Origin of the sequence: Gallibacterium trehalosifermentans (assembly GCF_042433055.1) — a bacterium.
GTDB classification, from domain to species: Bacteria; Pseudomonadota; Gammaproteobacteria; order Enterobacterales; family Pasteurellaceae; genus Gallibacterium; species Gallibacterium trehalosifermentans.
The window spans coordinates 1-57,671 of sequence record NZ_JBHLWB010000010.1 but is presented as its reverse complement, the minus strand read 5'-3'; the positions used below and the strand labels follow the sequence as shown (position 1 = coordinate 57,671).

At 37.5% G+C, this 57,671-nt stretch carries 42 protein-coding genes, 2 tRNA genes, 2 rRNA genes and 1 pseudogene (1 of these 47 running past the window's edge); 25 read left to right on the top strand and 22 right to left on the bottom strand.

Features of this window, described 5'->3' with window-relative positions:
• The 11 genes from rhlB to ACFFHK_RS09310 all read left to right on the top strand — a co-directional run.
• On the top strand, positions 1-1,144 hold the 3' portion of the coding sequence (gene rhlB / locus ACFFHK_RS09360) for an ATP-dependent RNA helicase RhlB (RefSeq protein ID WP_382371790.1). The gene continues 77 nt to the left of window position 1, outside the view; the window shows 1,144 of its 1,221 coding nt (coding positions 78-1,221); the start codon falls outside the window, past its left edge; its stop codon occupies positions 1,142-1,144.
• Positions 1,145-1,319: 175 nt separating this feature from the next.
• Positions 1,320-1,682, top strand: a complete 363-nt coding sequence (rsfS, locus tag ACFFHK_RS09355) for a ribosome silencing factor (RefSeq protein WP_382371788.1) — start codon at positions 1,320-1,322, stop codon at positions 1,680-1,682.
• Between the two features lie 4 nt (positions 1,683-1,686).
• Entirely contained in the window at positions 1,687-2,157 is a 471-nt protein-coding gene (gene rlmH / locus ACFFHK_RS09350) for a 23S rRNA (pseudouridine(1915)-N(3))-methyltransferase RlmH (RefSeq protein WP_382371786.1), read from the top strand.
• Positions 2,158-2,162: 5 nt separating this feature from the next.
• Complete coding sequence (gene mrdA / locus ACFFHK_RS09345) at positions 2,163-4,073, top strand: penicillin-binding protein 2 (protein WP_382371784.1); 1,911 nt, start codon at positions 2,163-2,165, stop codon at positions 4,071-4,073.
• Positions 4,070-5,182: a rod shape-determining protein RodA gene (rodA, locus tag ACFFHK_RS09340; RefSeq protein ID WP_382371782.1), complete on the top strand. Its 1,113-nt coding sequence runs from the start codon at positions 4,070-4,072 to the stop codon at positions 5,180-5,182. Before mrdA ends, rodA begins: the two co-directional genes overlap by 4 nt.
• 41 nt (positions 5,183-5,223) lie before the next feature.
• On the top strand, positions 5,224-6,054 hold the full coding sequence (locus tag ACFFHK_RS09335) for a septal ring lytic transglycosylase RlpA family protein (protein ID WP_382371780.1): 831 nt from the start codon (positions 5,224-5,226) through the stop codon (positions 6,052-6,054).
• Positions 6,055-6,163: 109 nt separating this feature from the next.
• On the top strand, positions 6,164-7,348 hold the full coding sequence (locus ACFFHK_RS09330; RefSeq protein WP_382371778.1) for a serine hydrolase: 1,185 nt from the start codon (positions 6,164-6,166) through the stop codon (positions 7,346-7,348).
• A 133-nt stretch (positions 7,349-7,481) separates the two neighbouring features.
• Positions 7,482-7,754 (top strand): DUF493 family protein YbeD, encoded by a 273-nt coding sequence (gene ybeD / locus ACFFHK_RS09325; RefSeq protein WP_382371776.1) that lies wholly within the window; start codon positions 7,482-7,484, stop codon positions 7,752-7,754.
• 14 nt (positions 7,755-7,768) lie between these two features.
• Positions 7,769-8,479, top strand: a complete 711-nt coding sequence (gene lipB / locus ACFFHK_RS09320; RefSeq protein ID WP_382371774.1) for a lipoyl(octanoyl) transferase LipB — start codon at positions 7,769-7,771, stop codon at positions 8,477-8,479.
• A gap of 11 nt (positions 8,480-8,490) precedes the next feature.
• Positions 8,491-9,453, top strand: coding sequence for a lipoyl synthase (lipA, locus tag ACFFHK_RS09315; RefSeq protein WP_382371772.1), 963 nt, complete (start codon positions 8,491-8,493; stop codon positions 9,451-9,453).
• 154 nt (positions 9,454-9,607) lie between these two features.
• A complete protein-coding gene (locus ACFFHK_RS09310; protein WP_382371770.1) occupies positions 9,608-11,137 on the top strand; it encodes a YifB family Mg chelatase-like AAA ATPase in 1,530 nt (509 codons plus the stop codon).
• Between the two features lie 76 nt (positions 11,138-11,213).
• Here ACFFHK_RS09310 and dcuC read toward each other — a convergent pair whose 3' ends face one another.
• The 3 genes from dcuC to ACFFHK_RS09295 form a co-directional block, all read right to left on the bottom strand.
• The gene (gene dcuC / locus ACFFHK_RS09305) at positions 11,214-12,572 is read right to left on the bottom strand and encodes an anaerobic C4-dicarboxylate transporter DcuC (protein WP_382371768.1); all 1,359 of its coding nucleotides are present in this window, start codon (positions 12,570-12,572) and stop codon (positions 11,214-11,216) included.
• Positions 12,573-12,854: 282 nt separating this feature from the next.
• Entirely contained in the window at positions 12,855-18,344 is a 5,490-nt protein-coding gene (locus tag ACFFHK_RS09300) for an Ig-like domain-containing protein (protein ID WP_382371766.1), read from the bottom strand.
• Positions 18,345-18,748: 404 nt separating this feature from the next.
• Complete coding sequence (locus tag ACFFHK_RS09295) at positions 18,749-19,480, bottom strand: tRNA1(Val) (adenine(37)-N6)-methyltransferase (protein WP_382371764.1); 732 nt, start codon at positions 19,478-19,480, stop codon at positions 18,749-18,751.
• A 93-nt stretch (positions 19,481-19,573) separates the two neighbouring features.
• Here ACFFHK_RS09295 and srmB point away from each other — a divergent pair, with 93 nt between their 5' ends.
• The 7 genes from srmB (at position 19,574) to trpS (ending at position 26,518) form a co-directional block, all read left to right on the top strand.
• Positions 19,574-20,914 (top strand): ATP-dependent RNA helicase SrmB, encoded by a 1,341-nt coding sequence (srmB, locus tag ACFFHK_RS09290; protein WP_382371762.1) that lies wholly within the window; start codon positions 19,574-19,576, stop codon positions 20,912-20,914.
• Positions 20,915-20,917: 3 nt separating this feature from the next.
• Complete coding sequence (locus ACFFHK_RS09285) at positions 20,918-21,250, top strand: DMT family transporter (RefSeq protein ID WP_382371760.1); 333 nt, start codon at positions 20,918-20,920, stop codon at positions 21,248-21,250.
• 16 nt (positions 21,251-21,266) lie between these two features.
• Entirely contained in the window at positions 21,267-22,652 is a 1,386-nt protein-coding gene (gene glmU, locus ACFFHK_RS09280) for a bifunctional UDP-N-acetylglucosamine diphosphorylase/glucosamine-1-phosphate N-acetyltransferase GlmU (protein WP_382371759.1), read from the top strand.
• A 186-nt stretch (positions 22,653-22,838) separates the two neighbouring features.
• Positions 22,839-23,981, top strand: a complete 1,143-nt coding sequence (locus ACFFHK_RS09275) for an N-acetylneuraminate epimerase (protein ID WP_382371757.1) — start codon at positions 22,839-22,841, stop codon at positions 23,979-23,981.
• Positions 23,982-24,140: 159 nt separating this feature from the next.
• Positions 24,141-24,815 (top strand): ribulose-phosphate 3-epimerase, encoded by a 675-nt coding sequence (gene rpe / locus ACFFHK_RS09270; RefSeq protein ID WP_382371755.1) that lies wholly within the window; start codon positions 24,141-24,143, stop codon positions 24,813-24,815.
• A gap of 17 nt (positions 24,816-24,832) precedes the next feature.
• Complete coding sequence (locus tag ACFFHK_RS09265; RefSeq protein ID WP_382371753.1) at positions 24,833-25,492, top strand: phosphoglycolate phosphatase; 660 nt, start codon at positions 24,833-24,835, stop codon at positions 25,490-25,492.
• 18 nt (positions 25,493-25,510) lie between these two features.
• The gene (gene trpS / locus ACFFHK_RS09260) at positions 25,511-26,518 is read left to right on the top strand and encodes a tryptophan--tRNA ligase (RefSeq protein WP_382371751.1); all 1,008 of its coding nucleotides are present in this window, start codon (positions 25,511-25,513) and stop codon (positions 26,516-26,518) included.
• A 34-nt stretch (positions 26,519-26,552) separates the two neighbouring features.
• On the opposite strand, the gene ilvA is transcribed toward trpS, so the two are convergent.
• The 5 genes and pseudogenes from ilvA to ilvG all read right to left on the bottom strand — a co-directional run bounded on the left by ilvA (position 26,553) and on the right by ilvG (position 32,847).
• Positions 26,553-28,103, bottom strand: a complete 1,551-nt coding sequence (ilvA, locus tag ACFFHK_RS09255) for a threonine ammonia-lyase, biosynthetic (RefSeq protein WP_382371750.1) — start codon at positions 28,101-28,103, stop codon at positions 26,553-26,555.
• 12 nt (positions 28,104-28,115) lie between these two features.
• Complete coding sequence (ilvD, locus tag ACFFHK_RS09250) at positions 28,116-29,951, bottom strand: dihydroxy-acid dehydratase (RefSeq protein ID WP_382371748.1); 1,836 nt, start codon at positions 29,949-29,951, stop codon at positions 28,116-28,118.
• A 21-nt stretch (positions 29,952-29,972) separates the two neighbouring features.
• A pseudogene (locus tag ACFFHK_RS09245) lies at positions 29,973-30,952 on the bottom strand (virulence RhuM family protein/type II toxin-antitoxin system death-on-curing family toxin).
• A 10-nt stretch (positions 30,953-30,962) separates the two neighbouring features.
• Positions 30,963-31,190, bottom strand: a complete 228-nt coding sequence (gene ilvM, locus ACFFHK_RS09240) for an acetolactate synthase 2 small subunit (protein WP_382371746.1) — start codon at positions 31,188-31,190, stop codon at positions 30,963-30,965.
• A 1-nt stretch (position 31,191) separates the two neighbouring features.
• Positions 31,192-32,847, bottom strand: coding sequence for an acetolactate synthase 2 catalytic subunit (gene ilvG / locus ACFFHK_RS09235; RefSeq protein ID WP_382371744.1), 1,656 nt, complete (start codon positions 32,845-32,847; stop codon positions 31,192-31,194).
• A 368-nt stretch (positions 32,848-33,215) separates the two neighbouring features.
• Between ilvG and ACFFHK_RS09230 the strand changes: the two genes are divergently transcribed.
• On the top strand, positions 33,216-34,037 hold the full coding sequence (locus tag ACFFHK_RS09230) for a Cof-type HAD-IIB family hydrolase (RefSeq protein ID WP_382371743.1): 822 nt from the start codon (positions 33,216-33,218) through the stop codon (positions 34,035-34,037).
• Positions 34,038-34,039: 2 nt separating this feature from the next.
• Entirely contained in the window at positions 34,040-34,423 is a 384-nt protein-coding gene (locus ACFFHK_RS09225; protein ID WP_382371742.1) for a fluoride efflux transporter FluC, read from the top strand.
• On the opposite strand, the gene folA is transcribed toward ACFFHK_RS09225, so the two are convergent.
• The 7 genes from folA to hutX form a co-directional block, all read right to left on the bottom strand.
• A complete protein-coding gene (gene folA / locus ACFFHK_RS09220) occupies positions 34,403-34,891 on the bottom strand; it encodes a type 3 dihydrofolate reductase (RefSeq protein ID WP_382371741.1) in 489 nt (162 codons plus the stop codon). The genes ACFFHK_RS09225 and folA overlap by 21 nt on opposite strands.
• A 7-nt stretch (positions 34,892-34,898) precedes the next feature.
• Positions 34,899-36,053 carry a prephenate dehydratase gene (pheA, locus tag ACFFHK_RS09215; RefSeq protein WP_382371740.1) on the bottom strand — a complete coding sequence of 385 codons (1,155 nt, stop codon included), beginning with the start codon at positions 36,051-36,053 and terminating at the stop codon, positions 34,899-34,901.
• A 171-nt stretch (positions 36,054-36,224) separates the two neighbouring features.
• Positions 36,225-37,490 carry an anaerobic glycerol-3-phosphate dehydrogenase subunit GlpC gene (gene glpC / locus ACFFHK_RS09210; RefSeq protein ID WP_382371739.1) on the bottom strand — a complete coding sequence of 422 codons (1,266 nt, stop codon included), beginning with the start codon at positions 37,488-37,490 and terminating at the stop codon, positions 36,225-36,227.
• Positions 37,487-38,764, bottom strand: a complete 1,278-nt coding sequence (gene glpB, locus ACFFHK_RS09205; RefSeq protein WP_382371738.1) for a glycerol-3-phosphate dehydrogenase subunit GlpB — start codon at positions 38,762-38,764, stop codon at positions 37,487-37,489. Before glpB ends, glpC begins: the two co-directional genes overlap by 4 nt.
• On the bottom strand, positions 38,754-40,427 hold the full coding sequence (gene glpA / locus ACFFHK_RS09200) for an anaerobic glycerol-3-phosphate dehydrogenase subunit A (RefSeq protein ID WP_382371737.1): 1,674 nt from the start codon (positions 40,425-40,427) through the stop codon (positions 38,754-38,756). Before glpA ends, glpB begins: the two co-directional genes overlap by 11 nt.
• Before the next feature lie 256 nt (positions 40,428-40,683).
• Positions 40,684-41,202, bottom strand: a complete 519-nt coding sequence (gene hutZ / locus ACFFHK_RS09195; RefSeq protein WP_382371736.1) for a heme utilization protein HutZ — start codon at positions 41,200-41,202, stop codon at positions 40,684-40,686.
• Positions 41,203-41,216: 14 nt separating this feature from the next.
• On the bottom strand, positions 41,217-41,732 hold the full coding sequence (gene hutX, locus ACFFHK_RS09190) for a heme utilization cystosolic carrier protein HutX (RefSeq protein ID WP_382371735.1): 516 nt from the start codon (positions 41,730-41,732) through the stop codon (positions 41,217-41,219).
• Positions 41,733-41,916: 184 nt separating this feature from the next.
• On the opposite strand from hutX, the gene ACFFHK_RS09185 reads away from it, so the two are divergent.
• The gene (locus ACFFHK_RS09185) at positions 41,917-44,037 is read left to right on the top strand and encodes a TonB-dependent hemoglobin/transferrin/lactoferrin family receptor (protein ID WP_382371734.1); all 2,121 of its coding nucleotides are present in this window, start codon (positions 41,917-41,919) and stop codon (positions 44,035-44,037) included.
• 126 nt (positions 44,038-44,163) lie between these two features.
• Here ACFFHK_RS09185 and ACFFHK_RS09180 read toward each other — a convergent pair whose 3' ends face one another.
• The 3 genes from ACFFHK_RS09180 to ACFFHK_RS09170 form a co-directional block, all read right to left on the bottom strand.
• Positions 44,164-45,603 (bottom strand): surface lipoprotein assembly modifier, encoded by a 1,440-nt coding sequence (locus tag ACFFHK_RS09180; protein ID WP_382371732.1) that lies wholly within the window; start codon positions 45,601-45,603, stop codon positions 44,164-44,166.
• Between the two features lie 85 nt (positions 45,604-45,688).
• The gene (locus ACFFHK_RS09175) at positions 45,689-48,247 is read right to left on the bottom strand and encodes a TonB-dependent hemoglobin/transferrin/lactoferrin family receptor (protein WP_382371730.1); all 2,559 of its coding nucleotides are present in this window, start codon (positions 48,245-48,247) and stop codon (positions 45,689-45,691) included.
• Positions 48,248-48,260: 13 nt separating this feature from the next.
• Complete coding sequence (locus ACFFHK_RS09170; RefSeq protein ID WP_382371728.1) at positions 48,261-49,943, bottom strand: transferrin-binding protein-like solute binding protein; 1,683 nt, start codon at positions 49,941-49,943, stop codon at positions 48,261-48,263.
• Between the two features lie 508 nt (positions 49,944-50,451).
• Here ACFFHK_RS09170 and pnp point away from each other — a divergent pair.
• The 4 genes from pnp to ygfZ all read left to right on the top strand — a co-directional run bounded on the left by pnp (position 50,452) and on the right by ygfZ (position 56,381).
• Positions 50,452-52,605, top strand: coding sequence for a polyribonucleotide nucleotidyltransferase (gene pnp / locus ACFFHK_RS09165; RefSeq protein ID WP_382371727.1), 2,154 nt, complete (start codon positions 50,452-50,454; stop codon positions 52,603-52,605).
• A gap of 82 nt (positions 52,606-52,687) precedes the next feature.
• A complete protein-coding gene (gene nlpI, locus ACFFHK_RS09160) occupies positions 52,688-53,602 on the top strand; it encodes a lipoprotein NlpI (RefSeq protein ID WP_382371726.1) in 915 nt (304 codons plus the stop codon).
• 50 nt (positions 53,603-53,652) lie between these two features.
• The gene (locus ACFFHK_RS09155) at positions 53,653-55,434 is read left to right on the top strand and encodes a DEAD/DEAH box helicase (RefSeq protein ID WP_382371725.1); all 1,782 of its coding nucleotides are present in this window, start codon (positions 53,653-53,655) and stop codon (positions 55,432-55,434) included.
• 53 nt (positions 55,435-55,487) lie between these two features.
• Positions 55,488-56,381: a CAF17-like 4Fe-4S cluster assembly/insertion protein YgfZ gene (ygfZ, locus tag ACFFHK_RS09150; protein WP_382371723.1), complete on the top strand. Its 894-nt coding sequence runs from the start codon at positions 55,488-55,490 to the stop codon at positions 56,379-56,381.
• Between the two features lie 839 nt (positions 56,382-57,220).
• Here the strand turns inward: ygfZ and ACFFHK_RS09145 are convergent.
• The 4 genes from ACFFHK_RS09145 to rrf (ACFFHK_RS09130) all read right to left on the bottom strand — a co-directional run.
• Positions 57,221-57,296: transfer RNA gene (locus tag ACFFHK_RS09145), tRNA-Trp, on the bottom strand.
• Between the two features lie 15 nt (positions 57,297-57,311).
• A tRNA-Asp gene (locus ACFFHK_RS09140) sits at positions 57,312-57,388 on the bottom strand.
• A 12-nt stretch (positions 57,389-57,400) separates the two neighbouring features.
• Positions 57,401-57,516: ribosomal RNA gene (rrf, locus tag ACFFHK_RS09135) — 5S ribosomal RNA — on the bottom strand.
• Positions 57,517-57,566: 50 nt separating this feature from the next.
• Positions 57,567-57,671 (bottom strand): 5S ribosomal RNA (rrf, locus tag ACFFHK_RS09130); the annotation flags it as partial.

The window sequence follows — 57,671 nt, the reverse complement described above, 5'->3', positions numbered from 1 at the left end:
AATGGGGTTAACCTATTGCACACCTATTCAAGCTCTATCATTACCTTATTCTTTACAGGGTCAAGACATCGCAGGGCAAGCACAAACAGGAACGGGGAAAACGGTTGCATTTCTGACCGCACTCTTCCAACACTTATTACAATCGCCTACCGCTAAACAGCAGTTATCCGCAATAATCCTTGCACCAACCCGAGAATTGGCTGTACAAATTCATCATGATGCACAGATTTTTGCGAAACATACAGGTCTCACACTCGGTTTAGCTTATGGTGGTGATGGTTATGAACAGCAATTACAGACCTTGCAACAGGGAGTAAATATTCTCATTGGTACGACTGGACGAGTTATTGATTATGTCAAACAGCGTATCATTTCATTAAATCAGATCGAGTGCGTTGTATTAGATGAGGCTGATAGAATGTTTGATCTCGGTTTTATCCGAGATATTCGCTATCTATTACGCCATTGTCCACCGCCAACCGAACGGCTCACTATGCTTTTCTCCGCCACTCTATCATTTAAAGTAAGAGAGTTAGCCTTTGAAGATATGAATGATCCACATTATGTTGAAATTGAATCCACTTATAAAACTGCCGATAGTGTCAAAGAAGAACTTTTCTATCCCTCTAACCAAGATAAAATGAAATTGTTATTGACACTCATTGAAGAAGAATGGCCCGAGCGTTGTATTATTTTTGCTAATACTAAACATCAGTGTGAAAAAATTTGGCAATATTTAGTTGCAGATGGACATCGTGCTGGTCTACTTACAGGTGATGTTCTACAAAAGAAACGCTTCAAATTGTTAGAGCAGTTTACGCAAGGGCAGTTAGATATTTTAGTCGCAACAGACGTCGCCGCACGTGGTTTGCATATTCCGCAAGTTACACATGTATTCAATTATGATCTCCCTGATGATTATGAGGATTATGTGCATCGAATTGGACGTACTGGGCGCGCGGGAGAAACTGGGGTATCCATTAGTTTTGCCTGTGAAGATTATGCAATCAATTTGCCTGCGATTGAGCAATATATTGGACACCAAATTCCTGTGAGCCACTATGATTCTGAGGCTTTATTAGCCTTACCGAAAATAAAAAGAAGTGGTAAACGTTACTATTCAAACACTCGCAATAAAGCATAATGTCAGTTTACTAATCATTCCATATGAATTAGCTTTTATTAGATTATTATTAACATTTTGATTTAGGTTTCGCCCTAAAGGGCAACCTATCTCTCCATTATATTTGCACTAATACATCACCTTACTAATTTTGTCCTCATACAATCTTGTTCTAATTTCCCTCAAAACAGATATCATGATACAATTCGCGCCTTATTTTAGATGTATCATTTTTAAACAGAAAAGGGCTCTAAGCGTGTTAGAAACAATTATCGATGAACTAGATAATTTAAAAGCAAAAGATATTTTAGTTCTTGATGTAAAAGGGAAATCCCCCATCACTGACCATTTAATTATTTGTACTGGTAACTCAACTCGCCATGTGGCGTCTTTAGGCGAAAACCTGATGACCGCTTGCAAGCAAAAACAGATTGATAACTTTGGGGCAGAGGGTTTCAACACGAGTGATTGGATTGTTGTTGATTTCGGACAAGTGATGGTACATATCATGCAAGAAGAAGCGCGTAGCTTATACCAATTAGAAAAGTTATGGGCATAAGTCAATGAAATTACAGCTAATTGCCGTTGGAACTAAAATGCCAGCTTGGGTTACTACTGGTTTTGAAGAGTATCAACGCCGTTTTCCAAAAGATTTACCACTAGAATTAATTGAAATTCCTGCTGGTAAGCGTGGTAAAAATGCAGACATTAAACGCATTCTTGAAAAAGAGGGCGAATTAATGTTAGCTGCTTGCGGGAAAAATAGTCTAATTGTTACGTTAGATATTCCTGGAAAACCTTGGACTACGCCACAATTAGCACAACAACTCGAAAGCTGGAAACAAGATGGACGTGATGTCAGTTTATTAATTGGCGGTCCAGAAGGCTTATCACCAGAGTGTAAACAAGCCGCTGAACGCAGTTGGTCTTTATCATCATTAACCTTACCTCACCCCTTAGTACGCATTGTGGTAGCAGAAAGCCTTTATCGTGCTTGGAGTTTAACCACTAATCACCCTTATCATCGTGAGTAATTCAGATGAAACTGATGAAATTTTTGCAAGAAAAAGAAACTATTCGGGATAATCAAGCAGAAAGTAATCTGTTTGCTCGCCGTGCATTAATTTCATTCATTGGTGTACTAATATTAACTGGAATATTACTCACTAACTTATATAACTTACAAATTGTCAATTATGAAATGTACCAAACTCGTTCCAATGGCAACCGAATTAAATTATTACCCATTGCTCCAACGAGAGGCATTATCTACGATCGCAACAATAAAATCCTAGCAGAAAACCTTACTTTTTTTGGCTTATACATTGTGCCTGAAAAAGTAGATAATTTAGAACAAACGTTTAATCAATTAAAACAAATTGTTAGCTTAACAGATGAAGATATCGAAGCTTTTAAGAAAGAACGGCGTCGTTCACAACGTTATACGCCAATTTTATTAAAGGCTGATTTAAATGAAGAACAAATTGCGCGTTTTTCAGTGAATCAATATGCGTTTCCCAGTATTGAAATCAAACCTTACTTTAAACGGCATTACCTTTATGGTGAACCATTAACTCATATTCTCGGTTATGTCGCGCGTATCAATGATCGTGATGTAGAACGCCTCAAACAAGAAGATAAAGAAGCCAATTATTCTGGTACTCATAATATTGGCAAATTAGGTATTGAACGTTATTACGAGGACGTTTTGCATGGGCAAGTTGGTTTTGAAGAAGTTGAGGTTAATAGCCAAGGAAAAGTTATCCGAAAATTACGTGAACAACCTGCTATTGCTGGTAAAAATGTTCGTTTAACTTTAGATGTTGATTTACAACGTTATATTTTTAACTTACTGGGTGATCAAAAAGCGGCTGTTGTTGTGATGAATCCTCAAGATAGTAGTATTCTTGCTATGGTTTCTACGCCAAGTTATGACAATAATTTATTTGTTGATGGCATTTCATACAACGACTACCAACGTTTATTAAATGATGCTAACCGACCATTATATAGTCGAGCCTTACAAGGCGCCTATCCTCCAGCATCAACAGTTAAGCCATTTATTGCTGTTTCGGCTTTAACTGATAATATTATTACTTCAAATACCACATTTTATGATCCTGGCTATTTTGCTATTCCTAATACGACAAAACGCTTCCGAGACTGGTTAAAAACAGGGCATGGTTCTACAAATGTTATCAAAGGTATTACTGAATCATCAGATACCTTTTTCTATAATGTAGCTTACTTAATGGGTATTGATCGTTTATCCAGCTGGATGCAGAAATTTGGTTTTGGGCAACCTACTGGTATAGATATCTTAGAAGAAACCAACGGCGTGATGCCTACTCGTGAATGGAAACAAAAACGCTATAAAAAACCTTGGTTCCAAGGTGATACCATTCCCGTTGGAATCGGACAAGGCTATTGGACAGCTACACCACTACAATTAGCTAAAGCACTTGCCATCTTAATCAATAATGGGAAAGTCAACACGCCTCATTTAATGAAAGAAATTATCGGTAATCAAAGTGAACCTTATGAAGATAAGCATCTCTATCCGAATATTACTGAGCCGAATGATATTGATTGGAGTATTGCCAAACAAGGAATGTATGGTGTCATAAATAGTGCAAATGGCACAGCGAGAAAAGCTTTCATTGGTACACCTTATAAAGTCGCTGGAAAATCAGGGACAGCACAAGTATTTAGCTTAAAAGAAAATGAAACCTATAACTCAAAGAACCTCTCTAAACATTTACATGACCACGCTTGGTTTATTGCTTATGCTCCTTTTGAAAACCCGAACGTAATTGTAACTATTATTATGGAGAATGCTGGCGGAGGCTCAGGAAATGCCGCTCCGATTGTCCGACAAATATTAGATTATTACTTCGTTCATAAACAAAAATATAATCAATTAAATCCTCGCGGAGTATCAGCAGAATGAAGAAAAAGCACACAATAATTTCTCTTTGGCAGAAATTGCATATTGATTTAAAACTGCTTCTTGGTTTAATTATTATTGTTATCTATGGCCTAATCGTATTATATAGCGCATCAGGTGGTAGTGAAAAAATGTTTAATAATCGCTTAATACAAGTTTCTATGGGCTTTGTTGTGATGTTCATTTTTGCACAATTACCACCACGTTTTTATCAAAAAGTAGCACCTTACTTATATATTGTTGGTATTATCTTACTGATCTTAGTAGATTTAATTGGGACAACAAGTAAAGGCGCACAACGTTGGTTAGATTTAGGTGTTTTTCGCTTCCAACCATCTGAGTTAATTAAGCTTTCTGTGCCATTAATGGTGGCTACATTTTTAGGAAAACGCCAATTACCACCAAGTTTACTTAATACCGTAATTGCTTTGATATTAATTATTGCCCCGACTTTATTGGTTGCTATTCAGCCTGATTTAGGTACCTCCATTCTTGTTGCAGCATCAGGAATCTTTGTTGTTTTTCTTGCTGGAATGAGTTGGAAATTCATTACCACAGCAATAATTGGTGTTGTTGGTTTTATCCCAATTTTATGGTTTTATTTAATGCATGATTACCAAAAAACACGGGTATTAACATTGCTTGATCCAGAAAAGGATCCTTTAGGGGCAGGTTATCATATCATTCAATCTAAAATTGCTATTGGTTCTGGTGGCGTATTTGGTAAAGGTTGGATGATGGGAACACAATCACAATTAGAATTTTTACCTGAGCCTCATACTGATTTTATTTTTGCAGTACTTAGCGAAGAGTATGGACTCATTGGGATTATCATTTTATTAACCATTTATTTATTTATTATTGGACGAGGATTAATTATTGGTGCAAAAGCACAAGACGCTTTTGGTCGTATTTTAACTGGTGCTTTAACATTGATATTTTTCGTTTACGTCTTTGTCAATATTGGTATGGTGAGCGGTATATTACCTGTTGTTGGTGTTCCATTACCACTTGTCAGTTATGGTGGAACATCATTTGTAACATTAATGGCCAGTTTTGGGGTAATAATGTCAATACATACTCATCGACGAATGCTTTCTCAAGGAAAGTAATTTCCATTTGAGCAAATAAAAAATAAAGGAATATATTTAATATGAAACTAAAGAAATATTTTACTGTATTAGCTACACTTTTTTTCCTATTGCAAACAACTGGAGTATTAGCTAAGACAAACAGCAAAAATGAAACTAAAAAAGTGTATGGTATTGCAGGACCAAAGTTACAGTTCCACCCGAAAAAAACAACCAGTAGAGTTTATACTGTAAAAGGGGTTCGTTATCGCACTATTACTTCAAAAGAAGCTAAAAATTATGCCAAACAAGGTACAGCAACATTCTATCATTCTAAATTTATCGGGCAAAAAACATCTAGTGGAGAAATTTATAATGAAAAGCTTTTTACTGCGGCACATAAAACTCTCCCTCTAAACAGTTATGTATTAGTTACTAACTTACGTAATCACAAAAAAGTTGTTGTAAGAATTAATGATAGAGGACCATTCCACTCTAATCGAATTATCGATCTCTCTAAAGCAGCCGCAAAAGAGTTGGGAATGCTAACTCATGGAAAGGTAAATGTAAAATTAGATATGGTTATTATTGATCATCAAGGTAATCTCTCTGGAGAGGGTGGTAAAGCCTTAATTGCTGCTCGCCAAAAAATCGAAAATAATACTACACTATCTTCTGAAGCAACAACTAGCCAATACCAATTAAAAGCAAGCAACATAGAAAGCCGAGAAAAAGCAGAAAAATTTATTTCTGCCTTAGACATGGCTGATGTCAAAACAGAAATTATCCAAAATGGTGATAAATTTAATATCCACTTTGGTCCTCTATTTGATATAGCCAAAGTTAATCGCATTAAACTAGTCTTTTCTCGTTTAAATTCAGATAATAGTCAACTTTATACTTATCGCTATTAGTATTTAACTCAATTTAAAAGCTTAAAACCTTTTTCTTATCGCGATATACTTATAAATATAAAAAAACAAACTATGTACAATTTTATATACTATTTTTAAGGAAGAAAAAATGTCATTATATTCTAAAAAACTGAAAAAGCTTGTATTAGCAGGTTTATTCAGTTTTTCTAGCATTTCTCTCGCTTATACTGAAAGTCCTTATAATGTCATTCCGCCACAAGTGAATGCACAAACTTATATTTTAATGGACTATAACACAGGTACAGTATTAGCCGCCGTTAACCCAGATCAAAGACACTACCCTGCATCATTAACTAAAATGATGACCAGTTACGTGATTGGGCAAGCTTTAAAAGAAGGAAGAATCCATAACACGGATATAGTAACGATTGATGAAGAGGCTTGGGGAAAAAATTTTCCTGGCTCATCAAAAATGTTCTTAAATGTTAATCAACAGGTTTCTGTCGCAGATCTAAACCGAGGAATTATTATTGCTTCTGGTAATGATGCTTGTGTTGCAATGGCAAAATATCTTGCTGGTTCACAAGCAAACTTTATCAATATGATGAACCAATATGTTGATCAATTTGGCTTAAAAAATACGTATTTCGCTACCGTACACGGTTTAGATCATGAAAATCAATACTCAACTGCTCGTGATATGGCGATTATTGGAGCGAGACTGATTCATGATTTACCTGAAGAGTACCATATCTATTCAGAAAAAGAGTTTACTTTTAATAATATCAAACAACCGAATCGCAATGGTTTACTATGGGATAAGAACCTTAATGTAGATGGTTTAAAAACAGGTCATACAAATGAAGCTGGTTACAACTTAGTTGCTTCTGCTGTTGATAATAATATGCGCCTAATTTCAGTGGTAATGGGTGTTAGCTCATTCAAAGGGCGTGAAGTTGAAAGCAAAAAATTACTCCAATGGGGGTTTGCAAACTTTGAAAATGTCAAACCATTAGCAGCAAATCAAGTCGTTTCTGAACAACCAATCTATTATGGTAAAGAAAACAAGGTAAAATTAGGTACGCTCTCCGATGTTTACTTAGTAATCCCTAAAGGTAAGAGTCAATCCGTTAAAGCTCGTTATCAACTTAACCAAAAATTCTTAGAAGCGCCATTGAAAAAAGGACAAGTTGTTGGCTCTATCGTGTATCAACTTGACGGTAAAGATATCCAAACAGCAAATCTTCAAGTAATGGATACTGTTGAAGAAGCTGGTTTCGTTGGCAAAATTTGGGACTGGATTGTACTTACAGTAAAAAGTATTTTTAGCTAATACATTACTCAGTAACCTAATAACTATCCTTAAAAATTAACTAACCCACCTAATATGAGGTGGGTTAAATTCCATTCACAATTTTATTTTTGGATATATATAGCATAAACCATTAATTTAAAAGAGAAAAATTATGCAACAAGAACAACCGAAATTAAAAGACTTACTTAAATTTCCATGCGACTTTCCATACAAAGTCGTTGGTTTGGCACACCCAGAATTAACCGATCGTGTTCTAGCTGTTGTACAACAACACGCGCCTGGTGATTACAGCCCATCAATTAAGCCAAGTCGAAATGGAAAATATCATTCAGTATCTATCACCATTACCGCAAAAAATATTGAACAAGTCGAAACGTTATATAAAGAATTGGCAGAAATCGACATTGTGAGAATGGTGTTATAACAAAGGTGCTATCTATGGGAAGCGCAACAAAACCGTTAGAACAGCAAGTTATTATTCGCCAACTTGGTGTACAACCTTACGATACCATTTGGCACCGTATGCAAGAATTTACTAACCAGCGTACGGCTGACTCACTAGATGAAATTTGGCTTGTGCAACACTCACCTGTTTTTACACAGGGGCAAGCAGGAAAGGCTGAACATATTCTCACTAAAACAGTAATTCCAGTGGTACAATCTGATCGTGGTGGACAAGTAACTTATCACGGACCAGGACAACAAGTAATGTACGTTTTAATTGATATTAAAAGACGTAAATTCATTGATAAATTATCTGGTAATGAAGCCCCTCTTTCTGTCAGAGATTTGGTTACTCACTTAGAACAAAGTGTTGTTAATACATTGGCGGATTACAATATTCAAGGTTATCCAAAACCTGATGCACCAGGAGTATATATTGATGGAAAGAAAATTTGTTCACTTGGCTTGCGTATTCGCAAAGGGTGTTCTTTCCACGGTTTAGCGTTCAACATTCATATGGATTTATCACCATTCCATACAATTAATCCTTGTGGCTACGCTGGTTTAGAGATGTGTCAACTCCAAGATTTTATTGATACTGAAATTACTTGCGCAGATGTTGCACCAAAGCTTATTGAACATTTTACACGCTTAATTGGCTATCAACAGCTTCACTATGTTGATGGTTTACCCAATACAAAATAAGGAATATCAATATGGGCACCCCATTTAAAATGGAACGTGGCGTCAAATATCGTGATGCTGCCAAAACATCAATTATCCCCGTAAAAAATATTAATCCTGATCAAGAGTTATTACCAAAACCAGAATGGATGAAAATTAAATTACCAGCCAATTCTGAAAAGATCTTAAATATCAAAAAGGCAATGCGTAAAAATGGATTAAACTCTGTTTGTGAAGAAGCCTCTTGCCCAAACCTAGCAGAATGTTTCCATCACGGCACTGCAACTTTTATGATTTTAGGTGCAATTTGCACCCGCCGTTGCCCATTCTGTGATGTTGCACATGGTAAACCTTTACCACCTGATCCAGAAGAGCCGAAAAAATTAGCACAAACTATTAAAGATATGGGTTTGCGTTATGTGGTGATTACCTCAGTTGACCGTGATGATTTACGAGATGGTGGTGCAGGACACTTTGCCGAATGTGTAAAAGAAATTCGTGCCTTAAATCCAAATATTAAAATTGAAATTTTAGTACCAGATTTTCGTGGAAGAATTGAAGTTGCTCTCGAAAAACTAGCACAAAATCCACCTGATGTATTTAACCATAACCTTGAGAATATTCCCCGTTTATATAAAGAGGTTCGTCCTGGTGCAGATTACCAATGGTCATTACGTTTATTAAGAGAATTCAAACAAATGTTCCCAAATATCCCAACAAAATCAGGTTTAATGGTAGGATTAGGGGAAACCAATGAAGAAATCCTCGAAGTTATGCAAGACCTACGTAGTAATGGTGTAACTATGTTGACTCTAGGGCAATACTTACAACCAAGTCGCCATCATTTACCAGTAGCACGTTATGTTCCACCAGCAGAATTTGATGAGTTTCGTAACAAAGCAAAAGAGATGGGCTTTGAACATGCTGCTTGTGGTCCATTTGTTCGCTCATCTTACCATGCAGACTTACAAGCTAAAGGCGTAGAAGTAAAATAATTCTATTTTTCACATTAAATACTCCCGCAATTATCCTCAACAAATTGCGGGTTTATTTTTTCTTCTCGATCTCGATCACAAAACAAAGCCTCTCTTCCTCAATATCGATTACCCACTAATTATACTGCACGTTATTTCATTATTGAGAACAACTATGTCATTAGCCATTGTATATAGTAGAGCCTCTATTGGTGTACAGGCACCATTAGTTACCATCGAAGTGCATATGAGTCAGGGAACACCTGGACTCACATTAGTCGGTTTACCTGAAACAACAGTAAAAGAAGCTCGTGATCGTGTACGTAGTGCATTAATTAATGCTAACTTTCGTTATCCTATTCAACGAATTACCATCAACCTTGCCCCAGCAGATCTACCTAAAGAAGGGGGACGCTTTGACTTACCGATTGCATTAGGCATTTTAGCTGCATCAGGACAAATTGATGCAAAACAATTACAAGCATTTGAATTTGTCGGTGAACTAGCATTAACAGGTAATTTACGTGGTGTACAAGGTGTCATTCCCGCCATTTTAGCGGCAAAACAAGCTAAACGAGAATTAATTATTGCTAAACAAAATGCCGCAGAAGCAACACTTGTTGCTAATACTCAAACATATGTTGCAAATTCTCTGCTTGATGTTGTCAGTTTTCTGAATCAACAACAATCACTTCCTATCGCTCAAGCTATAGTACCACCTGAACATACACTATCACCACTACAACTTGATATGACTGATATTATTGGTCAGCAACACGCTAAACGCGCTTTACTGATTGCCGCTGCTGGACAACACAATTTACTCTTTCTTGGTCCTCCTGGTACAGGAAAAACGATGCTAGCCAGTCGGCTAACAACATTATTACCCGAGATGAATGAACAAGAAGCGATTGAAACTGCTGCAATTAATAGTTTAGTACAACATCGTTTAGATTATCACCATTGGAAACAACGCCCTTTTCGCGCTCCTCATCATAGTGCCTCATTAGCAGCTTTAGTTGGTGGGGGAACCATACCAAAACCAGGCGAAATTTCATTGGCTCATAATGGGGTACTTTTTTTAGATGAGTTACCTGAATTTGAGCGTAAAGTACTTGATGCCTTACGAGAGCCATTAGAAAGCGGTGAAATCGTTATTTCTCGTACCTCAGCAAAAGTTACCTTCCCTGCAAGATTTCAATTAATTGCAGCTATGAATCCTAGTCCAACAGGGCATTATCAAGGTACACATAACCGCACATCACCACAACAAATTATGCGTTATCTCAATCGATTATCAGGTCCATTTTTAGATCGCTTTGATCTCTCGATTGAAGTTCCTTTATTACCTCAAGGGACATTACAACAACTGCCAAAAGATGAGAATAATAGTGAAAAATTACGACAAATTGTGATTCAGATTCGGGAAAAACAATTAGCTAGAGCAGGAAAAATTAATGCTCACTTATCAGGCAAAGAGATCGAAAAATATTGTAAATTACAACAAAATGATGCGATTTTCCTAGAAACTGCATTAAATAAATTAGGGTTATCTGTGCGAGCTTATCACCGTATTTTGCGAGTCTCTCGAACGATAGCAGATCTGGCTGATGAACAACAGATCCAACGCCCCCATTTAGCTGAAGCTTTAGGTTATCGTGCTATGGATCGTCTATTACAGCGTTTGACTTCTGGTATGGAATAGATAAAAAACCGTGCTAAAAATAATTTTTAACACGGTTTATGCCTAACAATTCAGGCTTTCATACAACTTTTACTGATTATATATGTAAAGGAATTAACACCAGCGTATAAACAATTATCACTGCAATCCCAGCAAATAGTGGTACTGAAGTTCGTTTAACCAATAACATTGGGGAAAGTTTTGCACTACCTGAAACGGCTACAATCACACCAGATACAGGTGATAAAGCTCGTCCAGTATTAGATACCTGCATCATTGGTGCAATTAAATAAACTGGGTTAATGCCCAACTGTCCTGCAAGACGTGGCGCTAACTCAACAAAAGCAAAAAATGCCGCATTACCTGAACCTGATGCAATCGCAACTAATAGTGTAATAAAAACCAGTGCAAGCATCATCACGGTTGCAGCTGTGCCAAGATTTTGTGCAACATTAATTAAATCTTCCGTAAAGCCAATTCTGCTTAATCCTTCAGCAAATACCCCTGCTGCAATAATCAACATCACAACACTACTAAAGGCTTCCGCCATACCGCTATAACATTTTTCTAGTCCAGCAAAAACTTCACTTACGCTACGAGTCCGAATTAATTCAATTAATGCACTAATAATCAATGTTAAAATTAATAATCCGCCCAAAGAAATTTCAGGTAACACTTTACCATCAAAAATAAATAGACCAATAATCGGTAAAAATGGCAAAATTGCATAATAAACTGGTGCATTACTATTTAAAATATGCGATGGATCTACTTCATTTAATCCACCAACTTGTACTAGCCCCTCCTTAACATCGCAATAACGTTGCCAAAAGAAATGCACAATCCCAATCACTAATATTGCTAATAAACTCATCGGTAAAATCACTTGGAAAGCAAAATGTTTCAAGGTATCACCCGCCTGTTCAGCTGCTAAAATCACATCAACTGATGTCGGAGATAGATTTACTACTGCAGTAGTCGCACAAATCGCTGCTGCACTTGGTGCAGAAATACCTAAACGTGTCAAAATTGGGAATAGTGTTGCCATTAAAAATACGCCTAATGCCGTGGCAGACGGAATCGCAAATGAAATAAACGAAGCAACCCAAAACCCGCCAATTAACAAAATATAAGGAGATTTAATCCGCTGTAACGGTTTATATAGCAAACGGACAATCACATCATTTGCACCAATATGACTCATATAAACGGAAAAGCCAATCAACACCATGACAATCATTCCTAAGCCACCACCTCGTTTTTCAAAGAGTGAATAAAGATAATTGCCTATATCAACAAAGAAAATGCCTGTACTATCTTTCACTGGTGGCGCAATAAAAGAAGCAAGGATTAGCAATATAATCCCAGCACACAATAATAAACCTTTTGCATTTATACCTTTAATAATCCAATACCCTACTAATAAAATAGTTAATACACCAATAATTAAACTCATCTTTTACTCCTTACGTTGTAATTGCCCAGTATATTTGTCTTGCCAATTACAATTTAACCGATTGATTGGTAGTGATTTTTGTATAATTGTTCAAATTAAACTGAAAGTAGAGATAATTTCACTTATCTTGATGTGATTTTAACAGAGAATATGTTTTAAAAATGAAATAAGAGAGAGTTTTATAAACTAAATCAAAAAAACGGTTTATTCACAGTTACCACAGAATAAAAACCCCATCATACCGAAGCATAATGGGGTATTAGTCAGAAGAATAATGACAGATTAAAGGATAGTAACACTAATCTGATCTTCTATAAACACATGATGAATTGACGATGTACCTGTTACATTGTCGGTATAGGTCGCTTCATACACATGATAAGTTCTAGTATCCGTAGTGGCGTTCATAGACACATCAACTTTCACGCCATCAGCATTGCCGTTATTATCATCAGCTTGCCAATCAGCAAGTGTTTTGCTGCTGTCGCCAACTTTACGCCACATATTAGCCAATTCAACTTTATTGAAGGCTTTTTGGGCATCAGTATAACCAGCAGTGGTGTGGATTTTCATATCACCGCCTGTATTGCTACTATCAATACGGACAATATCACCTGCTGATTCAATATTTGAGTTAAATTCAATTTCCTCAATACCCCACAGGTTTGCATAGCCCTCTTGATTGTTACCACCAATAATAAAGCGACTTTGACCATCTTCTGCAGTACCGATAATTACTTTATCGTGATCTGCACCACCATCGAAAATATTGTTTGGCGAACTATTCACTAAACCATATAAGCGGATAATATCATTCCCCGCACCAGCGTGGACTTCATTGTGCGTACCATTCACTGTGTACAACTGAATATCATCATGTCCCATACCCGTATAAACATAGTTATTACTTTGAACATTTGACAACATCACGATATCAGTATCATTACCACCACCAATTTCGGCACCTGTCCAAATACGGGTATTGGTTACACCACCAGCTGCAAGGTTACCCTCTGCATCAAAACCAAGTTTGATGGTATCAGCTTGATTGCCACCTATAATACGTGCGCCAGTCGTTGAGCCACCTACGCTTAAGGTGTTGTTGCCCTCACCCAAGTCGATACGTGCTGCGGTATAGATATCACTATCCCAATTACCTGTACCCAAATCGTTATTTCTATCAGAAGCTTTCGCATTACTTGCTTTTATACGATCAACAATATACTGTTCTAATTCAGAATAAGTTCTCGTATGGTTACCTTCTACAGTTTTACCCAAGTTACCATAGAACGTACGGTAGTAAGACATCGCAATATCATTGTAGTACTGATACAAATTTTCATTAATTTGATTAGAAGCGCCACTGACTTCATTGTTATAAAACATTGTATATAACCAGTCAACGTTATTAGCTTGCTCTCCACCCATACTCAAGTTATCATCAATACGGATAGAGTCATTGCCGTCCCCCATTAAGGCAATAGAACGCCCAGTAAGAGAACCTGTGATACGTACATCACTACCGTCCTTAGATACTAAAGCAAAACGTGCAGTACCACCATCGGACGTAACATCACCACTAATCGTCAATTTATCATTGCCTGCTCCTAAGTTGATAATATTACTGCCTTCCGATCCTGACTCTTGTCCAGTGATGGTACCTGTATTCATCACATCATCACCAGAACCTAAGTTAAAGTAGTTACCAGAGGAAGTTTCATTACCCGCAAAAATCGTTCCCGCAATATTCAAGGTATCGTTACCGCTTCCCATATCAAACTTAGCATTGGTATAGAACAAGGACGATTGATCTTTCGGGCTATATACAGCATAACCAGAAGCGGCTGCTGTGCTGGTAATCTCTACAATATCGTTCCCCTCTCCCATAATAAATTGTTGTGAACCATTGAAGTTAGCACCACTGAAGCTATTTGTACCAGCTAAGAAGCCTGTACGGATAACATCATCGCCCTCATTGGTGATAATACGCACACTCCCCACAATACCATTAGCAGTAATATAGTCTGCTCCACCTGCGCCTGTATTAAGATCGAAGCGTAAGTCCCCATCTTCTGTCCCAATCAACCCTTTACGAAATTCTGTGTCATAACCATCATCTGTACGCACTTTAGCTACATTGATCACATCGCCGCGTTCATTATCACCATTCCAAGTAAAGTAATAACCTTGACCTCGTTCTGGATTTGCCCAACCTGGCGCGTGATCATTGTGATACTCTTTACCATCGTTATTATCACCATTACCACTCGCAAATCTATAGAAATTAGGCATCGTGTCATCATTCCAACGCATTTCCCAGTCAAGTTTTGGATTATAAACCGCTTTGCTGTTATCCACGTTGTGAACTTTGTCATCTTGTGGTGTACCAAAGTTTTCCGTTGTGCCATCGATCGTTACCGTATTATCCGTAGATTGTACGCTATCATTTAACGATTTGTTTTCCTCTGTAACGTTATCGATATTAGCCTCAGCCGTTTTGCCTGTAACCAGTGGCTCATGTGAGTTTTTATCCACAATATCAACTTGCACAGTATAGTTTTTACCATCAACACCAGTAACGTCAAAGCTACCTGTATTCTCGCCAGCAGATAACGCATTGTATTGTGGGGTTCCTACCACGGCACCATTTTCATCTAATAGCTGCACACGGACTTGTTTATCCTCTGTTGTGGTTAAATCACCGCCTAAGGTATAAGTATAGTTCAATACGTTATCCGTTACTTGCAAGCCTGTAGCGTCGCTGTCTTTATCATCGTTAGTGATATTAAGGCTCTCAACAGTTGGCATTTCGACAACCGTAGTACTATTAGCGGTAGATTCATTCCCCGCTTTGTCTCTGGCCACTGCCGTTACTGTTGTACCCGCTGGTACATTACTAATCGTCGCAACCCCATTGTTAATCGTTACATTATCAGCGTCAGATGCTTCCCAACCAGTCGCTGTTTTAGTCAAGGTGATTGGCGTACTATCATCTCCCTGTGAAACAACCACAGTATCACCAATGTTTGCATTTGCTGGTAAGCCCACATCAACAGCATTTGGCTTAGCTTGTACAGTTGGGGCTTTTGGTGCCACATTGTCCAATGTAATCTCATCACTTGGTTCGCTGCTATTCCCCTCAGCATCAGTTACTTTAACTTTATAGTGCGTACCATCTGCTTTGATACCTGGGAAAGTAAATGCGCCACTCTCATCAACAGTCGCTGTAATTGGTTGATTATCTGCGCCGATAACTGGTCGCCCATCTGCATTTAGTAAGGTAGCTTTAGCTCCTGTGCCAGCATTTGCAACAGTACCTGAAAGTACGCCATTATCTGCATAACCATCTTTAGGCTCATCATTCCAAACTGGTTTGCTTACTGAGTTATCAGTAGGTGCATCAGCTGGGGTATCTGTTGTCCCAGCATTAATAGTAAAAGGAACTTCCTCACTAGCTAAACTGCTATTATCTGCTTGATCTTTCACTTTAGCAGAAACAGTATAATTGCCATCGCGTGATCCTTCTTGATTAGTTGGAAGTTGATCTTGTGGTATGATGACATCAACTACTTTAGTACCATTCGGACCATCTTTGATATCATTCTCACCAATAACATGAGTGATAGTAATTGGCGTCTCACTATTTGGCGACTTAACAGTTAATTCAACGGTATCCCCCACTTCACTATTCGCAGGTAGGGTTACTGGAATTTGAATACCATCTGCCAACTCTTCCGCACTCACGCCGTCTGCCGCTTCAGGAATTGATAAACTTGGGGCGCTATCTGCTTGTCCATCATTATTAGTATCCCCTGGAATGGTTGGCGTTACTGTCGGTGCGGTCGCAGATCCTGATTTGCTTACACCATTATTATCCGTCGCTTGAACACGAATCTCAGGTAATGGCTTACCTGCATTCACTTGATCTGCCCCAGCTTGGGTTAAAGTAATATTGCCATTTTCATCAACCTGATAGAACCCATTATCATTGTTTTGCAATGTATAAGTAATCGGCGCACCACTTTCATCAGCTACAGCAGCAGTAGCAATCACTTGACCTGCTGTTGCAGAATCTTCTGTAATACCATTTTTCACACTATCCGCTAACGTTACTGTTAATTCTGGAGCATTGTTTGTTGCATCAGAATCATTTGAGTCTTCTGAGCCATTTATTGGCGTTGTGCCGCCTGATGGTGCAGAACCGTCAGCTGGCGCAGTGCCATCAGTTGGCGAAGTATCGCCAGTTGGTGCAGTTACATTTGCAGAATTAGAGTTATTACCTGCTGCATCAGAAGCAACTACGCTCAAGGTTTCACCATTGTTTTTTGGAGAATCTAAATCTACCGTGAAATTACCTTTGTCATCTGCTGTACCTGTGCCGATAACATGATCGTTTGCATCTTTAACGGTTACGGTTGCCCCAGGTTCTGTCTTACCAGACACTTGGCTACCATTGCCTAACACCGTTAAGCTCCCCTCTTCGATTACTGGCGCAGTCTTATCTTCAGTTGGTGCTGATCCATCTGCTACCACAGTCGCTGGCTCAGACTTGTTACCTGCTTTGTCTGTCGCCTCTGCAGTTAAAGTTTCACCATTAGTTTTCGCAGGGTTAATTGACACATCAAAGTTACCGTTGTTATCCGCTATCGCTGTACCGATTGGTTGACCATTTTCGTCTTTAATCGTTACCGTTGCCCCAGGTTCTGTCTTACCAGACACTTGGCTACCATCATCAGAAATATCTAAGCTATCAGCTTCGATTGTTGGAGCCGTTTTATCATCTGCCGTTACTGTGGCTGGCACAGACGTATTACCTGCTTTATCGCTTGCTTCTACTGTTAAAGTTTCACCATTATTTTTTGGCGGGTTAAGATTTACAGTGAAATTACCATTTTCATCTGCTGTACCTGTGCCGATTGGTTGACCGTTTTCGTCTTTAATCGTTACCGTTGCACTTGGTTCTGTCTTACCAGACACTTGGCTACCATCATCAGAAATATCTAAGCTATCAGCTTCGATTGTTGGAGCTGTTTTATCATCTGCCGTTACTGTGGCTGGCACAGACGTATTACCTGCTTTATCGCTTGCTTCTACTGTTAAAGTTTCACCATTATTTTTTGGCGGGTTAAGATTTACAGTGAAATTACCATTTTCATCTGCTGTACCTGTACCGATTGGTTGACCATTTTCGTCTTTAATCGTTACCGTTGCCCCAGGTTCTGTCTTACCAGAGACCTGATACCCTCCCCCAGACACTTTTAACGTATCTGTATCAATCATCGGGGCAGTTGTATCTTTTGCTGGTTGGCTAGAACCACCACTGCCACCACCAGCACCAGCTGCAACACCTAATAACGCAGCGGCACCAAGCCCTGCATAAATCCAAGGACTAATGGTATGTCCTTCAGGTAAAACACCAACCATACCTGATTCAAACGCACTAACATCTGGTCCCGTTTGTGTAACAATGACTTGTCCTGCTTCGGCGGTTTCCGTCGCAGGTACATCAAAAATTGCATAACATTGATCATTCGGAGAACATTCATGCCAAAATTCATCGATGATGACCTCCATATTTTCTTTTTCACTACTGATAATGAGATCATCTCCTTTACGAGAGACTTTCACATCTTCTGGTGTTTTTCCTGTGGCTGTATCAATTAAATAATATTCTTCACCTGGTACTGCTAGCTCGGTATATTTCCCATTTTTAGCTAATTTTGATAAATTAACTTGCTTTCCAGATTTTCTTGCAATAAGTAATAAAGCCATTTATACTCCCTTATAGTTATTTCTAACAAATAAAATCTTTGTATTCCATTTTCAATATAAGTAAAGTTTACATTTTACCGAATTAACAAAAATATTCTCAATACCCCCCCCCGCAAAATTTTCGAAAATTTACACAATATTCAGAAGTCAAATAAGTTCATTAAAAACCTAAGTTAATGATAATTAAGAAAATTATAATGAAACATCTTGTTAGCACACAGTTCCTGTAGTACCCACAGAAAAAGTGTTAATTGCTCATTTTCAAGCCAAACATAGATTTTTCAACAAAATGTCAAGAGTGTCATTTATGATAAATTTTTAGAAGGCATTATTGAGAATGGACTACTCAGGCAAATAAGTTATTATTTACATACCTTATACCCAAAACAAAAGATGAAGAGAAATTACAACTTTAAATAAAAAGGTTGGAAAAGTGGAATCACATCTGAATGATAATGATGTTGTTCGGTATAAATGGTCAGTTTTGAATGCTTTGTTCTGCTTGCTAACTCACTAGGCACAAAACTTAATAAAATGCGTTGTGCTGATTTTCCTGTCTTAGTAATCACTTCACAAAGATGTTCACACGTTAAGCCAATGTTCTCTGCTTGTAGCTGTTGTAACAATGTCATTCCAGCTGCAAAAGGTAACACAACTTGTATTTTGCCTCGTTCACTTAAGCAGGCTCTCGCTGCTTTTAACCAAGCCAGATGTGAAGAATTACCTAAATAACGTGCTATTTCTCGAGAATCATCTCGACATTTATTCGCCGTGGCAAAATAAGGTGGATTTGCCACAATTAAATCAAATCGTTGTGTAGTTTGTTGACAAAACTCGACAGCATCACCGTGTATTACATTTACACGCACTTGCCATGGCGACATTGCCACATTCTCTACTGCTTGTCGATACGCATTGTTCTCAATTTCCACCGCCGTAATTTGGCAATTTTCTGCTGTTCGTTGTGCTAACATCAAGGCAATTAATCCTGTTCCACACCCTAAATCTAAAATTGTGTCAGTTTGTGTTATATCTGCCCAAGCGCCAAGTAACACACCATCTGTACCAACTTTCATCGCACATTGGTCATGATAAATTTTAAATTGTTTAAATTGAAAACCAGAACGTTCTATCATCAGAGAATATTATGCACACCGAGGATTGAGTAAGGATATTTTAATAAAATTTCGCTATAATTCGAGGCTAATTTTATACATTAGAGAAATTTTATGACTATTGCGACCTTTGAAGAATTTGATCTCGCACCTGAATTATTAAAAGCCTTAACTAAAAAAGGACTATCCAGACCAACTGCGATTCAATGTGAAGCGATCCCTGCTGCGATGAATGCCCGTGATGTATTAGGATCATCACCAACAGGAACAGGTAAAACACTCGCCTTTTTATTACCTGCCATTCAATACTTATTGGATTTTCCACGCCGTAAACCTGGTGCGCCAAGAGTATTAGTTTTAACACCAACACGAGAATTAGCGATGCAAGTGGCAGAACAAGCAGAACAACTTGCTTGTTTTACTTCATTAAGTATTGCCACTATTACTGGTGGCGTAGCTTACCAAAACCATGGTGAAATTTTTAATAAAAATCAAGATATGGTCATTGCCACACCAGGGCGGCTATTGCAGTACATTAAAGAAGAGAATTTTGATTGTCGTGCTGTAGAGATTTTAATTTTTGATGAAGCCGATCGCATGTTACAAATGGGGTTTGGGCAAGATGCCGAACAGATCGCAGCTGAAACTCGTTGGCGTAAACAAACCCTGCTGTTCTCGGCAACATTAGAGGGCAAAGCGTTAACCGATTTTGCAGAGCGGTTACTGAATGATCCTGTGGAAATTAATGCAGAACCCAGTCGTCGTGAACGTAAGAAAATTCAACAATGGTATTACCACGCAGATAGTCGTGAACATAAAATCAAATTACTCGCCCGAGCAATTACTGATGAAGCGGTTAGTAAAGGAATTATTTTTGTGCGTAAGCGTGAAGAAGTGCGTGAACTGTCTGAAACATTGCGTAAACGAGGCATTCGCAGCACTTATCTTGAAGGGGAAATGGCGCAAACCCAACGGAATAATGCGATTGAAAAATTACGTGATGGTATTGTAACCGTTTTAGTTGCCACTAACGTTGCTGCTCGTGGTATTGATATTGATGATATTTCACACGTATTTAATTTTGACTTACCTTATAATGCAGATGTCTATCTACATCGTATCGGTCGTACCGCTCGAGCAGGGAAAAAAGGGACAGCCATTTCCTTTGTCGAAGCACACGATTATCCACTACTCGGTAAAATTCGCCGTTATACAGGTGAACTGTTAAAACCAAGAGTCATTGCCGATCTTGCCCCTCGAACCAAAGCACCGAAAGATGGTGATGTGAAAAAAGTAAGCAAAAAACAAAAAGCACGGATTAAACAGAAAAAAGCAGAAGCAAAAGAAGCCGCGGCTAAGAAAAAAGTGAAAATACGTCATCGTGATACCAAAAATATTGGCAAGCGTCGTGTTCCAACCGCTGTGCGACTGGCGCAACAACATCAGGAGAAATAATCCATGGTAATGTGGTTATTGCTATTGCTAGCAATTATATTAGAAGTGGTCGGTACAACTAGCTTACGTTATAGCAACGGTTTTACCCAACCACTTTACACGTTCATTACCTTAGGTTGTTATGCCAGCAGTTTCTTTTTGTTAGCCAAAATTGTCCAAGTTATTCCTATTGGAATCACTTATGCAATCTGGTCTGGTGTCGGTATTCTATTTATTGCGCTAATTGGACGGTATTTATTTAAACAACACTTAGATCTTGCTGCGATTCTTGGTATCGCATTTATCTTAATCGGCGTATTAATTATCAATTTATTCTCGCAAACTGCGGGACATTAATCGGATAGAGGAAATTATGAATAAAACTCCATTCAGTGTCGTCATTCTTGCGGCAGGTAAAGGGACTAGAATGTACTCAGATTTACCAAAAGTGCTACACCCAATAGCAGGTAAACCAATGGTAAAACACGTTATTGATACTGTTGCACAACTTGGTGCTGAGAATATTCATTTAGTTTATGGGCATGGTGCAGAATTACTACAACAACGTTTAGCACATGAAAACGTCAACTGGGTGTTGCAAACCGAACAGTTAGGAACGGGGCACGCTATGCAGCAAGCCGCGCCTTTTTTCAACGATGATGAAACCATTGTAATGTTATATGGCGATGGACCATTAATTTCGGCAACAACGATTGAGCTGCTGCTTGCGGCAAAACCTGAGAATGGTATTGCCCTATTGACCGTGAAACTTGCTGATCCAACAGGCTATGGACGTATCTTGCGTGAGAATAATCTACCAGAAGGTAATATTACAGGTATCGTGGAACAAAAAGACGCCACCCCAGAACAATTAAAAATCCAAGAAGCAAATACTGGCTTACTCGCTTGTGATGGGAAAAGTTTAAAAAAATGGCTCGCTCAATTAACCAACAATAATGCGCAAAAAGAGTATTACATCACTGATGTGATTGCGATGGCATATCAAGATGGTTGCCAAGTCGTCGCAGTTCACCCACAAGATCCAATGGAAGTCGAGGGCGTGAACAACCGTTTACAACTTGCTCGTTTAGAACGTTATTATCAACAAAAAAATGCAGAACGCTTGATGTTAGCTGGCGTAACGCTATTAGATCCAAGCCGTTTTGATTTACGTGGTACATTAGTGCATGGTAAAGATATTGAGATCGATGCCAATGTTATTATTGAAGGGGTCGTAAAACTCGGGGATCGGGTAAAAATTGGTGCAGGTTGTGTGTTGAAAAATGTTGAAATCGGCGATGATGTAGAAATCAAACCTTATTCTGTATTTGAAGACGCAATCATTGGTAATAAAGCACAAGTTGGTCCATTCTCACGTTTACGCCCAGGCGCACAACTCGCTGATAATACACACGTTGGCAATTTCGTAGAAATCAAGAAAGCGACCGTAGGAGCAAACTCTAAAGTCAATCACCTCACTTATATTGGCGACAGTGTTATTGGTAAAGATTGTAATATTGGCGCAGGTGTTATTACTTGTAATTATGACGGTGCAAATAAATTCCAAACAACGATTGGTGATAATGTCTTTGTTGGTTCTGATGTGCAACTTGTCGCGCCAGTTTCCGTTGCTAATGGTGCAACTATTGGCGCAGGCTCAACAATCACTCGTGATGTTGGGGAAAATGAGTTAGTCATTACGAGAGTACCACAAAAACATTACCAAGATTGGCAACGCCCTACTAAGAAGAAAGCGTAAATCCTAAAAATGCAGTGAATCTCCACTGCATTTTTTTATTTTTGTGATCCCTGCCATATTTCTGAAATTAAAAATCTTCTCCATATTTACAAACAGAATGGAGTGGATTTATCATTAGGTTATCTTTTAATCCATTCAAGTGCTGTTTCAAAGAATGGTCAACTCACAAACTCTAAGGGTGATACTATGAAATTACACAAAACTTTTCTCCATTCAATGATCGTCGCAAGTCTTTCTGTTGCAGCTTTTGCCGCACAAGCGGGTCAATATCCTGATCTCCCAGTTGGTATTAAAAGTGGTGGTGGCGCATTAATTGGTGATACGGTATATGTCGGTTTAGGATCTGGTGCCGACAAATTTTATGCCCTTAACTTGAAATCAGCACAAGATGGTTGGCAAGAAATCGCTCCTTTCCCAGGTGGAGATCGTTCGCAACCTGTGGTCAGTGCAGTTGATGGTAAACTTTATGTCTTTGGTGGCTTACAAAAAAATGAAAAAGGCGAATTACAATTAGTGAATGACGCTTATCGCTACGATCCTCAAAATAATACTTGGACAAAATTACCAACTCGTTCCCCGCTTGGCTTAGTCGGCGCAACAGGCGTTAATTATGGTGATAAAGTGTTCGTGATTGGTGGTTCTAACCTTTCTATCTTTAATGGCGTATTTCAAGATTTAGTCGCTGCAGGTGATGATCAAGCTAAAAAAGATGCGGTGTTAAATCCTTATTTTGACCAACGTCCGCAAGATTATTTCTTTAATACCACTTTATTTAGTTATCAACCCTCTACCAACAAATGGTATAACGAAGGGCAACTCGCATTTTCGGGGCGTGCAGGTGCCGCTGTCGTAGTGAAAGGCGAGCAGATCACAGTGATTAATGGTGAAATAAAACCAGGTTTGCGTACTGCTGAAGCAGCACAAGGTAAATTCAAAAAAGAAAATGGTATCGATTGGACGAAATTACCAAACCTACCAGCCCCAGAGGGAGCGGCTGTTCAAGAAGGATTAGCGGGTGCTTATGCAGGTTACAGTAATGGTTACTTATTAGTAACAGGTGGTGCAAATTTCCCTGGTTCTACACAACAATTCAAAGATGGTCAACTCTATGCGCATAAAGGTTTAAGCAAAGCTTATCCTGCTGAAGTTTTTGCTTTAGACAAAGGTAAATGGAAACAAATTGCGAAACTCCCTTATGGCTCTGGTTATGGTGTTACTGTTTCATATGGAAATAAAGTCATTTTAATCGGCGGTGAAACTGATGGCGGTAAACCATTAACAACAGTACGTACATTGAGCTTCGACGGTAAAAAATTAACCGTTGACTAATCTAAACTCCTCCTCTTGATTGATTTTGAAGCATGGGAACACTCTCTCATGCTTCTTTTTCTTTCTAGGAATGAAGACTCTTTTCATCTAATCCCTTAAATTTATTCCCATTAAGTAGTACACTATCGAAACTTATTGACTTAATTATAGAGGTTTACCATGCAACCATTTTTAATTGCGCCATCTATTCTTTCTGCCAACCTCGCTCATCTCGGTGATGATGTAAAAAACGTGCTTGCTGCAGGTGCAGACGTTATTCATTTTGATGTGATGGATAACCATTATGTTCCTAATCTCACATTCGGACCAGCTATTTGCCAAGCGTTACGTGATGATGGCATTACAGCACCGATTGATGTGCATTTGATGGCTAAACCTGTAGATCGCCTTATACCTGATTTTACTAAGGCTGGCGCAACGTCTATAACGTTCCACCCAGAAGCCAGCGAACATATCGATCGCTCTTTGCAATTAATTAAAGATCATGGTTGCCAAGCTGGTTTAGTCTTTAACCCAGCCACGCCACTAAGCTATCTTGATTATGTCATGGACAAAATTGATATTATCTTAATTATGTCCGTTAACCCTGGTTTTGGTGGTCAATCATTCTTACCCTCTGCTTTAGAAAAATTACAACAAGCACGCAAACGTATTAATGAGAGTGGTAGAAATATTCGCCTTGAAGTTGATGGTGGGGTAAAAGTAGAAAATATTGCACAAATTGCACAAGCAGGTGCCGATATGTTTGTCGCAGGATCAGCCATTTTTGGACAACCTAATTATCAACAAGTTATTCAGGCAATGCGTGAACAATTAGCCACTGTAACGAAATAAAATGAGAAGGAAATCAGATGAGCCAATTTAAAGCGATTGGATTTGATCTTGATGGTACGTTAGTCAATAGCTTACCAGATCTCACTTTAGCCATAAGTAATACCTTTAAAGAGTTCAATTTACCCAACCCTCATGAAGAATTAGTCCTTACTTGGATAGGAAATGGTGCTGATATTTTATTAGCTCGCGCCTTAGAATGGGCTGGTACCACTCCATCAGCCGATACCTTAAAACAAATGAAAATCCGCTTTAATTTTCATTATGGCGAGAATATTTGTCATAAAAGTGAACTCTATCCTCATGTAAAACAAACATTACTCACATTAAAAGAGCAAGGCTTTACATTAGCAGTTGTTACCAATAAACCAACTCAACACGTTTTGCCTGTACTCAAAGCCTTTGAAATTGATCATTTATTTACTGAGACATTAGGTGGTCAATCCTTACCCGCTATCAAACCGCACCCAGCGCCACTCTTTTATCTTTGTGGGAGGTTTGGAATTTTGCCACAAGAGTTGCTCTTTGTTGGTGATTCCAAAAATGATATCTTAGCTGCCCGAGCAGCTGGCTGTGCTGTGGTTGGTTTAACTTACGGCTATAACTATAATGAACCTATTGCAGAATCCAAACCTGATTGGGTGTTCAGCGATTTTGCAAAACTTTTAACTATTGTGTAATCGAATTAAGGAAAAAAAATGAGTAAAAAACCTATTGTATTTAGTGGCGTTCAACCCTCTGGTGAACTAACGATCGGTAACTACCTTGGCGCATTACGCCAATGGGTAAAAATGCAAGATGAGTATGAATGTTATTTCTGTATCGTTGACCTACACGCCATTACCGTTCGCCAAAATCCTGAAGCATTACGCAAAGCAACCTTAGATGTATTAGCCCTTTATCTTGCATGTGGTATCGATCCTGCAAAAAGTACCATTTTTGTGCAATCACATGTTCCTGAACACACTCAATTAGCATGGGTTTTAAACTGTTACACCTACTTTGGTGAAATGGGTAGAATGACACAATTTAAGGATAAATCTGCTCGTTATGAGGGAAATGTGAGCGTAGGTTTATTTACTTATCCTGTCTTAATGGCTGCCGACATCTTATTGTATCAAGCAAAACAAGTCCCCGTTGGTGATGACCAAAAACAACACCTTGAAATTACCCGTGATATTGCCCAACGTTTTAATGCCCTTTATGGGGATATTTTTACCATTCCAGAAGTTTTTATCCCGAAAGCAGGTGCACGTGTGATGTCATTACTCGATCCAACCAAGAAAATGTCAAAATCTGATGACAATCGCAATAATGTGATTGGTTTACTGGAAGATCCAAAAGCGGTTGCGAAGAAAATAAAACGTGCGGTAACGGATTCAGAAGAACCACCTCGAGTCCTCTTTGATATTGAGAATAAACCTGGTGTCTCTAATTTATTAAGCATCTTATCTGCCATTACAGAAAAACCTATTCCTGAATTAGAAGCTGAATTTGCAGGAAAAATGTACGGTCATTTAAAAACCGCTGTTGCCGATGAAGTCAGTACAATGTTAACGCAATTACAAGAACGTTATGACCTTTATCGTAATAACGAAGCATTGCTCAATCAAATCTTACATGAAGGCACAATTAAAGCGAAAGCAAAAGCCCAAGAAACCTTATCAAAAGTGTATCAAGCAGTTGGCTTTGTGCAAAACATCTAAAACTGAAGTCCCCTATTGGGGACTTCCTTTTCTTTTAACTCAAAAAATACCGATATGCTTTACTATCAGTTACATCTTGGCAAACATAACCTAATTTACTTAAGTGTTGTTTAAAATCATCTAAATCATCTTGTTCAAACTGGAAGCCTGCCAAAATATTACCGTAGTCTGCACCGTGCGCCCGATAATGGAACAAAGAGATATTCCAATGCGTCCCTAATGTTTCTAAGAACTTCAGTAACGCCCCTTTTTGTTCTGGAAATTCAAAACTATACAAACGTTCAAATTTATCACTATTCGGGCGCCCGCCAATCATATAACGGATATGCGTTTTCGCTACCTCATCGTCTGTCATGTCTTCAACATAAAAACCTGCTTGGCTTAGCTCATTAATGATTTCCGCTTTTTCTGCTTCATTAATTGTTCGCACACCAACAAAAATACAAGCTTTTGCTGTATCCGCATAACGATAATTAAATTCTGTTACCGCTCGATTGCCTAAGAGATGACAGAACGTTAAGAAACTGCCTTTTTGTTCTGGAATCGTAACCGCTAATAACGCTTCACGATTTTCCCCGATCTCACAACGTTCGGAAACATAACGCAAGGTATGGAAATTTAAGTTTGCACCAGACAAGATTGCCGCAAGATTTTCATCTTTTAATTGATGTTGGCGTGCATATTTTTTCAACCCTGCAAGAGATAATGCGCCTGATGGTTCAGCCACTGCACGCACATCTTCAAACAGATCTTTCATGGCAGCACACACTTCATCACTATCGACCAAAACAATATCATCAAGATACTGTTGGCATAAACGGAACGTTTCATCACCAATCCGTTTTACCGCTACACCGTCGGCAAACAGTCCAACACGCGCTAAATCAACTGGCTGTTTCGCTTGTAAAGCGGCATATAAGCAAGCTGAATCTTTTGATTCTACACCAATGACTTTAATTTCAGGCATCATCTGTTTAATCAAAACTGCAACACCAGCAGCCATACCGCCACCACCAACGGGCACAAAAATTCGATCAATATCTGAATTTTGTTGTAGCATTTCCATTGCTAGCGTTCCTTGTCCTGCAATGACTAATGGGTGATCAAACGGCGGAATAAAAGTCATTTTTTTGCTCTCTGCTAATTCAATCGCTTTCGCTTTCGCTTCATCAAAATTAGCACCATATAACAACACTTCACCACCAAAACCACGCACAGAATCCACTTTAATACTCGGCGTATTTTGTGGCATAACGATTAACGCTTTTAAGCCCAATAACTTAGCAGATAATGCTACACCTTGCGCATGGTTTCCCGCAGAAGCGGCAATCACACCTGCTGCTTTTTGTTCTGCTGTTAAGGTTGATAACATCGCATAGGCACCACGCAATTTAAAGCTATGCACAGGTTGACGATCTTCTCGCTTGATAAAAATATGGTTATCTAAACGATTAGAGAGCTTTTCCATTTTTTGCAATGGTGTAACTTGCGCTGCTTCATAGACTTTTGAGCCAAGTTTTACAATCGCTTTTAAATATTGTGATCCGCTTGGTTGAGTTGTACTAAGTAATGCTTGCATATCCATAGTATTTACCACTTATAACTTACTACGATCACGCACTGCGCCTTTATCTGCACTGGTTGCTAATGACGCATATGCTTTTAAGGCAAAGGATACTTGGCGTTGACGATTTTTTGGTTTCCAACCATGTAGTTCTTTCTCAGCACGGCGTTGCGCTAATTCTGCTTCATCAACTAATAATTCAATCTTACGTTCTGGAATATTGATCGAGATAAGATCACCATCTTCCACCAAACCAATCGTACCGCCATTTGCCGCTTCTGGTGAAACGTGTCCGATAGAAAGCCCTGATGTACCACCTGAAAAACGTCCATCAGTAAGTAATGCACAGGCTTTTCCTAAGCCCATTGATTTTAAGTAACTGGTTGGGTAAAGCATTTCTTGCATACCTGGTCCGCCTTTTGGTCCTTCATAGCGAATCACGACAACATCACCCGCCACCACTTTACCACCTAAAATGGCTTCTACTGCCTCTTCTTGGCTTTCATAAACTTTTGCGGGACCTTTGAAAACTAAAATACTTTCATCAACGCCTGCGGTTTTCACAATACAACCATTTTCAGCAAGATTTCCACTGAGCATAGCTAAACCACCATCTTGGCTATAAGCGTGAGCTTTATCACGAATACAACCTGATTGGCGATCATCATCTACACTATCCCAACGGCAATCTTGGGAAAATGCTTCTGTGGTGCGAATCCCTGCTGGACCAGCACGATAAAATGTTTTTACCGCTTCACTCACATCACGTTTAATATCATATTGATTTAACTGTTGTTCTAACGTTAAGCCTAATACCGTGTGCGTTTGATTATTTAATAAATGCGCACGATCTAATTCACCTAAAATCCCCATGACTCCACCAGCACGGTGTACATCTTCCATATGATATTTATTGGTATTTGGTGCGACTTTACAGAGGCAAGGAACAAGACGTGATAAACGATCAATATCTGCCATAGTGAAATCAACTTCGGCTTCTTGTGCTGCTGCTAATAAGTGTAAAACGGTATTGGTTGAACCGCCCATTGCAATATCCAAACTCATTGCATTATTAAAGGCATCTTTGCTTGCAATCGCACGAGGCAATACACTTGTGTCATCTTGCTCATAATAGCGGCGGCAAAGTTCCATAATTTGTGAACCTGCCTGTAAAAATAATTGTTTACGATCGGCGTGTGTTGCTAAGCAAGAACCATTACCAGGTAAACTTAAACCTAACGCCTCAGTTAAACAGTTCATTGAGTTAGCAGTAAACATTCCTGAACAAGATCCACACGTTGGGCAAGCAGAACGTTCAATAATTTCACTATCGTGATCAGATACCTCTGGATTTGCCCCTTGAATCATCGCATCAACCAAGTCTAAACGAATAAGCTGATCTGAAAGTTTGGTTTTACCCGCTTCCATTGGACCACCAGATACAAAGATGGTTGGGATATTTAGGCGTAATGCCGCCATTAACATTCCTGGTGTGATTTTATCGCAGTTAGAGATACAAACCATAGCATCAGCACAGTGCGCATTGACCATATACTCTACTGAATCGGCAATGAGTTCACGCGATGGCAAAGAGTACAACATTCCGCCATGCCCCATTGCGATGCCATCATCAACCGCAATAGTATTAAACTCTTTGGCAATTCCACCTGAAGCTTCGATCTGTTTTGCCACTAATTGCCCGAGATCTTTTAAATGTACATGTCCTGGAACAAATTGTGTAAAGGAATTCACCACGGCAATAATCGGTTTACCAAAATCGCTATCTTTCACCCCAGTAGCTCGCCATAAGGCTCTCGCGCCAGCCATATTGCGCCCTTGTGTACTGGTCGCTGAACGTAATTTAGGCATAATCTCTCCAATATAATTTGTCTATTTTAATACGATAAAATGTTCGATTAATCGAATCATTAACTCTTTTTGTTCTGGCAGACTTTCTGCCACTAATAATGCTAATGCAACAAGTGTATTATCATTAATTAACTGTGATACAGGTTTTGCTAATAAATGTTGGTTTAAGCGTAAATACCATAAAAACAAAAATGAACCTGTCCGTTTATTTCCATCAGCTAAAGGGTGATTTTTAATCACAAAATATAATAGATTGCAGCTCGACACGCGACATTAGGATAAAACAAAGTTTCACCAAAGCCTTGTTCAATAGTCTCAACAGCAGAGACTAATCCTTCACCTCTAACTTGTCCAAATAACTCCGTGGCTTCACCTTTACGAATTAATTCTTGTTTTAACTGAGCAATAGCACACAATACATCGTTGTAATGTAATGCCGTCATATTATGTTGCTTAGCACTATTTTCTTTTAAATTTTGCTCATCATACGCCTGTAACAAGCTCCAACTTTTTGCATACTCTTGTACAACTTGAACAACGGCTTGTCCTTCAGAATTAATTAGTTGTTGATTTAATAATGTACGACTCAATAACTCAACTGTTTGATGATAATCTAGCCCACGCTCATGTAAACGTTTTTCATTAAACGTATAGCCATCAATTAAATGTTGTTTTAACGTTCTGGTTGCCCATTGACGGAACTGTACTCCACGTTGTGATTTTACTCGATAGCCGACAGAAATAATGACATCAAGGTTGTAATAAGAAACTTGATAAGTTTTACCATCAGATGCAGTTGTTGCATTTTTTGCAACAACTGCATCTTTATCTAATTCCTTTTCATAAAAAATATTCTTAATATGCCGAGAAATAACAGATTTATCCTTAGCAAATAACTCTGTCATTTGATCTAAATTAAGCCACACCGTTTCCTGTTCAAAAGAAACATCTAAAGATACTTTGCCATCTTGGCTGGTATAAATCTGGATTCCACTCATCATCAACCAATCTTTAACTTAAAACTGAAACCTCAGTAATACCATATAACTTCACTAATTGATTAGTTAATAACGATAATTCTCTATTACTACTTATGGTGATTTGTAAAGTCAGTTGCTGATCTTGTAACTTACTATGCAGCGCCGTTGCCACAAAACCACGATGTCTGACCACCCGCAAAATTCTCTCTAATGTTTCAGGTCGCCATTCCGCCTGTACGCTAATTTGATAACTCTTCATTTTACACCCCAATATCCTCTAGCATTTCATCATTTCTTGCACCCGGTGGAACTAAAGGCCAGACATTTTCATCTTCATGGATACATACTTGTAATAAATATGCACCTTTCGCATGAAGTAAACGGTCTAATGCGGCATTGACTTCGCTACCTTTTTCAATCCGCTCACCTGGAATATCAAATGCTTTCGCCAACGTAATAAAGTCAGGATTATCCGCTAAAATAGTTTCACTATGACGTCCACGGAAGAATAAGGTTTGCCATTGACGCACCATACCCAAACGTTGATTATCCAAAAGAAGAATTTTTACAGGTAACTGCCCACGTTTAATCGATCCTAATTCTTGAATATTCATCATGAAAGAACCATCACCCGTAATTAGAATCACAGGATCTTGTGGGCGAGCTTTTTGTGCACCAACTGCTGCTGGTAAACCAAAACCCATCGAACCAAAACCTGCGGAAGTAATATAATTTTTCGGATCAAAATGTTGCATATGCTGTGCAGACCACATTTGATGTTGTCCCACATCTGTTGCAATCACGCTATTTTTCGCTCGTTTATTTGATAACATCTGTAATAACCACCACGGATTAATATTTGTCTCGCCTGAATTTTCCGCATAGCTAAAATCATAACTCTGTTTTAAACGCTTAATATCTTTCCGCCAGTCATCAATCGCTAATGGCATAGCTAACTCACGCAATACCTGCTTCATATCGCCTCTTATTGCGACATCAGCACAACGTAATTTATTAATTTCAGCAATATCAATATCAACATGGATCACTTTTGCTGAAGTTGCAAAACTCTCTAATTTACCTGTTACTCGATCATCAAAACGCGCGCCTAATACCAACAGCAAATCACTTTCTTGCGCGGCATAATTAGCTGCTTTTGTACCGTGCATACCAATCATTCCCATATAATAAGGATTATCTGCAGGTAATGAACCTAACCCTTTAATCGTTGAAAAACTTGGCATTTGCGTAATTTCCACAAATTGGTGCAATTCTGCAACGGCATCAGCCATACCTACGCCACCACCGACATAAAGCACAGGTCGTTTTGCTTGTTGAAGTAATATTTTTGCTTGCTGGAGGAGTTCATTAGGAATCACTTGAGGTTGTTGCAGAGGGTTAACGATAGGTTGGCGATCAATTTGTGCAAATTGGACATCTTTAGGGACATCAACTAATACAGGACCTGGTCTACCACTTTGTGCAATTTCAAACGCTTGCGCCATTACTTCAGGAAGTTCATCGATACTTTGCACAATAAAACTATGTTTTGTACAGGCTAATGATAATCCTAATACATCAGCTTCTTGGAAAGCATCAGTCCCGATAAATGGTGATGCAACCTGCCCTGTTATTGCGACAACGGGAATAGAATCCATCATCGCATCACCTAATCCCGTAACTAAATTGGTTGCTCCTGGACCAGATGTTGCAATACATACCCCAACTTTACCGCTCGCACGTGCATAACCAATCGCTGCCATTGCGGCACCTTGTTCGTTACGACAGAGCAAATGGTCTAATCCAGAATCATAAATTGCATCATAAACTGGCATAATTGCACCACCTGGATAACCAAAAATGGTGGTTACTCCATGCGCTTTTAAACATTCTGTAATAAATCTTGCACCATTCATTTTTATTATTTCCTTTATGCTATAAAAAACCCCCGCCTAGTAGTGGCGAGGGTTATCTGACCTAAAATCTTTATTGAAAGTTTTACCAGCTTATACCACTCACCTCGCCGTGCTAATCACCACAAGGTTAATAATAATGCCAATAAAACGAATAAAATTCATAGTTTCAATATCCAATGTGGGTCTAAGTATGTATGTTGTGTGCTTTTGAGCGTCTTTATTGATACCACATTTTTTGAATTAAGCAAACTATTTTTATGAAAATAATTTTACACACTGCCAAAACGAAAAAAAACGCCCTGTTTTTTATGATTTTTGCTAACATATATCCGTTTTCAAGGGAAATCTAGGAAAAAATTAGGAACATTATGCGTAGTTTACTTCCTTTTCAACTCGTTGCCTCAGATCTTGACGGCACATTACTTAATGCTCAACATATTGTTGGTAATTTCACAATAGAAACATTAAGAAAATTAGAACAGCAACAAGTGGATATTGTATTGGCCACAGGGCGTAAACATGAAGATGTATTTTCTATTGTAGAAAAAATCGGCATTGAAAATATCCAAATCATTACTTCTAACGGTGCAAGAATTCATGATCTTTCTGGTAATTTATTAGATAAAAATGATCTTCCCGCTGATCTGGCGTTAGACATTATGAACACGCCATTCGACAAAAATAAAATTTTTGTTAATTCTTATCAAGATAGTGGCTGGTTTATTGATCGAGATATTCCACAACTTGCAAAATATCATCAAGATTCTGGATTTACTTATCAAGTAACAGATTTCCGCAAGCATGACGCAAGTGGTACAGAGAAAGTCTTTTTTATTGCTAGATCTCAAGCAGATTTGCTTGATTTAGAACAATATTTACGTCATACATATGGCACGCAAACTGAAATTGTTTATTCATCGTTAAATTGCTTAGAAATTATGAATAAAGAAGTATCTAAAGGAAATGCGTTAAAAAAAGCCTTGGCAAATCGCCATTATTCTTCGGCGTCTTGTTTAGCATTTGGTGATGGAATGAATGATGAGAGTATGTTGGATTTTGTGGGTAAAGGTTGCATTATGGCAAATGCTAACCCAGCATTAATCAAAGCCTTACCAAACTTAGAAGTCATTGGACATCACGCTCATGAAGCCGTTGCCAGTTATTTGCGTGCAACATTCAACCTAATTTAACAATGATGGAATTATGCTATATTTCGATTGGTGCCGTATTAGGCGCCTGTTCTCGTTGGGGATTAAGCAACCTATTCAACCCCATTTTTACTAGCTTTGCTTTCGGCACCTTAATTGCCAATTATTTAGGCTGTTTCTTAATGGGCATAATCAGCGGTATGCTGCTTTCATTTCCGATGATTAGTAATGAATGGCGACTATTTTTTATCACAGGTTTTTTAGGCAGTTTAACGACCTACTCCTCTTTCTCTGGTGAGGTCGTTAACCTTTTTCTTGATCAGCAATGGCTCGCAGGGCTTGGGGTTGTCTGCTTACACCTTTTTGGTTGCTTCGCCTTTACGCTATTAGGTATTGGTTTGTGGCGCCTACTTCTGCTTGCGTTCTAAAATTTTAAAACAACAAGCATATTGATTTTTCTCATCAGCAGCATACGTTTGACTAAAATTCAGCTGCCATTCATCAGAATTTAATGTTGGGAAATAGGTATCACCCTCTAATTCAGCATCAATTTCCGTTAGATATAATCGATTAGCTCGTGCTAACGTTTCTGCAAATAATTGCCCCCCACCAATAATCATCACCTCTTCTTGATCCTGTACCAACGCTAACGCTTGCGACAAACTCGCTACCACTTCAACACCAGCAATCGCCTTAGCTTGACGGGATAACACAATATTACGTCGCTGAGGTAAAGGACGCCCGATCGATTCGAAAGTTTTACGCCCCATAATCACGGGTTTATTCAAGGTATTTTGTTTAAACCACGCCAAATCAGCTGGTAAATGCCAAGGCATTTTGTTTTCTAACCCAATGACCCGATTCTTTGTCATCGCTACAATTAAACTCAATTTCATTATTACCTCAGGCAGCTGGTTTCACAATATTACTCGGATAACACCCTAATACTTTCACAAAGCTACAATAAGTTTGTAACTCTTGTAAGGCAAGTTGTGTGGCTTCTTGATGCAAATTTGCTTCTAACTCAACATAAAACATCTCTTCCCAAGGCTTGCCATAAATCGGGCGAGATTCCAGTTTCGTCATAATAATTTGATGTTTTTTGAAGACTAATAACGCATCAACCAATGCCCCTGCCTGCTGTGTTGTGGACATTAATAACAACGTTTTTGCACTGACTTGTGGTGAAACGTCTATCGGTTGCTTACTTAATACAATAAAGCGAGTAATATTATTGACTTGATTAGCAATGCCATCTTGCAACACCTGCAAACCATATAATTTGCCACCTTCGGCATTTCCTAACGCTGCCACATTTGAGCGATTAATTTTTGCGACTAACTGCATCGCGTGTGAAGAACTTTCGCAATATTTCACATGAATACCAGGTAACGCATTCAGAAATTGGCTACATTGCTGGATCACTTGTGGGTGGCTATAAACCGTATCAATCTTACTTAACTCTGTCGCTTGAGAAGTTAATACACAATGTTGAATTGGATAAGTTAACTCACCAACTAAATGTAAATCGGTATGTTGCAACAAATCATACACGTCATTAATTGAACCTGAGGTAGTATTTTCTATTGGTAATACCCCATAATCCGCTTTACCGCTCGCGACGGCATCACACACTTGTTGAAAGGATTCACAACTTAATTCCATCAGTTGCTTCTGTGAACGCTCTGCATATTTACGCGCAGCCAAATTGGAATAAGATCCTAACATTCCCAAAAAGGCAATATGGATTTCATTATTACGCTGTTGGTTTAACTTATTTTGTAAATAAACTTGTTGTGTCAATACAGAATCTTCAATAATTTTTTGAAAAATTTCCGTAATATATTGCGGATTCAGATGATAATTTTGTCCTTCAGAATAACGAATTAACGCATCTAATAACTGCTGTTCACGCTCAATATCGCGTAATGGCTTCTTGGTAATTTCTTTACTTTTTACGACGTCATAAGCAATTTGATGTCTTTCTGCCAATAATCTCAAAATTTCACGATCTATTTGTGTAATTTTATGGCGAATTTCAGTTAAATCTAAGGTCATAATAAAATCCATAATGAGGTTGTACGCATTGATAATCGTTAAGTTCAAAACAAGTTTAGACAGCAAGGCACAGTAACGCAGAATTATTTTGAAATCAAACGACTATCAGGATTATAAAGAATCAAATAAAAAAAGGCGAGTTACCTCACCTTTCTCTCTAAAATAAATCGCTTACTTCTCCAATGCCATCGCTAGTAACGTAATCGGGTGTAAACACGTTCTGCTCGTTGACATATCAATTTGCCATTTACAGGTTTCACAATCTGTAATCACATAATCAAAATTCCCTGCTTCAATTTGTTGGAACAAAGAATTACCGATAGCTTGTGAAGTGGCGTAATTTTCTGATTTAAAGCCATACGTTCCTGCAATCCCACAACATTGTGAATTCAGCATAACCAATTCCAATCCAGGAATTTTTCTTAATAACTCAATAGTATAAGGTACCCAGCCCGCTTTCTCCATATGACAAGCCGTATGGTAAGCTACACGCAATGGTAATGGTTTAAGTGGTAATGTTTTTTCACCACTTGCCAATAATTTATAAATATAACGAGTAACTAAATTGATATGTCCTTTTACCTTGCTATTATCTTTGCCAAGAATATGCTCATATTCATCTTTTAAGGTTAACGTACAACTTGAAGAAGTCCCAACAATCTCAAGACTTTTCTCTGCCACCACTTTCTCAAGTTGTTGGATATTAAATTCTGCCTGATTCATCGCTTTTTGTGGAAAACCATTCACCATCAAAGGCAAACCACAACATTTTTCTTTCTCAAGCAACACAACCCCAATATCCATCGCATTAAAGACTTTAATCAACTCTTTACCTAATTCAGGATTATTGTAATTCACATAACAGCCGTGATAATACGCCACTTTATCTTGATATAAACGTTGTTGTTCCGCAGCATTTCTCTTATACCAATTACGGAAGCTACCGAATGAATATTTGGGTAAGCTACGGCGTTGATCCACTTTTAACGTTTTATCCAACAAGAAGCGAGTCGCTTTTAATCCTGTAATGGTATTCACGATCGGCGCAAAAGGCGTATTCATTTTTCCCATTAAATCAGTATTACTTAAAATCGCATCACGTAATTTTTGGATTTTACTTTTCCCCTTGCCTTTACCATAATGATCTCTAGCACGCACAATAATATCACCAATTTTCACACCTGATGGACAAGCAATTTCGCAGCGTTTACAGTTAGTACAATATTTAAGTGCTTCATCATAAAGTAATGGATTTTTTAAACGTAAGCGTTCACCGTCTGGACCTGCTTGCTTTGGTCCTGGATACGCTGGATTATTACGTGATACTGGGCAAACTGCCGTACACGCCGTACATTTAATGCAACTCTCAAAACTTGAATCGTGATAAGGTTGTTGGTGAGTTTGTTCAGCTTGTGCGATTAATTGTTGTAAATTCATTGCTGACCTCCCGCTAAAATATACTCCGCCACATTATAAGCTGTCGCAATAGATACCCCCGAACCACAGCCTTGATGTAAGCCATTAAAACCACCCACCACTGCCCCAACGGCAAACAGATTTGGTACGATTTTTCCTGCTTTCATTACTTGGCAATGCGCATTAATTTTTACACCATAGTATTGATATGGTTGTGCATCAGCAAAACGGTGAGTTGTCCATTGTAAACGATCACTATCGGCTAACAACTCAACATCAAAGATTGGTTCAATGATTTTTTCAAAGCGCGCAACTAAACCATTACTAAAGAAACTACCTGTAGCCAGAATATAATTATTTGCCGTTAATGGCATTTCTTCATGTTGCACCGTATAAATTTCACTCACTTTATCTCCAGCAAACTCACTGCGTAGTACGGTATCACCATTCATCAATACCCCGCCCAAACGCTGGAATTCACGCCGTAACTTATAATGTTGACGTAACCCCAATAAGGAAGGTGGCAGTGTCGGTAATTCAAAGAGCGCCAAACCTGTTGCTTGTTTTAGCTGTTCAAAGAAACTTTCATCATCTAGTCCAAAACAAGCAGGCAAAAATACCGCTTCCGCTTGCCCCACAGCTTGTTTAATTTCTGCTACTAACTCATGGAAATTTAATTTATGTTCTAGTGCTTGCGAAATATTAACGCTACGGAATTCGCGTGCATTAGTACGCAAATGATCTAACTCAGGAATATGTAACAAGGTATGATGAATTTCACACTCAGAAAATTGCGCTAACTGCTGCAAATTCGCCGCCAACAAATGTGGTTGAAAATCATGAAAACCTTCAATCCCTAAGATCATTAATGAATGATAAGGGAATTTTTCCCCTGTCATTGGCAGTGTTGGTACTTGTTGCGGTGATAACCATGCAGGTTGTAATGAACCTAATGGAGTAACGCGGTAATGATTTTGTTCTTCCTCACCCACTAAATTTAATTGCAACTGTTGCGCTAATTGTTGAAATTGTTGCGCATAACGTAAAACAGAGCCTGTACCAATTAAACTATATGGGTGTTGTGGGGAAGTTATTGCTAATTGATCTAATCCTGTTGCTAACTTCTCAACTGGCTGCTCTGCATGAAAGCTTAATAAATCTAATGAACCAGAAGAAAAGTCGATTGCACTTTGACCCGCTGTAATAATGGCACAATGTTGCCCTTGTTGTTGGAGCCTGATCCCACAAAGTAAGCCAGCTAATCCACCGCCAATAATCACTGTATCAAAATTCATTTTTATCTATCCCCTGTTCTGTTACTTGTGGATTGATCTGTTTTAGCCCTAATAAACTGAAATAGATCCAGCTACTAAACTCTGCTTCACGGACCGCATCGCCCCATGCAATCGGCTCAATCCCTTTCCAACGCTCTTCCAAGAAAGAAGAGAGCTGAGTTGTTGAGCGTTCTGCGGAAATCACATTAAAACGACTCATCAATCCTGCTGCTCGACAAGCACAAAGTTCTCCTTGGCAAGTCCCCATGCCCACACGAGTACGTCGGCGTAAATCCACTAAGTTATTCACATCAAGCTCTTCAACCGCATACTTCACTTCACCTGCCGTAACCATTTCACATTCACACACTAGGCTACGATCGAGACGTTGTTCTGCTAATAAGCGATCTGCTCTCGCACCATGACGATAAATAGCCGAAATACGGATTGGATTTGGAATAGACACAATTCGTTGATGCGTTTCTATTGTGCTTTCTTGAGAACCAGGTAAAGGTTGGATCGCTGTTTTGCATTCTGCTTGATGGTTCAGTTTTTTACAGATTAAATCCGTTGCCCATTCTGCCATTAAGCGATATGTCATTAACTTACCACCAGTAATGGTAATAAAGCCTTTTAGCCCATCACGTGCTTCATGATCAAGCAACACAATACCACGGCTCACGTTTCGTCCTGACGGATCATCATCACTTGCAACAAGCGGACGAACCCCCGCATAAGCACGTAGCACCCGAGTATGACGTAATGAAGGGGCAAGCTTTTCTCCCTCAGTAAACAGCACATCTACTTCTTGAGGAGTAACAATCATATTATCAATTTGATCATAAGGAATACGATCAGAGGTTGTCCCAATGACACAAATGGTATCACCTGGTACTAGAATATCAGCGTTAGCTGGTTTACGGCAGCGATTGATCACTAAATTATTGATCCTATGTCCCATAATCAATAATGATCCTTTGGCTGGAAACATTTTAATTTTCAGATCAGCATATTCTGCAATACCTTGCCCCCAAATACCGCCCGCATTCACCACAATAGGCGCATAAAATTTTGTCTGTAGTTTTCGTTTATGATCAAAGGCTTCCACGCCAATTACCCGATCACCCTCACGCAATAATTTTACTACCTCGTGATAAGTGAAAATAGTGGCACCATTTTCCTTTGCATCTAGCATATTTGCTGCCGTTAAACGGAATGGATCTACTGTGCCATCTGGTACTACCACTGCCCCCGTCAATGTAGGATTTACTGAGGGTTCTAAACGTTTTGCTAAATCAGGTTCAATCTGAATGGCTTCAATACCTGCTTTTTGACAACTATCAATAAAGGTTTTTTGATAAGCGAGATCATCTTCTGGCAGCGTAATGAAAAGCCCTTTTGTATCTTCTACACAATGGCGTGCAATCCGTTTTAGAATCATATTTTCTTTTATGCACTCTTCCGCAGATTCATGATCATTAACGGCATATCTCGCACCACTATGTAATAATCCGTGATTACGTCCTGTTGCCCCCGTCGCAATATCACGACGTTCCAATAAAATACAACGAAGTCCCCTTAACGCACAATCTCGAGCAATCCCTGCACCCGTTGCCCCACCACCAATAATGATTACGTCTGTTTCCCAATTCGGTGTGGTTGAATTTAGCTGCTGATTTGTCATATTTGAAGCCTCCAACACCCAAGAAAAAATAACAAATTATTCCAATACGAAAATTTAGAGGTATTTTAACTCAAAAAGAAAATAAAAAATCAAAACTTGATTGAAAAAGAACAAATATGCAAACTAGATCACACTTTTCTAGCAAATATATTCAATAACAACACTTACCTCTTACATCAATATCTTTCGCAAAATAAAAAAGTACCGAGCTATTTAAAATAGTTCGGTACTTTTCAATAGATAGAAATTGAGAAAATTAATTACGTTTTTGATGCCCTTGCGCTAAATGCACAACATCAACATTATCCTCATTACTAATCGTATAAGCTTGCCCAAATCCTTTCACAAATAACCCCTCTATAGGTAATAAATTAAATAAAGTAAAGTCAGCCATTTTCGCTAGTTCATTCACGATCTCACCATGCCGTTGTTGTAATGCCCCTATGCCCTTTTTCCATTCATCACTATCAAAAGGCACAATCTCCACCGATGCGTTAAAAGATAAACGACGACGCGCAAAAATTTTACGCGCATTTTGCTCATCTTCAATCAACATCATAGCCACTTTACCATTTACTTTTAAATTTCTCGCATGACGAGCAATATCTGAAATGAAGATATAAAATCCCTTACTGTTCGCTACAAATGGCGCATAGCTAATATTAGGCATTCCTTCTTCATCAACCGTTGATAACATCAATGTTTTACATTGCTGTTTTAATTCTTGAATTTCTGTGCCAATACGCTCTTGTAAACGAAGTTGCTGCTCTCCCATATTAAATTATCCTTTTATTGTGAATGTGAAATAAATTGAGTAAGTTGTTTAAATCTCTCCAGTTGATCTGGGAAAATTTCCCCTTGCTCATTACGCCCAAGATAGATTTTAAAAATGACCTGCTTTTGTTCTGAAATAAAAATAATGGCGTGCGTAGCTTTCCCTCTTAACGGCTTACTCACTAATGCTATATACTTGACCTGATCTAATTTCAAATGACCATAAAAAACACCTTGGCTTTCTTGTCCAAGGTTGAGGTTATAGTAACCATAAGCAGATTTACCAATAGGAAAAGTTTCTTTAATTTCAAAAATAGAACCTGCTTTTTCAATGATCGTTGTTACCTGTCCCCATTGCGGTAATTCGTTAAGAATCTGCTCACTATAAGAACCATCAATGATAGAAAGCATATTTTCTGGTAATACGAGTATTATTTCGCCTTCAGCTTTATCCAACTGTTTGGCTAATTCTTGAGTGCTAAGACTAGGCTTTTCATTTAGGTATTTTTCAATTTGTTGTTTAAGTAACATAACAACGTTCCTCATAGATATTATTTATATTAATCAACCAGATCATGATGATTAATGCTGATTACAGCATACATCAATATAAATAAAAATTATTATCAATTAGATTGACAGGTAATTTAGATCAAAGTAGGATTTTTCAAACTGTTTTACATCATTTGATCTAAATTAAAATGGGAACGATGAAATGAAATTATCTAAAATCTCTATCTTACTAATTTCTGCAACTCTTTTACCAGCATATGCAGCTGATCAACTTGAGGAAATCAATGTCATTGCGTTACGAGATCCAACAGAACAAGCTAAACAACAAGCAACCCTAACAGTAATCAGTAAAAATGAATTAAATAAACAGCAGGCGACTAGTGTGGCAAATGCTATCTCAACCTTAGCCAATGTTTCCATTAGTGGAGGTTCTCGAGCATTAGCGCAACAGCCAATTATTCGTGGAATGGGCGGAAGTCGTATTGTGCAAATCGTTGATGGGATACGGCAAAATTTTGCATTAGAGCATAGAGGATCTTATTTTGTTCCAACCTCAATGTTGGCACAAATTGAAGTAATAAAAGGTCCAGCAAGTACACTATGGGGAAGTGGAGCATTAGGCGGTGTTGTCGCCACTCGAACAGTCAATACCTTTGACTTACTCAAAGAGAATGAAAAATGGGGAATAACTATTCGCCAAGGCTACCAATCAGCCAATTCTCTTTCGACAACCAGTGCGGCAATTTATGGCATAACAGATAATATAGATATTTTAATTCAAGGAATACGCAATAAAAATTCTGATCTTCGTTTAGGTGGCAAATTAGGGGATCTTCCTTATAGCGGTTTAACACAACAGGGTGGGCTATTAAAATTTGGCTGGCAAATCAATGATGCACAACGCCTTGAACTCAACGCACGTCAAACTGTAAGTAAGCAACTTGCGCCAAATAATAATGAAATGTTTGCCCCTTATACTCCGAGAGATTTATATACTGATATTGGCGCTGCTCACTCACCAGGAAGTACCGTTTCTCCTGCCACTCTCTACGCAAAATTAGGCGGAACCTCAGATTTAGCACAACAAAAAGTAGTTGATAAAAGTTTATCAATTCGTTATCTCTTTAATCCTGCCTCGGCACTCATTAATAGTGAATTTACAGCTTATGTTAACCACACAAAAGAAAGCGAAATTAACCAACGCACTCATGCCGCTGACTCAACGCAGTATCAAACTTATGGTTTTAATTTACGTAACACATCAGAATTTGAAAAAATCAGTTTAATTTATGGCATTGATTTTTATCAGGATCATGCCAAAACGGTTCGTGAAAAAAAAGAATATGATGGTGATAGCACAATAGCAACTGATCTACAAACAGCAAAATATCGCCCAAACTCTTATAATGCTAAAGCAAAAGCTTGGGGAGCCTATTTATTAACCCATATTAAATTAAATGATCAATGGATATTCTCCCCTGCTGTTCGTTTTGACGCCTATAAAACCTCTGAAAAACATAGCGAAGAATCTTATAAAGGCAATCATATTTCTCCATCTGCAACATTAAGTTTTCAAGCAACAGAATGGTTAACATTAGCTGCAAAATATAGTGAAGCATTTAGAGCGCCTAGTATCCAAGAAAAATACATCTCTGGCTATCACTTTGGATTTGGCGGAAGAAGAGTCATTGCGGCAACCTTTGCGAACAATCCTAATTTACAAGCAGAAATTGCCAAAAATAAAGAATTAAATGCTAATTTACATTGGAATGCTATTTTCCAAGAAAAAGATCAGCTAAATTTTTCCGTTACCCTTTTTCAAAATGATATACAAAATCTTATAAAGCTAGAAACCATTGAGAAACTAGGTCCAGTACCGTCCAAATTTCAATATCAAAATGTACAAAATGCACGTTTACGAGGAGTCGAACTCACTAGCAACTACCTAGCGGCAAGATGGTCAACCTACCTAAGTTATGGTCTATTAAAAGCTAAAGATATGAAGACAGGTAAAACATTAGAAGATACGAATGAACAAAAAATTATCTTCGGCGCAAATTATGATTTAATCCGTGATAAATTTAATATTGGAGCGACATTAAGCCATTATTTTGCCCAAAAATATACCAATAATGCCGATCCATATCCTTCTTATACACTTGTTGGCTTAAACGCAACTTATGCCCCAAAATCAGGTGAATGGCAAAACTTACAAGTTGATTTCGGCATTGATAACCTCTTTGATAAAGCCTATACCCCAGCGTATAGCTTAATACCAGAAGCAGGTCGTAATGTTAAACTCAGTGTAACTTATAAGTTCTAAAACATTTGCAAATACTATTTGATCATTATAAAAATATTTCTTGTTTTAATCTTTTGATGTTGCATATCTAGTAGATAAAATAGTTGATAATCATTAGAAACAATAATTATCAACTATTTTTCATTTTTAAAATAAAGAAAAACTCTTGTTAACTTCAATAACCACTTGGTGCTTATTATATTGGTAAAAAGGGTGATTACTATTTTGATCTTGATATATCCAAGTTAGCCTAGGTGTAATCCCCAAAATATTAATTTTTTTATTCCATACACTAAATTTTATTATACGTTCATTATTCTTTTGTTTTGTGGGTAAAAGACGCCCTGGACTTTTATATTTTTTAGTCGCATAAGTAAAACTGATATTGGTAGCCATATTGAATTGCCACTCTTTTTCCCAACCAATTTTCATTGCCACTTTAGAATAAGAATCATCTTTATCTTGCGTATTAGCTTTATCATAAGCGACATTAAAAAACCAGTATTGCTTATTAGTTGGTATATAAAACAATGTATTAGATATTAAATAATGATTACCATTAAGATATTTTCGTTGCTGGTAATTCTCTTTAGCATATTCAAATTGACTGAATAATTGCCAATTTTGAGAAAATATATTTTTATAGTTTAAATTAACCCCTATATTCTCTGAGTATGATCTTAACTTTCCTTTTCCAGATGCCCCTCCCGCATACCATCTATTTTCTAAAAATGGATTTAGACTTATTTGATACTTTGCAGTTTGATACCCCATTCCGAGGGTATTTCTTAATTCAATTTGATTATATTTTTTATTATCCCAGTAATATTTTCCTGATAACTTACTTGATAACTCACTAAAAAATCCTTTAGGCAAAGAAAATCTTTTATTTATCCCTATTTGATATCCAATTCCTTTCCCACTCTCTTTTTTCCAAGGTTTGAACCCATAATATCTAACATTTTCTGGTGGAGCATTATTAATATTTTCTTCATATAGATAATTAGCCCCACCTGATATTAATAAGGCATCTCTTTTCTCTAAACTTAATAGATAATAATTTTCTATAATATTTTTTAGGTTAATAGGCAAATCTTCATTAAGCAATGACTTAAACCAATCCCTTGCTTCAACATTATTCTGATTAAAAAACAATGTCTCTGCGAATTGAAATTTAACGACAGTTAATGGCAAATGATTTAATAATTTTCGATATAGAATAACTGAAGTACTGTAATCTCTTTCTTGTCTAGCAAGAATAGCTTTTGACCACAAAACAATATTATCATCTACATTATTTTTCTTCTGGTAAATAGGTAGCAATAACTTTATTTTATCCGCATCAGCTTTAATTAACACGGGTATTAATGCTCTAACAATAATTTCTGGATATTTATCTAAATCTTCTTTACTTATTGTTAGCGTTTCTTCATTTGGACTTATTTTCTGGTAAGGCATCTCTTTTCTTATAGGTTGTATTATATTTATTTCTCTTTCAGGGGTATTAACATCGTTAATATAGTTATTTGAGGTTTGAGCTAAGGTTAAAGATGAGAATAAGAGCATAATAAAAAGATAATTTTTCATAAAGATATTCTAATTGAAATTCATTGGAGATATGAGTATTTCTTGAGAGATAATCATCTTTTCATGATTATCTCTAAGGCATTTTCTAAAATTTAAATTCTGCACTAAGGTAAAAGTTACGCCCAGGCGCAGCTAATACAGAATAATTATTTGTTGACTGCCTTGCTTCTGTACCTAATGCTGTTTGACGTGCAGATTCCCAAGTAACATAGCGATAATTAAATAAATTATAAATACCCGCTCTTAGTGTTAAATCTTTGAATTTATAGTAACCTGTTAAATCTGTAGTACGCCAACTTCGTGTCTTAATTTTAGCCACTCTAGCGCCTACAGTATTTAATGTATTTTGACGAGAAGAGGATAATAATTCAGAGAGATCTTTCCCTTTTGAATAAGTATTTAATATGCTAATTCCCCATTTTTCACTTGGCGCATAATATTCAATACCATAAATAACTCTAAGGGGTTGAATTGCGTCGAAAGAATAAGATGATGCAATACCAAATTTAGCTGGAATGGGTTCCATTTTCTTTATCTTGGTTACCCCAACATTTGCTTTTAATAATAATCCTTCAGGAAATTTATTCCATACAGAATGGGTATCAACAGTCGTCTTTATATCAAAACCATGCGTGGTAAAGTTATATAAGTTAAAATATAAATCTGATGTAGCGTAACCTGTTTTTGTTGAGTCAACACTACCATCAGCATTTAAATAATAAATTGCTGCACGACCAATAATATCTTGATATCGCGTTACAAAATAGCTCGCTAAAATATTTACTGGCTCACTACTAAATTCAAGCCCAATTTCATTATTCAATGATTTTTCAGTAGATAAGGAGCCCTGTTTATCTGAATTCGCATTAAATCTTTCATTATTAAAACCTGGGCCAATCAATTCTATAATACTCGGATTTCTAAAACCGCTACTCAATCGATAAGTTAAATTTAAATATCTTGTTGGTTGATACGCTAAACCAAAATCCCAAGAAATATTATTATATTTAGCTTGTGCAAAAGTTATCCCTACTTTTTGTTGATCTGCCGTCGGGTTAGCTGAATATTTTTGATAATCATAACGCCCTGTAAGGCTTACAGAAAAATTATCTGTAATACCAATTCGATCGGAAAGCGTAATAAAAATATTTTTTCCTTTCATTTCTCCTGTTGAATGCGGTCCATAAGTAAAATAGTGAGTTTCATTTTTTCTATTTTCTTCAGCACTTTTTTCTAAGTTTTGCGTTTTCTGCCAAAAATTATCAACAATGTAAGTCGAATTAATGACTCCCGTTTTTACTTGGAATTGATGTTGAATTGATTTTGTGTGGAATGATTTCGCCAAGCTAATATCAGAACGTATATCCCTTTCTGTTAGTTTACTGACATGACGATCACCCAGCATACCTCGTTGATAATTGGTATCGGAAGGCCAACAATTTTTATCTATTGACGGCCAAGTAGAACAATTTAATGTTAACGCTTCACTTTGTAGACTAAGCTTACGTCTATCTAGACGAATGAATACACTGTCAAAAATGGCCGCTTGGTTTGATGCAGTATATTTATACTCTAAACCTAAACGATTATTCTTATGTTGATCAATATAGAATCGGGCTGGGGTATAAGGGAGAACAATATCGGGCACACTTTCAAAATCAAATAAATTAGGATAATCATCACTTCGTGGGTGCCAATAATTTGGGAGGAACATATCTCTTAGAGCATATGTTTGTGTAGTATAATCAATAACTAAACCTGCATAGTGAGATGAATTAAAATGGTATCCTACTTTTGATAAGAAAGAATCACTTGTATATTCTAACGGGTTTGGTACTTTTCTTCCTTCACCACTAATTTCTTTTGCATTCAAATGCGTATTAATTAGCGTTGCATTTGCTGCTGGAGAATAATATCTAATTTCCCCCCCCCCTGACTTATATAAATCGTTATGAGAGCGAACCTCATGTCCTTTTCGTTTAGTATATTGTAAAAACCCTTCTATCCCATTATGTCTACCAGCAACAGCCAAAGAGACGGTTTTACGTCCATCTTTTGATGTATATCCCGTTTTAATACGCCCTGCAAATTTGTCATCTTCATTGGCAAAAAAATCTGCTGCATCTTTAGTTACCATTCTTACCGAACCACCTAAAGCACCACTTCCTGATTCAGCAGAAGAGGATCCTCTACGCAGATCAACTTCTTTAAGATTTTCATATTCCACCTCATTAATTGAAGCGCTAGATGAAAAAACACGATGCTTTCCAGCGGTAGGATCATCTCTACGTAAAATAGGGGCGCTTGTTAAACCATCGACATCAATAGCAATACGCTCTTTTTCTACACCTCTCATAGAAAAACCTCTTGAGGTTCCTCTTCCACCAGCCTCATTGACACTAATATCAGGATCATATCGAGTCAGATCTCGGACATTTTCTACCTGCTCTTGTTGTAATTTTTCTATACTTTTTTTCACACGCCCAAGACCTGTTACATCAGCAGATTTATATTGGCTTCCTACTTGTTGTTCTGCATTAACTTCTATCGTATCGAGTTGATCGTCGTATATATTCTCTGCATAACTTAATGAGCAAGCTAAAAATGTAGTACTAATTCCAAGCAATGAATAATTTAATTTCATAATTTCTAACCTTTTATTTACTAATTTGCTTTCCGCCAAACACTGCACTAAATGAGCCATCTGTTTTACGGATAGTCCCGCCTAGTTCATTCGCATCTTTGCCATAAAAATAGCCATTAACATTAGCTTCACCATTTATATATTGGGTATTACTTGCATCTTTTGCTGTATCTATTGCTAACCCTGTTATCGTTGCTTTGCCAGAGAAACCTTGCTCGTTAATCGTAGAAGTAATATTAATGACACCATCACCATTAATATTTTGGTTATCATTAAAAAGTTTTCCTGTTAAAGATTTATTGTCCCAATTTGCAGTAAATACGGCATCAAGTTCTGATTTACTGAATAATGCACCATTGCTATTTGTAGAATCAGCGTAACCATATCCATACCATTTTCCTTGATAATGCGATTCGCCTGAGGTAGGAATTTCTGAAATTGGTGTTTGTAATCCTTGGAGAAAGAACCCCGCTTTAGTTATATCTGTTTGCTCACCATTTTCAGCAGGAATAATGTATTTACCATACTTCATAAATTCAGTTTCGGCACAACACACTTGCTCAGAAATTAAATCAAAAATAACACCATCAACTTGTAATTTATTAATATTTCCAGAGAAATTACTTGAGCGTTCTTCACCTAAAATAACCTTATTATTGTCATTGACATAAGAAAGAAGCTTTGTATTAAACAGATGACCATCACTCTTAACCTCTTCGCTTCCATTTCGAGAGGCAATAAACGTCGCCGCAAATTCATTACCATTGCTATTTATTCGCCCTGCTAATGTCTTCGCTTTCTCACCAAAAAATGAACCTGAAACAGTTGCTTTACTTGTACCAGAACCATTTGAACCGCCAAAATCATAAGTCCCAGATGCGGTTCCCGTAAATGAATTGCCATTAATTTTTGCATTTAATGTATAAGAGAGTTTTACGTTTTCACTCGCTTGAGTTGTCGATAAATTCCCAGATACTTCTTTTGTATCAAAATTTACCGTCAATGAAATAGGTTGTGTTTGTGTGATCCCGCCAACAACGGAATCCCCTTGATTCTGCCCTGAGTGTAGCGTATCTGAACCATTAATTTGTCCTCCTATCGCCCAATTCCCTGTATAGGTAAATACACCTGATATTGGTATTTCAGTGGCTTTTTCATTACCTTGATAGAAAATAGATGTTAATACCTCACCACCATCGCGAATGACAATTAATCCAGCTAGTGCATCATCATAATCAAATAATTTAAGATAAGTCGTAAACTTACTATCAGCCCAAATAACAACTTTTCCACCAAGGGGGTATTTAGACGTTGATGTTTTCAGTACATCTTGTAAATATTTCCAATTATCACTAATAATCTCAAGAGAAATGGATTTTCCATTGAGATCAATCTGTTTTGTATTCGCTGAAAAATATTGCTTTTCTAAATTACGATCAATCAGTTGGAGTTTTCCAAAAGATTCTGCGGTTTTTATATGGGCATTCGGAATCGAAACACTATATCCCATTTCAGTAAAATCATCTGCTTTAACGTTAACCCCTGTTTTTTGATAATTTGGTGAGGTTTTATTTCCTCCCCCAGATATTTCTTTTGATTCTGGTACAGTTTCAACATCAAAACTTCCTCCTCCTGAAGCACACGCAGTCAAGAAAAATGAAACAAAAATAAAAGATGACAAGTATCGTTTTTTCATTAGCCCTCCTTAAAAATATTAATGATTATAATTATCATTTTATAAAATAGAGTCAATCATTATCTTTCAATTTAGCTAAAATAAATGGTTGTTTAGCATTTATTGATTTTTATGGAGATCCTGTAAGATTTCCTACACTGTGGGCAAAATAAATTGTAACTGTAGTACTAGGGCATAATTCGAAGAGAAAACTTCATTAAATCTTGATGGAGTAACCTTTACGCAAAACGTAAAGGTGCAATTTTAGTGAAAAAATAAATCAAAGAGCGCTTTATCAACAAACTGGTACCACGATAAGGCTGATGCCATTTTTTATAGGCATAAAATATATTTTATGAAAAATCATTAAAAGCAGAAAAAATACGCTATAATGACTTGTTTTTGTGATACCTCGTTTTGTGTGCGGCTAACAAAAGTATTTTTAAGTGGAAAATATTTTTGCTAGTCGCAAACGGGTCATTACAAAACATCATTTTTTTGTTTAACCTATTTTTATAAGGAAAAAGTTGTGACGCCAATCGTGAAACAATTTAAATACGGTCAACATACCGTAACATTAGAGACAGGTGCTATTGCACGTCAGGCAACTGCAGCAGTAATGGCAAGCATGGACGATACCAGTGTTTTTGTTACTGTCGTAGCCAAAAAAGATGTTAAAGAAGGACAAGATTTCTTCCCTTTAACCGTAAATTACCAAGAACGTAGCTATGCTGCTGGTCGTATTCCTGGTGGGTTCTTTAAACGTGAAGGTCGCCCTTCTGAAGGTGAAACATTGATCGCTCGCTTGATCGATCGTCCAATTCGCCCATTATTCCCTGAAGGCTTCCTGAATGAAATTCAAATTATTGCAACCGTTGTTTCAGTGAATCCACAAATTAGTCCAGATCTCGTTGCCATGATCGGTGCTTCTGCTGCGTTATCATTATCAGGCGTGCCATTTAATGGTCCAATCGGTGCAGCACGTGTTGGCTTCATCAATGATCAATTTGTACTTAACCCAACCATGGCTGAACAAAAACAAAGTCGTTTAGATTTAGTTGTTGCAGGTACAGATAAAGCCGTTTTAATGGTTGAATCAGAAGCAGATATTTTAACTGAAGAACAAATGTTGGCTGCCGTAGTTTTCGGTCATCAACAACAACAAGTGGTGATTGAAGCGATTAAAGAATTCACAGCAGAAGCTGGAAAACCTCGCTGGGAATGGCAAGCGCCTGCAAAAAATGAAGCTTTAATTAATCGTATCAAAGAGCTTTCTGAAAGCCGTTTAGGTGAAGCCTATCGTATTACTGAAAAGCAAGCTCGTTATGAACAAATTGATACTATCAAAGCAGATATTTGTGCCACTATTCTTGCAGAAAATAGCGAAGATGAAAGCATTACAGAAGGCAAAATCATCGACATTATTCACGAATTAGAAAGCCGTGTAGTACGTAGTCGTATTTTAGCAGGTGAACCGCGTATTGATGGGCGTACTGTGGATACTGTGCGTGCATTAGATATTTGCACTGGTGTGCTTCCTCGCACCCATGGTTCGGCTATCTTTACACGTGGTGAAACGCAAGCATTAGCGATTACAACACTAGGTACTGAACGAGATGCGCAAATTATTGATGAATTAACAGGTGAAAGAGCTGATCATTTCCTCTTCCACTATAACTTCCCTCCATATTCAGTTGGTGAAACTGGACAAATCGGTTCTCCAAAACGTCGTGAAATTGGACATGGTCGTTTAGCAAAACGTGGTGTAGCTGCTGTTATGCCAACCTTAGCTGAATTCCCTTATGTTGTTCGAGTTGTCTCTGAAATTACGGAATCTAATGGTTCATCTTCAATGGCATCAGTGTGTGGTGCATCACTCTCATTAATGGACGCAGGTGTACCAATTAAAGCCGCTGTTGCTGGTATTGCAATGGGCTTAGTGAAAGAAGATGAAAAATTTGTCGTATTGTCAGACATTCTCGGCGATGAAGATCATCTTGGTGATATGGACTTTAAAGTTGCTGGTACACGTACTGGGGTAACTGCATTACAAATGGATATTAAAATTGAAGGCATCACCCCTGAAATTATGCAGATTGCATTAAATCAAGCAAAAAGTGCCAGAATGCACATTCTTAATGTAATGGAACAAGCAATTCAAACACCACGTGCCGATATTTCTGATTTTGCGCCACGTATCCATACTATGAAGATTGATCCGAAGAAAATCAAAGATGTCATTGGTAAAGGTGGTGCAGTTATCCGTAGCTTAACTGAAGAAACAGGTACCTCAATCGATATTGATGATGATGGTACGGTGAAAATTGCTGCAACAGATAACAATGCAGCGAAAGCGGTAATGGCGAAAATTGAAGATATTGTTGCAGAAGTAGAAGTAAACAAAATATATCAAGGTAAAGTAACACGTATCGTTGATTTCGGTGCATTTGTTTCTGTACTTGGCAACAAAGAAGGATTGGTTCATATTTCACAAATTTCTGAGGCTCGTGTAGAAAAAGTAAGCGATTATCTACAAGTTGGTCAAGAAGTTACCGTGAAAGTAGTGGAAATTGATCGCCAAGGTCGTATCCGTTTAACAATGAAAGATTTACAACCAACACATGACAATTCAGTGGTAACAAATGAAGAGAATGTTGTTGAGGAATCTTCAGCAAGTGCATAATTAAGCAATGACGAATAACACCGTGATTCTTCACGGTGTTTTTGCCAGTAATGTTGAGCTTAGAGCTATTTAAGGCAGTATCATGTGTCAGTTGCAAAAAAGAATTTGTTCAGTCTTTTATTTTTCTTTTATCTCCCTATGTTTATTGATTGTAGGTTGTAGCACTTCACCATTAAGTGTATTAGGGACTGATTCACAGCTTATCTTCTCAGATACCAAACCACAGGAACATCTGGATCAAGAAGTTGTGATTGCTAAACTCAGTCAAGTTTTGCAATTAGAAAAAATGACTAGAGAAGACCGAGCTGCTTTCTATTTTGAACGTGGCGTAATCTTCGATAGTCTTGGTCTTTGGACGCTTTCTCGCTTTGATTTCTCACAAGCAATCCAGCTCAAACCTAAAATGGCAGATGCTTATAATTACTTAGGAATCTATGCATTAATTGAGGGCGATTATGATACCGCTATTGATTACTTCAATGCAGCATTAGCAGTTGATCCTCAATATAGTTATGCTTTCTTTAATCGCGGTTTAAGTTTTTATTACTCTAATCGTTATACAGAAGCAGAAGATGATCTTCTTAAATTTTATCAAGAAGAAACAACTAACCCTTATCGTGTATTATGGTTATATTTTAATGAGTTAAAACAAAATCCAAATCAAGCATTAGCTTTGCTTAAACAACGTTCCTCCAAATTATCATATGAATATTGGGGAACAAATATTGTGCAATATTATCTAGAGCAGATTTCCCTCACAGAACTACGTGAAAGAATGAAAAAATATGCGGAAAAATCAACTTCTCAATATGCAGAAGTATTAACCGAAACTTATTTTTATCTAGCCAAGCAGCAATTAATGTTACAACACAAACAAGATGCAAACACGCTCTTTAAATTAGCAATGGTCAACCAAGTTTATAGCTTTGTTGAATACCGCTTTGCCTTATTGGAGTTATCACGTTTAAGAGAAGCTAAAGTTAAACCTCAAAATTAATCATTACAAACACACTTATAACAAAATTATTTTATATTTTCGGTATTTACATGACAGAACAAACTTTAACATTTGCAGATTTAGATCTGCCAGAAACACTTTTATCTGCAATTTCAGATTTAGGTTTTATTAATCCATCACCTATTCAACAAGCCTGTATTCCTCACTTATTAAATGGCAATGATGTTTTAGGCATGGCGCAAACAGGTAGTGGCAAAACGGCTGCCTTTGCTCTCCCTCTCTTAACACATATTGAAATAGATAAAAAATATCCACAATTACTGGTTATGGCACCAACGCGTGAGCTAGCCATTCAAGTCGCTGATGCTTGCGAACAATTTGCCAAAAACTTAAAAGGTATCAATATTGTTACTGTATACGGTGGACAACGTTATGACATTCAATTACGTGCATTAAAACAAGGTGCCCAAGTTGTCGTTGGCACACCAGGGCGTATTTTAGATCACATTCGTCGTAAAACATTAGATCTAAGCGCATTAAAAGCAATCGTATTAGACGAAGCTGACGAAATGTTACGTATGGGCTTTATTGAAGATGTTGAAACTGTGATGGCTGAGTTACCAGAGGAACATCAAACAGCACTATTTTCAGCAACGATGCCAGAACCAATCCGTCGCATTACGCGCCGTTTTATGCGTAATCCACAAGAGATTAAGATTCAATCTACTCAACAAACGGCACCCGATATTACGCAATCTTATTGGCTAGTCAATGGCTTCAAAAAAGGTGAAGCATTAATTCGTTTCCTAGAAGTTGAAGAATTTGATGCTGCAATTATTTTTGCACGAACCAAAACTGCAACTTTAGAAATTACCGAACTTCTCGAACGCAATAATTTCCGTTGTGCGGCATTAAATGGCGATATGACCCAACAATTACGTGAGCAAACACTAGATAAATTACGTAACGGTCGTTTAGATATTCTCGTTGCAACAGACGTTGCAGCTCGTGGTATTGATATTGAACGTATTAGCTTGGTCATCAATTATGATATTCCACTCGATCCAGAATCTTATGTCCATCGAATTGGTCGTACGGGACGTGCAGGGCGTGCTGGACGTGCATTATTATTTGTTGAGCCAAGAGAAAGACGTCATCTCCGCAACATTGAACGTTTAATGAAAAAAACAGTTGATGAGACACAAGTCCCAAATCACGAACAGCTACAAATAGTAAGACGTGAGAAATTTAGACAAAAAATTACTGCACAATTAGAACACCACGATCTGGATCTATATCGCAGCTTACTTGAAGATATTTTTGCAGCAGACCAATCTCAAGAAGATATTGCAGCAGCAATGATGATGTTATTACAAGGTAAACAAAAGTTAATTCTACCGCCAGATCCTGAAATTAAACCAATGCGGAAAGAAAAAGAAAGACGCGAAAACCCACGTTCAGCTGAACGCCGTGGAGCAAAAAATTACAATAGTATGCCAATGGATATCTATCGTATTGAAGTAGGACGTGCAGATGGGGTAGAAGTAGGACATATTGTTGGGGCAATCGCCAATGAAGGTAATTTAAGTAGTCGCTATATTGGACACATTAAATTGTATGAACATCATGCAACTGTTGAATTACCTATTGAAATGCCAAAAGGATTATTGCAACATTTCCAACGTACCTATGTCGTTGGCAAACCAATGAAAATGTCTTTATTAGAAGCGGCTACAATCAGTTCTGATGAGAAACATCATTCATCACGTAAAAAATCACGTGAACGAGATAGTGATTCTTTTAAGAAAAAATCGCGTGCTGGAAAAGAACGAAAATTTAAAGAAGGTCGTAAAAAATTTACCGAACGTTAATCTACTAGGGCTTGTCAATACAAGCCCTATTTTTCATCTCTAAGGAGAAATTTATGCCTACATTAAATAAAATAACTCAACTCGCTATTCAATTAGATAATTATCATGTTATTGAAATTTCTGGCGTAGATAGTCAAACCTTTTTACAAGGACAACTCACTTGTGATGTGGTGAAAATGCCAGAAAAGAGTTCAACCCTTGCAGCCCACTGTGATCCTAAAGGAAAAATAGTTTCGCTATTCCGTTTAATTAAATTCTCTTCTCAACAATTCTGGTTTATTTTTGAAGCAAGTTTATTGCCAAGTGCATTAGATCAATTAAAAAAATATGCTGTATTTTCTAAAGTAGACTTTATTACAAAAGATCTATCTCTTTACGCATTTACGGCAGATCAGTTACCAGAAGATCTCAATATTGACACAGAAGTTTATCAAACTGAAACCGATACGATTTTACATATTACAGCAACCGAACAAGAATATTATCTAGTATTAACGGAAGCTCCTCGTAATTTCACAGCAGATCAAAATAAATGGAAAGCTCTGAATATCCTAAATAATTACCCCTTATTTACCGCTCACTGCCAAGGGGAATTTATCCCACAAGCACTCAATTTACAACATTTAGAACAAGCTATTTCTTTCAGTAAAGGTTGCTATATTGGACAAGAAACCATTGCTCGAGCAAAATATCGTGGTGCCAATAAATTAGCAATGTTTACACTAATTAGTGATGTACAAGAAGATATTGAAATTGGTAATTCTGTTGAAATCTCGTTAGAAAGTGGCTGGCGTCGTACGGGTACAATTATTAATTTTACCTATAACGATCAACAAACTTGGCTCCAAGTTGTCCTGAATAAGGATATTTCATTAAATAGCCTCTTCCGTCTATATGAAAATGGTGCAACATATCAAGTATTAGCCAATAAATTTATTACAGAATAAGTCAAGTTTTTATTTATCTTAAAAATAAATTAGCGTTTTTTATATTTATTTTTAGCAAGTATATGGGGAAAAATAGTTAATCTTTCTCCATTTTCTCTGTTTATATTAGAGAATAGTTAATAATTATTATTTCTTATTTAGATAAAGGACAATTTAAGGAATAATATTTTTCATTATGAACTTATTACTTGTGAGCTTGTATTTTCAGCATTAACCCTATATAACTGCTAATATTAAACGCAAAAACTCTTATTATCGGTAGCCGTAGGCGGTAATTTAAACAACTACCAAAAAGGTGGTGAAATGAAATATACACTTGATGCGTTTCTTGCACCGCTTGAAATTCTAGCCGATGTTGCAACAAATCATCAGCTCAGGCGGTTATGTGATAAGCTGCGATAACGATACCACAAGCAAACACCAACAATCCGCCAAACAACACGCAAAACCCTCATCAGCGTGTTGCAAAAATAAATTTTTATAGCAGATGTTTTATTAATAAAAGAGAAGTACAGTTAAATTTTAGATATTCTTCTAAATTTAGCAGTGATAATTAGGTTATTTAATCTTTTTTGTTTGAAGCTTATTTATATTTTGGAGTGTTTTATATGAGATAAAAATTTTACAATACAACTTTTTCTAAGACAGGAAATTCAATCTATAGCTATGCTTTTTTATTATTCTTTCTCGCTTATCATATAAATATCATTATAAAAACAGAAATAAAAAATAAAAATAAAAATAAAAATAAAAATAAAAATAAGGGAAAAATTTAATAAGATTAAGATAAATAACAATAATAAATAAAAATTAAATGGGATAAAGAAGATAATAAATAATGGCAGGGGCGGAGAGGCTCGAACTCCCAACACCCGGTTTTGGAGACCGGTGCTCTACCAATTGAACTACGCCCCTACTGGTATGAATAAATGGCGGAACGGACGGGACTCGAACCCGCGACCCCCTGCGTGACAGGCAGGTATTCTAACCAGCTGAACTACCGCTCCGCAATATTAAGGAATTGGCAATGTCCTACTCTCACATGGGAACTTCCCACACTACCATCGGCGTTACAACATTTCACTTCTGAGTTCGGCATGGATTCAGGTGGAGCTGTTGCACTATTATTGCCAAAAAATTCTTATTTTTTAAATACACTCGAATTAAATATACTTAAAAAATAAAACCTGGCAGTGTCCTACTCTCACATGGGAAGCTCCCACACTACCATCGGCGTTACAACATTTCACTTCTGAGTTCGGCATGGATTCAGGTGGTCCTATTGCACTC

What these genes read in the sequence shown, in the direction of transcription:
- trpS (WP_382371751.1), top strand. Translation starts at nt 25,511, where the DNA reads ATGAGTAAAAAACCTATTGTATTTAGTGGCGTTCAACCCTCTGGTGAA.
- glpC (WP_382371739.1), bottom strand. Translation starts at nt 37,490, where the DNA reads ATGAATTTACAACAATTAATCGCACAAGCTGAACAAACTCACCAACAA.
- ACFFHK_RS09275 (WP_382371757.1), top strand. Translation starts at nt 22,839, where the DNA reads ATGAAATTACACAAAACTTTTCTCCATTCAATGATCGTCGCAAGTCTT.
- folA (WP_382371741.1), bottom strand. Translation starts at nt 34,891, where the DNA reads ATGAAATTGAGTTTAATTGTAGCGATGACAAAGAATCGGGTCATTGGG.
- ilvA (WP_382371750.1), bottom strand. Translation starts at nt 28,103, where the DNA reads ATGGATATGCAAGCATTACTTAGTACAACTCAACCAAGCGGATCACAA.
- ACFFHK_RS09295 (WP_382371764.1), bottom strand. Translation starts at nt 19,480, where the DNA reads ATGATAGAACGTTCTGGTTTTCAATTTAAACAATTTAAAATTTATCAT.
- ACFFHK_RS09265 (WP_382371753.1), top strand. Translation starts at nt 24,833, where the DNA reads ATGAGCCAATTTAAAGCGATTGGATTTGATCTTGATGGTACGTTAGTC.
- ybeD (WP_382371776.1), top strand. Translation starts at nt 7,482, where the DNA reads ATGCAACAAGAACAACCGAAATTAAAAGACTTACTTAAATTTCCATGC.
- ACFFHK_RS09310 (WP_382371770.1), top strand. Translation starts at nt 9,608, where the DNA reads ATGTCATTAGCCATTGTATATAGTAGAGCCTCTATTGGTGTACAGGCA.
- ACFFHK_RS09225 (WP_382371742.1), top strand. Translation starts at nt 34,040, where the DNA reads ATGATGGAATTATGCTATATTTCGATTGGTGCCGTATTAGGCGCCTGT.
- srmB (WP_382371762.1), top strand. Translation starts at nt 19,574, where the DNA reads ATGACTATTGCGACCTTTGAAGAATTTGATCTCGCACCTGAATTATTA.
- ACFFHK_RS09230 (WP_382371743.1), top strand. Translation starts at nt 33,216, where the DNA reads ATGCGTAGTTTACTTCCTTTTCAACTCGTTGCCTCAGATCTTGACGGC.
- ACFFHK_RS09300 (WP_382371766.1), bottom strand. Translation starts at nt 18,344, where the DNA reads ATGGCTTTATTACTTATTGCAAGAAAATCTGGAAAGCAAGTTAATTTA.
- hutX (WP_382371735.1), bottom strand. Translation starts at nt 41,732, where the DNA reads ATGTTACTTAAACAACAAATTGAAAAATACCTAAATGAAAAGCCTAGT.
- rpe (WP_382371755.1), top strand. Translation starts at nt 24,141, where the DNA reads ATGCAACCATTTTTAATTGCGCCATCTATTCTTTCTGCCAACCTCGCT.
- ACFFHK_RS09170 (WP_382371728.1), bottom strand. Translation starts at nt 49,943, where the DNA reads ATGAAAAAACGATACTTGTCATCTTTTATTTTTGTTTCATTTTTCTTG.
- glmU (WP_382371759.1), top strand. Translation starts at nt 21,267, where the DNA reads ATGAATAAAACTCCATTCAGTGTCGTCATTCTTGCGGCAGGTAAAGGG.
- ACFFHK_RS09330 (WP_382371778.1), top strand. Translation starts at nt 6,164, where the DNA reads ATGTCATTATATTCTAAAAAACTGAAAAAGCTTGTATTAGCAGGTTTA.
- dcuC (WP_382371768.1), bottom strand. Translation starts at nt 12,572, where the DNA reads ATGAGTTTAATTATTGGTGTATTAACTATTTTATTAGTAGGGTATTGG.
- nlpI (WP_382371726.1), top strand. Translation starts at nt 52,688, where the DNA reads ATGTGTCAGTTGCAAAAAAGAATTTGTTCAGTCTTTTATTTTTCTTTT.
- ACFFHK_RS09285 (WP_382371760.1), top strand. Translation starts at nt 20,918, where the DNA reads ATGGTAATGTGGTTATTGCTATTGCTAGCAATTATATTAGAAGTGGTC.
- lipB (WP_382371774.1), top strand. Translation starts at nt 7,769, where the DNA reads ATGGGAAGCGCAACAAAACCGTTAGAACAGCAAGTTATTATTCGCCAA.
- glpA (WP_382371737.1), bottom strand. Translation starts at nt 40,427, where the DNA reads ATGACAAATCAGCAGCTAAATTCAACCACACCGAATTGGGAAACAGAC.
- ilvM (WP_382371746.1), bottom strand. Translation starts at nt 31,190, where the DNA reads ATGAAGAGTTATCAAATTAGCGTACAGGCGGAATGGCGACCTGAAACA.
- mrdA (WP_382371784.1), top strand. Translation starts at nt 2,163, where the DNA reads ATGAAACTGATGAAATTTTTGCAAGAAAAAGAAACTATTCGGGATAAT.
- ACFFHK_RS09335 (WP_382371780.1), top strand. Translation starts at nt 5,224, where the DNA reads ATGAAACTAAAGAAATATTTTACTGTATTAGCTACACTTTTTTTCCTA.
- lipA (WP_382371772.1), top strand. Translation starts at nt 8,491, where the DNA reads ATGGGCACCCCATTTAAAATGGAACGTGGCGTCAAATATCGTGATGCT.
- ACFFHK_RS09175 (WP_382371730.1), bottom strand. Translation starts at nt 48,247, where the DNA reads ATGAAATTAAATTATTCATTGCTTGGAATTAGTACTACATTTTTAGCT.
- rodA (WP_382371782.1), top strand. Translation starts at nt 4,070, where the DNA reads ATGAAGAAAAAGCACACAATAATTTCTCTTTGGCAGAAATTGCATATT.
- ilvG (WP_382371744.1), bottom strand. Translation starts at nt 32,847, where the DNA reads ATGAATGGTGCAAGATTTATTACAGAATGTTTAAAAGCGCATGGAGTA.
- ygfZ (WP_382371723.1), top strand. Translation starts at nt 55,488, where the DNA reads ATGCCTACATTAAATAAAATAACTCAACTCGCTATTCAATTAGATAAT.
- ilvD (WP_382371748.1), bottom strand. Translation starts at nt 29,951, where the DNA reads ATGCCTAAATTACGTTCAGCGACCAGTACACAAGGGCGCAATATGGCT.
- hutZ (WP_382371736.1), bottom strand. Translation starts at nt 41,202, where the DNA reads ATGGGAGAGCAGCAACTTCGTTTACAAGAGCGTATTGGCACAGAAATT.
- ACFFHK_RS09185 (WP_382371734.1), top strand. Translation starts at nt 41,917, where the DNA reads ATGAAATTATCTAAAATCTCTATCTTACTAATTTCTGCAACTCTTTTA.
- ACFFHK_RS09155 (WP_382371725.1), top strand. Translation starts at nt 53,653, where the DNA reads ATGACAGAACAAACTTTAACATTTGCAGATTTAGATCTGCCAGAAACA.
- rsfS (WP_382371788.1), top strand. Translation starts at nt 1,320, where the DNA reads ATGATACAATTCGCGCCTTATTTTAGATGTATCATTTTTAAACAGAAA.
- glpB (WP_382371738.1), bottom strand. Translation starts at nt 38,764, where the DNA reads ATGAATTTTGATACAGTGATTATTGGCGGTGGATTAGCTGGCTTACTT.
- rlmH (WP_382371786.1), top strand. Translation starts at nt 1,687, where the DNA reads ATGAAATTACAGCTAATTGCCGTTGGAACTAAAATGCCAGCTTGGGTT.
- pheA (WP_382371740.1), bottom strand. Translation starts at nt 36,053, where the DNA reads ATGACCTTAGATTTAACTGAAATTCGCCATAAAATTACACAAATAGAT.
- ACFFHK_RS09180 (WP_382371732.1), bottom strand. Translation starts at nt 45,603, where the DNA reads ATGAAAAATTATCTTTTTATTATGCTCTTATTCTCATCTTTAACCTTA.